The 45,532-nt window shown below is 39.8% G+C and carries 42 protein-coding genes and 1 pseudogene (1 of these 43 only partly in view); 15 read left to right on the forward strand and 28 right to left on the reverse strand.

Going from position 1 to position 45,532, the window contains the following annotated elements; all coding sequences use genetic code 11:
• The 6 genes from hisC to HMPREF9010_RS15240 form a co-directional block, all read right to left on the reverse strand.
• Nucleotides 1–381, reverse strand: partial view of a histidinol-phosphate transaminase gene (gene hisC / locus HMPREF9010_RS15265; protein ID WP_008648343.1) — the start only. The gene continues 717 nt to the left of window position 1, outside the view; the window shows 381 of its 1,098 coding nt (coding positions 1–381); it begins with the start codon at nucleotides 379–381; its stop codon lies off the left edge, out of view.
• The gene (gene hisD, locus HMPREF9010_RS15260) at nucleotides 341–1,630 is read right to left on the reverse strand and encodes a histidinol dehydrogenase (RefSeq protein WP_008648347.1); all 1,290 of its coding nucleotides are present in this window, start codon (nucleotides 1,628–1,630) and stop codon (nucleotides 341–343) included. The genes hisC and hisD overlap by 41 nt, the downstream gene beginning before the upstream one ends.
• Before the next feature lie 41 nt (nucleotides 1,631–1,671).
• Entirely contained in the window at nucleotides 1,672–2,523 is an 852-nt protein-coding gene (gene hisG, locus HMPREF9010_RS15255) for an ATP phosphoribosyltransferase (protein ID WP_004296908.1), read from the reverse strand.
• A 258-nt stretch (nucleotides 2,524–2,781) separates the two neighbouring features.
• The gene (locus tag HMPREF9010_RS15250) at nucleotides 2,782–3,273 is read right to left on the reverse strand and encodes a PaaI family thioesterase (RefSeq protein ID WP_004296910.1); all 492 of its coding nucleotides are present in this window, start codon (nucleotides 3,271–3,273) and stop codon (nucleotides 2,782–2,784) included.
• Nucleotides 3,274–3,346: 73 nt separating this feature from the next.
• Entirely contained in the window at nucleotides 3,347–5,251 is a 1,905-nt protein-coding gene (locus HMPREF9010_RS15245; RefSeq protein WP_032852527.1) for a fimbrillin family protein, read from the reverse strand.
• A gap of 306 nt (nucleotides 5,252–5,557) precedes the next feature.
• Nucleotides 5,558–6,214, reverse strand: a complete 657-nt coding sequence (locus HMPREF9010_RS15240; protein ID WP_008648351.1) for a DUF2490 domain-containing protein — start codon at nucleotides 6,212–6,214, stop codon at nucleotides 5,558–5,560.
• Nucleotides 6,215–6,368: 154 nt separating this feature from the next.
• Between HMPREF9010_RS15240 and HMPREF9010_RS15235 the strand changes: the two genes are divergently transcribed.
• Nucleotides 6,369–7,934 carry an ATP-binding protein gene (locus tag HMPREF9010_RS15235; protein ID WP_004325544.1) on the forward strand — a complete coding sequence of 522 codons (1,566 nt, stop codon included), beginning with the start codon at nucleotides 6,369–6,371 and terminating at the stop codon, nucleotides 7,932–7,934.
• Nucleotides 7,935–8,066: 132 nt separating this feature from the next.
• Here HMPREF9010_RS15235 and HMPREF9010_RS15230 read toward each other — a convergent pair whose 3' ends face one another.
• The 9 genes from HMPREF9010_RS15230 to HMPREF9010_RS15190 form a co-directional block, all read right to left on the reverse strand.
• Nucleotides 8,067–9,443 (reverse strand): MFS transporter, encoded by a 1,377-nt coding sequence (locus tag HMPREF9010_RS15230; RefSeq protein WP_008648353.1) that lies wholly within the window; start codon nucleotides 9,441–9,443, stop codon nucleotides 8,067–8,069.
• 12 nt (nucleotides 9,444–9,455) lie between these two features.
• On the reverse strand, nucleotides 9,456–10,355 hold the full coding sequence (locus HMPREF9010_RS15225; protein ID WP_004305975.1) for a glycerophosphodiester phosphodiesterase family protein: 900 nt from the start codon (nucleotides 10,353–10,355) through the stop codon (nucleotides 9,456–9,458).
• Between the two features lie 20 nt (nucleotides 10,356–10,375).
• Complete coding sequence (locus tag HMPREF9010_RS15220) at nucleotides 10,376–11,434, reverse strand: MBL fold metallo-hydrolase (RefSeq protein ID WP_004319543.1); 1,059 nt, start codon at nucleotides 11,432–11,434, stop codon at nucleotides 10,376–10,378.
• Nucleotide 11,435: 1 nt separating this feature from the next.
• Nucleotides 11,436–12,317: a sugar phosphate isomerase/epimerase family protein gene (locus tag HMPREF9010_RS15215; RefSeq protein ID WP_008648355.1), complete on the reverse strand. Its 882-nt coding sequence runs from the start codon at nucleotides 12,315–12,317 to the stop codon at nucleotides 11,436–11,438.
• Between the two features lie 6 nt (nucleotides 12,318–12,323).
• Entirely contained in the window at nucleotides 12,324–14,288 is a 1,965-nt protein-coding gene (locus tag HMPREF9010_RS15210) for a PQQ-binding-like beta-propeller repeat protein (RefSeq protein ID WP_008648357.1), read from the reverse strand.
• Between the two features lie 27 nt (nucleotides 14,289–14,315).
• Complete coding sequence (locus HMPREF9010_RS15205; RefSeq protein ID WP_004305970.1) at nucleotides 14,316–15,707, reverse strand: RagB/SusD family nutrient uptake outer membrane protein; 1,392 nt, start codon at nucleotides 15,705–15,707, stop codon at nucleotides 14,316–14,318.
• A gap of 23 nt (nucleotides 15,708–15,730) precedes the next feature.
• A complete protein-coding gene (locus HMPREF9010_RS15200; protein ID WP_008648359.1) occupies nucleotides 15,731–19,174 on the reverse strand; it encodes a TonB-dependent receptor in 3,444 nt (1,147 codons plus the stop codon).
• A 208-nt stretch (nucleotides 19,175–19,382) separates the two neighbouring features.
• Nucleotides 19,383–20,372: a FecR family protein gene (locus HMPREF9010_RS15195; protein ID WP_008648361.1), complete on the reverse strand. Its 990-nt coding sequence runs from the start codon at nucleotides 20,370–20,372 to the stop codon at nucleotides 19,383–19,385.
• An 86-nt stretch (nucleotides 20,373–20,458) separates the two neighbouring features.
• Nucleotides 20,459–21,061, reverse strand: coding sequence for an RNA polymerase sigma-70 factor (locus HMPREF9010_RS15190; RefSeq protein ID WP_004305965.1), 603 nt, complete (start codon nucleotides 21,059–21,061; stop codon nucleotides 20,459–20,461).
• Between the two features lie 195 nt (nucleotides 21,062–21,256).
• Here HMPREF9010_RS15190 and HMPREF9010_RS15185 point away from each other — a divergent pair.
• Nucleotides 21,257–21,961 (forward strand): annotated as a pseudogene (locus tag HMPREF9010_RS15185) (pirin family protein).
• Between the two features lie 105 nt (nucleotides 21,962–22,066).
• Here the strand turns inward: HMPREF9010_RS15185 and HMPREF9010_RS15180 are convergent.
• Both HMPREF9010_RS15180 and HMPREF9010_RS15175 read right to left on the reverse strand, forming a co-directional pair.
• The gene (locus tag HMPREF9010_RS15180) at nucleotides 22,067–24,124 is read right to left on the reverse strand and encodes a protein-disulfide reductase DsbD family protein (RefSeq protein WP_008648365.1); all 2,058 of its coding nucleotides are present in this window, start codon (nucleotides 24,122–24,124) and stop codon (nucleotides 22,067–22,069) included.
• Between the two features lie 15 nt (nucleotides 24,125–24,139).
• A complete protein-coding gene (locus tag HMPREF9010_RS15175) occupies nucleotides 24,140–24,439 on the reverse strand; it encodes a Dabb family protein (protein WP_008648368.1) in 300 nt (99 codons plus the stop codon).
• 108 nt (nucleotides 24,440–24,547) lie between these two features.
• Here HMPREF9010_RS15175 and udk point away from each other — a divergent pair, with 108 nt between their 5' ends.
• Both udk and HMPREF9010_RS15165 read left to right on the forward strand, forming a co-directional pair.
• Nucleotides 24,548–25,159, forward strand: coding sequence for a uridine kinase (gene udk, locus HMPREF9010_RS15170; RefSeq protein WP_008648370.1), 612 nt, complete (start codon nucleotides 24,548–24,550; stop codon nucleotides 25,157–25,159).
• A 17-nt stretch (nucleotides 25,160–25,176) separates the two neighbouring features.
• Entirely contained in the window at nucleotides 25,177–26,568 is a 1,392-nt protein-coding gene (locus HMPREF9010_RS15165) for a transglycosylase SLT domain-containing protein (protein ID WP_008648371.1), read from the forward strand.
• A gap of 36 nt (nucleotides 26,569–26,604) precedes the next feature.
• Here the strand turns inward: HMPREF9010_RS15165 and HMPREF9010_RS15160 are convergent, their stop codons facing one another.
• The 9 genes from HMPREF9010_RS15160 to HMPREF9010_RS15125 form a co-directional block, all read right to left on the reverse strand.
• Entirely contained in the window at nucleotides 26,605–28,152 is a 1,548-nt protein-coding gene (locus HMPREF9010_RS15160; RefSeq protein ID WP_004296930.1) for a sodium:solute symporter family protein, read from the reverse strand.
• A complete protein-coding gene (locus tag HMPREF9010_RS26545; protein WP_004296931.1) occupies nucleotides 28,149–28,274 on the reverse strand; it encodes a symporter small accessory protein in 126 nt (41 codons plus the stop codon). Before HMPREF9010_RS26545 ends, HMPREF9010_RS15160 begins: the two co-directional genes overlap by 4 nt.
• 71 nt (nucleotides 28,275–28,345) lie before the next feature.
• Nucleotides 28,346–28,945 (reverse strand): nitroreductase family protein, encoded by a 600-nt coding sequence (locus tag HMPREF9010_RS15155; protein WP_004296933.1) that lies wholly within the window; start codon nucleotides 28,943–28,945, stop codon nucleotides 28,346–28,348.
• A gap of 11 nt (nucleotides 28,946–28,956) precedes the next feature.
• On the reverse strand, nucleotides 28,957–31,704 hold the full coding sequence (gene metH / locus HMPREF9010_RS15150) for a methionine synthase (RefSeq protein ID WP_008648373.1): 2,748 nt from the start codon (nucleotides 31,702–31,704) through the stop codon (nucleotides 28,957–28,959).
• A gap of 89 nt (nucleotides 31,705–31,793) precedes the next feature.
• Nucleotides 31,794–32,246, reverse strand: a complete 453-nt coding sequence (smpB, locus tag HMPREF9010_RS15145) for an SsrA-binding protein (RefSeq protein WP_008643258.1) — start codon at nucleotides 32,244–32,246, stop codon at nucleotides 31,794–31,796.
• Nucleotides 32,247–32,255: 9 nt separating this feature from the next.
• On the reverse strand, nucleotides 32,256–32,801 hold the full coding sequence (locus tag HMPREF9010_RS15140) for a Yip1 family protein (RefSeq protein ID WP_004305955.1): 546 nt from the start codon (nucleotides 32,799–32,801) through the stop codon (nucleotides 32,256–32,258).
• A gap of 32 nt (nucleotides 32,802–32,833) precedes the next feature.
• Nucleotides 32,834–33,592, reverse strand: coding sequence for a hypothetical protein (locus tag HMPREF9010_RS15135; protein ID WP_004305954.1), 759 nt, complete (start codon nucleotides 33,590–33,592; stop codon nucleotides 32,834–32,836).
• 82 nt (nucleotides 33,593–33,674) lie between these two features.
• Nucleotides 33,675–34,175 (reverse strand): DMP19 family protein, encoded by a 501-nt coding sequence (locus HMPREF9010_RS15130; RefSeq protein WP_008648381.1) that lies wholly within the window; start codon nucleotides 34,173–34,175, stop codon nucleotides 33,675–33,677.
• Between the two features lie 601 nt (nucleotides 34,176–34,776).
• Nucleotides 34,777–35,181, reverse strand: coding sequence for an HsmA family protein (locus tag HMPREF9010_RS15125; protein WP_004296941.1), 405 nt, complete (start codon nucleotides 35,179–35,181; stop codon nucleotides 34,777–34,779).
• A gap of 238 nt (nucleotides 35,182–35,419) precedes the next feature.
• On the opposite strand from HMPREF9010_RS15125, the gene HMPREF9010_RS15120 reads away from it, so the two are divergent.
• From HMPREF9010_RS15120 to HMPREF9010_RS15090, 8 genes are all read left to right on the forward strand, one after another.
• Nucleotides 35,420–36,121, forward strand: coding sequence for an iron-sulfur cluster assembly scaffold protein (locus HMPREF9010_RS15120; RefSeq protein WP_004296942.1), 702 nt, complete (start codon nucleotides 35,420–35,422; stop codon nucleotides 36,119–36,121).
• 19 nt (nucleotides 36,122–36,140) lie between these two features.
• Nucleotides 36,141–37,151: a GGGtGRT protein gene (locus HMPREF9010_RS15115; RefSeq protein ID WP_008648383.1), complete on the forward strand. Its 1,011-nt coding sequence runs from the start codon at nucleotides 36,141–36,143 to the stop codon at nucleotides 37,149–37,151.
• 515 nt (nucleotides 37,152–37,666) lie between these two features.
• Nucleotides 37,667–37,915 carry a hypothetical protein gene (locus HMPREF9010_RS26550; protein WP_008648384.1) on the forward strand — a complete coding sequence of 83 codons (249 nt, stop codon included), beginning with the start codon at nucleotides 37,667–37,669 and terminating at the stop codon, nucleotides 37,913–37,915.
• Nucleotides 37,916–38,012: 97 nt separating this feature from the next.
• Nucleotides 38,013–38,996 (forward strand): PD40 domain-containing protein, encoded by a 984-nt coding sequence (locus HMPREF9010_RS15105; RefSeq protein WP_008648385.1) that lies wholly within the window; start codon nucleotides 38,013–38,015, stop codon nucleotides 38,994–38,996.
• A gap of 184 nt (nucleotides 38,997–39,180) precedes the next feature.
• Nucleotides 39,181–39,807 carry an outer membrane beta-barrel protein gene (locus HMPREF9010_RS0124320; protein ID WP_032852529.1) on the forward strand — a complete coding sequence of 209 codons (627 nt, stop codon included), beginning with the start codon at nucleotides 39,181–39,183 and terminating at the stop codon, nucleotides 39,805–39,807.
• A 20-nt stretch (nucleotides 39,808–39,827) separates the two neighbouring features.
• Nucleotides 39,828–40,271 (forward strand): copper resistance protein NlpE N-terminal domain-containing protein, encoded by a 444-nt coding sequence (locus HMPREF9010_RS15100; protein WP_008648387.1) that lies wholly within the window; start codon nucleotides 39,828–39,830, stop codon nucleotides 40,269–40,271.
• A gap of 115 nt (nucleotides 40,272–40,386) precedes the next feature.
• Nucleotides 40,387–41,001, forward strand: a complete 615-nt coding sequence (locus tag HMPREF9010_RS15095; RefSeq protein ID WP_008648388.1) for a DUF5640 domain-containing protein — start codon at nucleotides 40,387–40,389, stop codon at nucleotides 40,999–41,001.
• Between the two features lie 107 nt (nucleotides 41,002–41,108).
• Nucleotides 41,109–41,708: a hypothetical protein gene (locus HMPREF9010_RS15090; protein ID WP_008648390.1), complete on the forward strand. Its 600-nt coding sequence runs from the start codon at nucleotides 41,109–41,111 to the stop codon at nucleotides 41,706–41,708.
• 183 nt (nucleotides 41,709–41,891) lie between these two features.
• Here HMPREF9010_RS15090 and HMPREF9010_RS26750 read toward each other — a convergent pair whose 3' ends face one another.
• Entirely contained in the window at nucleotides 41,892–41,981 is a 90-nt protein-coding gene (locus HMPREF9010_RS26750) for a hypothetical protein (protein ID WP_157453727.1), read from the reverse strand.
• An 18-nt stretch (nucleotides 41,982–41,999) separates the two neighbouring features.
• Nucleotides 42,000–43,304: an LruC domain-containing protein gene (locus tag HMPREF9010_RS15085; protein ID WP_032852530.1), complete on the reverse strand. Its 1,305-nt coding sequence runs from the start codon at nucleotides 43,302–43,304 to the stop codon at nucleotides 42,000–42,002.
• A gap of 168 nt (nucleotides 43,305–43,472) precedes the next feature.
• On the opposite strand from HMPREF9010_RS15085, the gene HMPREF9010_RS15080 reads away from it, so the two are divergent.
• From HMPREF9010_RS15080 to HMPREF9010_RS26335, 3 genes are all read left to right on the forward strand, one after another.
• The gene (locus HMPREF9010_RS15080; protein WP_004296944.1) at nucleotides 43,473–43,826 is read left to right on the forward strand and encodes a DUF1622 domain-containing protein; all 354 of its coding nucleotides are present in this window, start codon (nucleotides 43,473–43,475) and stop codon (nucleotides 43,824–43,826) included.
• Nucleotides 43,827–43,955: 129 nt separating this feature from the next.
• On the forward strand, nucleotides 43,956–45,068 hold the full coding sequence (locus tag HMPREF9010_RS15075; RefSeq protein WP_004325522.1) for an AraC family transcriptional regulator: 1,113 nt from the start codon (nucleotides 43,956–43,958) through the stop codon (nucleotides 45,066–45,068).
• A gap of 164 nt (nucleotides 45,069–45,232) precedes the next feature.
• Nucleotides 45,233–45,532 (forward strand): transposase family protein (locus tag HMPREF9010_RS26335; protein ID WP_192922357.1); only part of this gene is annotated, 300 nt, incomplete at its 3' end.

Below are 45,532 nucleotides of genomic sequence, written 5' to 3' on the forward strand. Positions count from 1 at the left end.
AACCTGATACATACCATAAGTAGGGTCGATGGCTACGACATTATCTTTTCCCGGTTCGCAGAATGCACGAAAAACCAAGTCGATGGCTTCATCGCTACCGTTTCCAAGAAAAATATGCTCGGGGGATACTTTTTTGATTTTCGACAACAACGTCTTCAGTTCGCACTGCATAGGATCCGGATAGCGGTTATGAGGTGTATTGTAGGGGTTTTCGTTTGCATCCAGGAAAACAGAGGCTGTAACTCCTTTATATTCATCTCGTGCCGAAGAGTAGGGTTTTAATTTCCAGATATTCGGTCGGGTTAGTTCTTGTAACGTTTTCACTTCTTTAAGTTTTAAATTATAAATTTTGAATTGCTTTGAGACGAACTGTGACGGCATTTTTATGTGCATCCAGCTGTTCATTAGCCGCCATCTCTTCAATAGCAGGACCGATAGCTTTTATTCCTTCCGGGAGAATTTCCTGAAATGTAATCTTACGGATAAAACTATCCAGACTTACACCACTATAGGCTTTGGCATAACCGTTGGTCGGCAAGGTGTGATTCGTTCCGGAAGCATAGTCGCCGGCACTCTCGGGAGTTAATGAACCTAAGAAGACAGAACCTGCATTTATCACACGTTCGGCCACTTCCATATAGTTCTCCGTTTCTATGATTAGATGTTCCGGAGCATACGCGTTAGTCAGTTCCAATGCTTCATCCAGATCCTTCACTAAAATCAATTTACTATTCTCCAGTGATTTCGCCGCAATTTCACGACGGGGAAGTTCTGCTAATTGACGCTCCACTTCTTCCATCACCTCTGTTTGAAGTTTCTCGGAAGTGGTAATCAATATAGCCTGGCTATCTATTCCGTGCTCTGCCTGTGACAAAAGATCTGCTGCTACAAAAACCGGATTGGCAGATGCATCAGCCAAGACTTCCACTTCTGAAGGACCGGCAGGCATATCAATAGCTACATCACGCAGGCTTACTAACTGTTTGGCAGCTGTCACATATTGATTGCCGGGGCCAAATATCTTATATACTTTGGGTACACTCTCCGTTCCATAGGCCATAGCGGCAATAGCTTGCACACCACCAGCCTTGAATATTTTGCTGACACCTGCCAGTTGCGCAGCAAAAAGGATAGCCGGATGAATATTTCCATTTTTATCGGGAGGCGTACAAAGTACGATTTCCTTGCATCCTGCGATTTTAGCCGGAACAGCCAACATTAATACAGTCGAGAAAAGCGGTGCTGTTCCACCCGGAATATATAAGCCGACCTTTTCGATTCCCACTGATTTTTGCCAGCAAGTTACCCCATTCATTGTCTCTACCTTCTTCCCGACAAAACGCTGGGAAGAGTGGAATGTTTCAATGTTTTGTTTAGCTAAAGAAATGGCAGCTTTCAGTTCATCGTTTACTAATGTCCCGGCGGCTTGAACCTCTTCAGGAGTCACAGCAAGTGCGGACAAGGTTACTTTATCAAAAGCAGCCTCATATTCCAATACTGCTTTATCGCCTTCTGTCCTTACCTTATTTATAATAGAACGAACAGTATCGAACAAACTTTCCGTATTTAGTGCCGGACGTTTCAAAAGTTCTGTCCATTGCTCTTTTGAGGGATATTTAATCAATTTCATGGTTCATATTTTATCAGGAACGAATTTTCGTTCCTATCTATTTATACAATCATCTTTTCAATCGGCAGTACCAAAATACCTTCTGCTCCCAGTCCTTTCAATTTTCCGATAATTTCCCAAAAACGTTTTTCATCAAGTACTGTATGAACAGAACACCAGCCTTCCTGTGCCAATGGCATCACTGTAGGACTCTTCATACCGGGCAATACAGCTATGATTTCTTCCAGTTTGTCTTTTGGAGCATTCATCAATACATATTTTTTATCTTCAGCCGTTTTTACTGCGTTCATACGGAACAGCAATTCTTCGAGCACTTCTTTTTTCTCTTCGCTCATGTTCTTGTTGCCAATCAACAATGCTTCCGACTTCATTACAACTTCCACTTCTTTCAAGCGGTTGCTGACCAAAGTAGAACCGGAACTTACAATATCAAAAATGGCATCAGCCAATCCAATACCCGGAGACACCTCTACCGAACCGGTTATCACATGTATTTCGGCATTTACGCTATTTTTTTTCAGGAAGTTACGAAGAATAACCGGATAAGAGGTAGCAATCTTCTTGCCTTCAAACCATGACAAACCGGGATATTCAATATCCTTCGGCATAGCCAGTGACAGACGACATTTGCTGAATCCCAGACGTTTGACAATTTCCGCATCTTCCTCCTTTTCCATAAACTCGTTCTCACCAACAATTCCCAAATCAGCCACCCCGGTAGCTACCGTTTGCGGAATATCATCATCACGAAGAAATAGAACTTCGATAGGAAAGTTAGAAGACTGTACCAACAAGGTACGTTTAGTAGTGCTTAACTTGATATCTGACTCTTCTAAAAGTGCCATTGTCTCTTCGAAGAGACGTCCTTTGGCTTGTACTGCGATTCTTAACATGACTTTATTTAATTACTAATTATTAATTACAAATACAATCTGCGTTGAAAAACAAAAAAGGCTTACCGCATTCGGTAAGCCTTCGTTATCGTTTATATAGTTATACACAATATCATCCACGCCCACCGATTATTCGTTAGGAAAATGATGATGATGATGTGTAGCTGTATATTTCATATTTCTTTTATTAACTGCGACAAAAGTAAAGTATTTGTTTGATACTACCAAACATTTATCACAAAAACTTAAGTTTTTATTTCAAATTAATGGTAATATCTCTTCCGATTCTACATCACATTTCGAAAAATGCATTTCATCTTTCGACTTTTCTTTCGAGAAAGTAAAGTAAGTACAAACTGATTCTGTACAGACTTCTCCATCCTTATTATATAACTTTGCTTCAACAATAACGATGTTCCGCTTTACCTCTTTAATAGACGCGCGTAATACGATATGAGAATCTTTGGTATCAATCGATTTTCGGTAACGAGTTTCCATCTTCGACGTCACCCCCGTGGTTTGTAGTTTACGAAGTATAACCCAGGCACAGATTTCATCCATCAAGACAGCTTGAATACCGCCATGCAAGGTATCAATCCAGCCTTGATATTCGGGACGTGGTTTCCAAATGCTTACCACTTCGTCACCATCTTCGTAAAATTCCATTTTTAATCCGGCTTCATTATTGGAAGCACAACCAAAGCAGTTGTACCCTTCCAAACCTTTCCAGGGGTTTATTATCTTCTTCATAGTTCTCTCTTTTAGTTAGTTTTACTTCCCAAATATAAGCAATTTATGGAAAAGAGAAGCCTTTTTCGTCGATTTACTTTCTGATGCAACGAATGGCAAAGGCTTTTGTATCAACACCTGCATTAGATTCTTCAATGATATCCGTATCACTTTTCAGATAGAAAACCTTGATATCGATAGCGGCATTTGCATTATCCAGTGTCCAATATGCCAGATGTTTTTTCTCGTAATCAGTTTGAAAAGCCCCCACATACATTCCTACAGGTATTCCATTAAAACCGGATAAATTAGTTGCAGGCTGTACCTGTTCTCCCGCTTTCAAAGGTAACCAAGTACCTGATTTCAGCAAAGAAGCCTCTCCATTCAGATAGTCTTTTAAAATGTTCCAGTCTTTCCAATCCGGTATACTCCAATGAATAGGTAGAATTTTATTAGAAAGTACTACATTAGCTGTATAAAAATAGTGTTCCGCAGTAGATTGCAGATATCCGACAACATTCGCTGTCACTGCATCCAGTCTGGGAAGTGCTTCACCGCCAACATACGAAGATGCCTCCAGATTATCCCGCATCCAATATTGTGTTCCAATCTTCACTAACGGATAATTATGAATGATTCCTCCACGTACATCACGAACGATATCTTCCAAAACCAAAACAGATAGTACGTCATCTGCTGTCGTAACAGATAAAGAAACGGTTCCGTTTGCCATCACATATACATTATTACGAATCGGCAAAGTTCCGTCAACATAGGCCAATGAGTAATCTTCCATATTCCATGATACGCTTCCTCCATTCACTTTTCCGGATTTCCCTAGCAACTGTGCTACAACACCTTGAGATAAGTCCACACTACCATCTTTTTTCATCGGATAGGCAACGATTGCCTGCGAAGAAAATTCCGGAGTAACAAGATACTCCTTACATATTTCGGCTACTTGCTTTCCCGAATGTAACACTTTATACACATTCGACTTTTCAAAAGTTAACTTCGAAACATCTATGTATTTATGAAGCGTGACTGATTCTGTATGATCTATTTCGGTTCCGTCCCAATCTCCGATTTCCCCATTCACTTTGCTCATTAATACATCTTCGGCTGATACAAACTTTATTTCCAATTCGCGCTGCTTTCCACTTTTTAATTGTAAAGTAGATAGTAATGGGCTTGTATATAGCTTTCCTGCAGCTTCCAACGTTATGTATTGGTATCCCGAAGTCGCCTCCTGCGGTATCAAAATAAATTCCTTTCCTATCAGTCGTCCGTCTTTTATCTCCCATTCTCCTGCAGGAATAATATCTTTCTCTTCGGAATAACCAGAGAAAGTCTTTTTCTGAAAATCATAACTTGTTTTAGTATAAAAGCCACTCACCGAAAGCGTAGGCTTAACGGATAACATATCTTCCAAATTCTCCCCCTCTCCAGGAATAAGAACAATTTTCAGACGAAAAAACTGATGATTATAGGTCAGAGCGACCGCCTCCTTACTGGCTAAGACCTCTTCTTTAGAAGCAATTAGGAAATCAGAATGTGAATAATCGTCAGGAATATTTTGAGTCGTTGAAACCGCCACCTGCATGGTACTCTCCCCTATCCCCACGCCACTCTTTTGATAAGGATAATAACTGATTAAATTCAATGTAACTCCATCATCCGGATAGTATACCGACTCGTTAGATTCAAACTCACCATTGGATGAACGTATGAAATGAAGATTATCCACATAACGTTCTTCTTGCATTGTAGTGGTTCCGGCAAGAGCAAACAGACCGACTTCATCCCCTTCAGCAAAGTTATTATTTGCCATACGGGTACCAACTGATTCACGAATATCGGCAATAAATTTCAATGGAATATCTCCATTATTAACACTATCCTCCTCTTCTTCCGAAATATGGTTCACACAAGCACTAAGCAAGATAGTACAAAAAACAAGTAAACCCACGCCCCTTTGTAGGTTATAAAATAGTTTCATCATATTTATTTTTTAATTTCCCAATAGAAACTTTTGATTGAACAGAAAGAATAGCATAAGAGGAAGTATTCGCTTTCGGTTATGGGATACTGAACAACACGTCTGTTGTACTGAGGAATCATCAATTTCAAGATATCATTTTGATGTCTTGAAAGCAAAAGTATATAATTATATTAAGTCGGAGTATAGTTTCTATAGGAAAATTTCACATTTTCATCTATAACGCAAACAATCAACAAGTTACAAACGACTAGTCAGGAACAAAGAATTAAACTCTCACATTATTATATTAAGAGCCTGCTAATTTCAGAAAGAATATCCCACTTCTATTCCGGCAATGTGTCTGCCTTGCGAAGATGCATATTGATAACAATAGAATGCATCCAACGACCAACGTTTGGCCAAAGCTATTTCTACTCCGGGACGATAACGCATACGATCGGCTCTCCAAAAAGAAACGTCATCCAAACTCTGATAGATTTCAACAGAGAAATAGGGAGAAACAATTCCTTTTGTAGGAGCATAAGATAATTTCAAGCGGGAACGCAAACGAGTTTCAGAGTTGCCACGATCAAAAGTCTGCTGAAATCTTTCCCTTACAGCTACTTTCAACCATTGATAACGAAAACTGACAGTAGCAGTTATATGATAGCGATGCCTGAACTTCCAGTCCGAGTCACCCAAATTCCGAAGATGGGTTTCATAGCCAACCCCCAGATTCAAAAATGAATAGGGTCGGTAACTTCCGCCAACAGTCAGCCCCCAACGATCCAATTTACTCACATCATCTTTCATGCGCAATTCCAAATCACCTGAAACTGAAAACCGGGAATCTATCTTATGATTTACCTTGAATTTAGTCCATGTATTGAAATCGTCACTTTGTGCCCATGCAGAAAATGATATTCCAAGCAACAGCGCAAATAATAGCCAAGTCTTAGTATTTAATAATATTCTACTCATTGATTTTCGGGTTAAAGTAGCAAAGATAGTAAATTATTCTACGCAAAGAAAAAGCATGATACTGAAAAGATTCTGAAAAGATTATATTCGTATTCTGTCTAAATTCTCATTTGCATATTGTATCTTTGCGTAAGAAACTCTAAAATCATCGGATATGGACAACTTGATGCGTAAACTTCCTATTGGAATACAAACATTCGAAGGGATACGGAAGGACAATTATCTTTATGTGGATAAAACTGCACTTGTATGGCGTATGGCTAACCTAGGAAAACCATATTTTCTAAGCAGACCGCGTCGCTTTGGTAAAAGCTTATTAATTTCTACATTCGATGCTTATTTTCAAGGAAAAAAAGAGCTATTCGATGGTTTGGCTATTGAACAACTGGAGACGAAATGGGAACAACATCCTGTTCTACATCTTGATCTGAATGCCAAAAAATATGAAACGGCAGCAGATTTAATTGCAATGCTAAACCAATATTTAGAAAAATGGGAAGCTATTTACGGCAATGAGAAAAAAGACCGTAGCCCTGAGGAGCGCTTTAGTTATGTAATCGAACAAGCTTCCTTGAAAACAGGAAAAGGTGTCGTCGTATTGGTGGACGAATACGACAAACCGCTTTTGCAGGCTATTACCCGTCCGAAATTATTCGAAGACTATCGTCAGACATTAAAAGCCTTTTATGGAGTACTAAAAAGCGCCGACGCATATCTCCGTTTTGTTTTCCTGACCGGAGTTACGAAGTTCTCACAAGTCAGCGTATTCAGCGATTTGAATCAGTTGAATGATATTAGTCTCGACTATTCTTACGCCACACTTTGCGGCATCACCCGTGAAGAACTAAAGAGTACTTTCGAACCCGAAATTGAAGTTTTCGGGCACAAAAATCATCAGACTCCAGAAGAGGTAGTCACAGCAATGGAACGCAACTATGACGGCTATCATTTTCATCCGGATGGTGCAGGAGTATTCAATCCGTTCAGTGTGTTGAATGCTTTCAGCAAACTGGAGTTGGGTAGCTATTGGTTCCAGACTGGCACACCGACATTTTTGGTTGAACTACTGCAAAAAAGTGAGTATGATCTCCGTACTTTATTAAATGGCATAGAAGCACCTGCATCTTCTTTTGCAGAATACAGAATGGATGCTAATAATCCCGTACCGCTGATTTATCAAAGTGGATATTTGACTATTAAGGATTACGACAGACGGTTCAATAATTATTTACTTGACTTTCCTAACGATGAGGTACGTTACGGATTCATTAACTTTCTTGTGCCATTCTACACTCCGATGAAGAACAATGATCAGGGATTTTATATTGGAAAATTCATTGATGAATTGGAGAAAGGTGATTACGAATCTTTCCTCACCCGTCTGGAAGCTTTCTTTGCCGATATTCCGTATGAATTGAATGACCAGACTGAACGCCACTATCAGGTTATCTTCTATCTCGTATTCAAATTGATGGGACAATTCACGGAAGCGGAAGTGCGCAGCACCCGTGGACGTGCCGATGCTATGGTTAAAACGCCGAAATATGTCTATGTGTTTGAGTTCAAATTAAATGGAACAGCAGAAGAAGCGATGAAGCAAATTGACGAGAAAGGATATCTGATTCCTTATCAGAAAGACCATCGGGAAATAATAAAAATCGGAGTGGAATTTAGTGCGGAAACTCGCAATATCAATCGTTGGCTGGTAGAGACGAGGTAAATATGATAAAACATTTCGGGAAGAATCGTAGCTACGAACTTCCCGAAATAAAAACCGATACCATTGAAAATAAACACTTGTTATCCTCTTTTGGAAACAAGTGTTTTTCAATCTAACCTAATATACCTGAAACTAATCTGACTCTTTTGATTTTGCATTCCAAACCAATAATGCAAAGAATACCGACAGCAGAGCCGCTCCTATCCAGAACCAATTGATATAAGTGAAATCATAAACATCGACTCCATTCTGAACCGTCTTCTGCCCCTCTATCAGAACACCACTCATTACATCCTGTAATCCGGCCCCAATATAACTGGCAATGCCGACTACCCCCAATGCTGCTCCCGACGCATTACGGGGAGCAATATCGACTGCCATAAGGCCACCCAGAAAACAAATGAGAACTCCGATACCCAAACCGAAAAGAACCATGGCCAACACATCTATCCAGAAGTGTACGCCGGGAACCAACAAGAACAGGCTAAGTGCAAGAACATTCATCAATCCGAAAATCAGGGCGGGAACATTTCGACGACCGCCAAATAACTTGTCAGAAATAACACCCGAAAATATGGTACCTACGATACCACAGACCGGACAGATGGAAATAATGAAGCTGGCATCCAGTGTGGAATATCCCTTTTGCGCTTCCAGATAAAAAACACCCCAGCTATTGATAGCATAGCGACTGATATACATAAAAGCACTCGAAAGAGCCAGTATCCAGATGGCAGGCATCATCAATACCTGGCGTTGGGCTTTATTAAAGTCTGTCGTTTCCGCCACACTCATCTCCTCTTTCTGTTTGGGAGCATTCACAGGAGGAAAGCCCTGACTCTCGGGAGTGTCATGGAAGAACTTCCACACAATTAAAGCACCAAGCAAACCAACAATACCGGCACCAAAGAAACCGTATCTCCACCCCAATACACTAACGATAGATGCAACAATTAGGAAGGTCAACGCTTCACCGATATTGTGGCTGGCAGACCAAAACCCGTAATAGGAACCCCGTTCTTTGTCCGTGAACCAACGGGAAAGTCCCACTACACAAGAAGCAGCACCCATAGACTGAAACCAGCCACTAATCCCCCAAAGGAGAGCAAACAGAATAAAAGAATGGGTAAAACCCAGGCACAAGTTCACTAAAGCAGTTACCAGTAAACCGGTAGTCATAAAGCGGTTGATATTGCTACGGTCAGCCAGAAAACCATTCGTAAATTTTCCAAGGGCGTAAGTAAAGAACAATACCGAACCGATAATTCCCAGTTCCGTTTCGGAGAAAATTCCTTCATCTACGATGGGCTTCTTCACGACATTCAGGCTAAGACGACAAACATAGTACATGCCGTAACCGAAAGTGGCTGAAAGAAAAGTAGACCATTTCAGGTATTTCAGACGACGGGCATCGGAATGAAGATGTTGTGAGCCGGATGAAGACAAAGCTTCCCCGTTACAAGGTCTCGGTGAAGAGACCTTGTAAAAGTTTATAAGTTGTTTCAACATGAAAAAGTCTATTTAGTCGTGAAGTTTCTTTTTGCGCAGATACTCCAATAAGAGGGCAGGACGGTCAGTTTGAATTAATTTGGCTCCCTGATTAATGATCCATCCCCAGCTTTCATCCGGTTGATGAAGTTCTACTGCACGGTCGTCATCATGACCACCACATAATTCGGGCCAAAGAGAGTTTATAAACAACTTAGAACCCGTATCACGCACTTTTTTTATCAGGTTAAGCACCTCAGGACTATCATTATCAAACACTAACTCATAAGCAGCAGGCTTCATGTGAGTCTTGTAACTGTCAATAATAGCTTCGGCTCCTTTTTTATGCAACTGTACAATAGGCATAAAAATCACTTTATCCAATACAGCACCGTTTTCGGCTTTCACTTGTTCATAAGGAAGGCCGGCTTTGATAACACACTGGTCAACCGTTCCCGTCTTTTCGAGTACAATATAAGCTTCCTGAAAATAATCATACCCCTTATCAATATTTACCATGATCTTACCTTTGCAGAGCAACATCACTTCTTCCAATGTAGGAATCTGATGTCTTGTCTTACAAGCTACTCCATTTTTAAGACGCATTGCTTTCAATTCGGCCAATGTATAATCTTCCACCAGTCCTTTTCCAGACATGGTACGATTGATCGTTTTATCATGCATCACTACTAAATGTCCGTCTTTGGTTCGTTTCAAATCGATCTCCACCATATCGACACCCATATCAATGCAATTCTGTATACCTTGCAATGAGTTTTCCGGTGCATTACGCCAGTCAGCCCGGTGGGATACAACCAATATTTTATCTGGATGATTTCCCAGCAGATTTTCTCTGATTTCAGCTATTCTATTTTGAGCAACAGCCAGTTGCACCAAACACAGAAGAAGTATGAAGTTACATATCCGTTTCATAAGTTCAAGCATTAAGAATTTTAGTTCAGTTTATTGTTTTTCCAGACTAGTTTTTCTCCCCACATTGGTACATAAGTCTGTTCACAGTTAATCTTCGAAGCCCGTTCGAGTGCCATATCCAATGACCATCTTGATTCATCAACACCTGCATGAGCCAGTTCCAAGATATGTGATAACAAGACATAATCGGGCTCCACCTGTCCCGCACCTGAACCCAGAATATTATTTTCGGTCAGAGCATTGGGAGCATAACGCGGTATCAAAACATTCACATGAGAAGCCAGATTCGTATATTGTTCCGGTTTATAGTTAGAGTCTCCTACATGCATAAAAACGAAATTACCGGTATCTTCCCCACAATCGATCGAAAACACAGTCACAAAATTAGATAACCCGGCATTGTTATGGTCAGTGATACAGGTTTTAATCTTGAATTTTCCAATTTCATAATCTTTATCCCCCTTTGCAGTATAAGGATATGTCGTGTCTTTCAAATAGTTGGATAACACCGGTTTACCTAAATCAAACATAGCCTGGATAAGATCATTACTATAATGATCGGAGTGCTTGTGTGTAACACAGAGAAAATCAATATAAGGTGCCAGCTCTTTCGCCCAACGATGAGAAATGTCAATAGCAAAACATCCTGACGGAGTTTTTACCACATACCCCATATTATAGAGTAACCAGATCGCTGCCGTACCATTTTCTACTTTTGAGTTTTTAATTCCATCCATTACACGATCAAATGCACTCCGATAAAAATAGATAATCGGATCACACTTTTCCATACTCGTACTTGCCTGATCGAAGCCATTCAGATAACTGATGAAATAATCATCTTTACACTTATCCGCATATCCCTGGATCTTGGTCAAAGTAGTGGTACGTCCGGTATTGACAATCAAAGGAGAAGAACTCCACAACTGTTGTGCAGTGGCATCTACTTCCTCTGCCAATTGCGTAAGAATTCCTTCATGACCAGTTTCGGTACTGTTGTTGTCATCATCATCACAAGCAACAAAACCTATTGCCAAAAGACAAAACAGTAAATATTGTATTTTTCTTATTATATCCATCTTATTTCTGATTTTTATAGTCATTAATTATTTTATTGAAAGTCTCAACCACCCGTTCCGGTGTCGGACGCGTATTGTCGTTTTCATGGTCTTTGGTAGCTTCATGCATGAAAACCCCTTCATAGCCGATTCCTTCGAGTGCATGCATTAACTTTCCCCATTGAATGTCACCTTGTGTAGGAAGCCAATGACACTCGTTGACAAAATCAAAGTCCGAAGCGTGTATAGTACCTATACGTTCACCAACAGTTTCTACAAAATGCCCTGTCGTCCCTTTAGTATAATGATTGGTATCAAAACAAACCTTCACACCCGGAGTATCTTTGATTATTTCCAAAAGCTCTTCAGGAGTATTACCCAGACAAGTTCTCGGCAGATTTTCGATGCACAACTGTGCTCCTATTTGATCCGCATATTTTTTCAGATAAGCGATAGACCTGGAAGCGTTAGTTATTCTTTGTGCCCGAATACTGTCAGCAATAGGCTCGGAACTAGGATGCAGTACCAAACATTTCGGCTGAAACTGAGCGCACTGTCCAATCATCTCCGCCATAAAATCTACATTTTCTTTCCTTTTCTTTTCATCCAGCACCGATATATCCAACGTGCGTGAGAAAGGAAGATGTATAGACCAGACCTTGATACCGGCACTATCAATTTTTGCTTTCATATCCCGGATACGAGGAACAACTTCATCTGCCGGAACTCCTCTATAACACTGGTTAAATGCTACTTCCACATACTCTACCCCCACAGACCGGGCTTGAGAAAAGTCTGTGGAAGCAGGTACTTTCCACAAAGCTGTAGTCGTACCTACTTTATATTTCTGTGCATATAAACCCATTGTCATCGCCATAAATAAGATAAAAACAGGAACTCTCATTATCGCTTACTTTTGACGGTTTGTACCTTGAATATCACCACCACGAATACTCCAGGAGTCTGTTGCTAATGTCTTATTGACAGCAAAAGCCTTTATCGAACCGATATTATTAGATCCGATCGTTCCGCAATAAAGCCGTCTGTCCGGACCAATGCTAACAGCTGCCATGACCTGTTGTCCCACAGTCTCTTCAAAAACAATGTTTCCATTAGTGATGTCAAGTCCCAGCACTTTGTTATTCGATTGGGTACCTATATAAAGAATACCATCCGTACTCAAAGCACCTCCACTGTAGTTCAAATTGTTACCCACATTTTTCTCCCAGATTTTAGATCCGCTGGCATTTACTGCATGAACAGTCTGCGATCCTTTTTCAGTAAAATAGACATTGCCATTTTTATCAGCAATCGGGAAATAAGCATCTCCTTTTGTAGTCGGATACGTCCATTTCTTTGTTCCGTTTGTCATATCAACAGCAACGAGTCCTCCGTTTTTCAAAGTCGCATAAAGTACCTGATCCTTCAAAGCAAACGTAGCCTGTTCTGTCACATTCACTTCTTCCAATTTCCAATTCTGCTCTTTATTCGATTTAAAAGAATAAATGGCTGCACTTGTACCTGCATAAACATTTCCGGCTTTATCAATAGCCACAGCACTACCGGTTGCTCCGTCAAGCGATTGTTGCCATTTAATAGCACCACTGGATGCATCCAGCGCATACAACGTACTCTTATTGGTGAGACAGTAAAGAACACCATCGGCCGACAATGCAGGGAAAGCTCCTATCGCAGCATCCAATTTTACTGCCCACTTTTGAGTTCCGTTCGGATTAATAGCATATACATTATTAATAGTGGCATTTCTTACACACTGATAGATTGTACCATCAGGAGCCACCAACGCACCTCCGCCATAAGTTATCTGACTGATAGCAAACACCCACTTGAATTCACCGCTCACTACGTCAATAGCAAATAAATGACCCGCAGGAGTAGATGTCGGGATATACATTGTTTTTCCATCCGGAGAGAACACCGGATTGGAGGTCTTTACATATCCGGTAAGTCCACCGAAGTTCAAATCGACAGAATTCCATTTATAATTGCCGACCGTGACAGTCAGACTGCCCGACTCGGTGGTATTATTAACATAAGTCACCGTTACAGCCACTGTATAAGTACCGGTAGTAGTAAAAGCATGCACCGGATTGTTTTCTCCCGATGTCGTACCATCACCAAAATCCCAACTTACCGATTTCACTTCACCAGCCATGAAATACATATCGTTATAAGCAAAGGTAGAAGGCTCCCACACAACCAGTTCCGTACTAGCGAGAATAGGATAGATCAATCCGGGAGTAGCAGAAGTTTCCACCGCAATAGAATTGCCTGTAGGATAAACACAGGCTACATTAAATGTATATTCCTGATCGTTAGTCAAACCATCAACGATGTATTCTTCCAATGAAGTATCATCCAGATTGATAATCTGATTACCGGGATTCACGGTAACCTGATAGCGAGTGAAACGTTCACTCGCAGGTTTCGTCCATCTCAAACGCACTCTTTCATTGCCGGCTGCTGCCGTCAGATCAGAAATCGGATATCTTGCATTCTTCGGTGTACAGGCAGCAGTAGTTTTACTGGCCAATCCTCCCTCATAACGAGGTTGCACAGAAAAAGTGTAAGCAACATCGTTCACCAGATTATTGATAGTGGCAGTCATTGTTTTTGCATCCACAGTCATCTCGCCTCCTTCCGCTTCTGATGATCCGGAAGTCCAAAGAATCAAATATTCATTCGGACGGGCATTCTCGTATGCTTCCCAGGAAAGAGTCACATTCATATCTCCGGCTGTTGCCGTTAGTGACTTCAGTTCATATAAATCGAAACTTGCCTTTGGCAGATCTTCTTCACAAGCAGTAAAGACTACCGTGAAAATAAACAACAAGCTATATAGTATTTTTTTCATCGTTTGATTTCTTTTAGTTTAATCCTATTAATATCCCGTATTCTGCCACAACAGTTCTGTGTTGTTTATTCTTTCCAACTCCGTTTTTGGAATAGGATACAGGAATTGATAGTCCTGAATAATATGTCCTTCTGCTTTCATAGCCTCCTTAGCACCTCCCATACGTACCAAATCGAACCAACGCTGTCCTTCATAAGGAAACTCCTGCTGACGTTCCAACATAATCGCTTTACGGAAGCTATCCTGATCGGGAAGCTCTGTTATCTGAAGCGGAGACAATCCGGCACGAGTATGCACAGCATTCAAAGCAACCATAGCTTCTGAATTTTGCAAATTACTATAACTGATTTCATTCAAAGCTTCGGCGTACATTAACAGCACATCGGCATAACGGAGAATAATCTGGTCATTACCGACTGTATTATAGGTCGCACTTTTGACATCTTTAAATTTATTCATCACGCATACTTTATCTTCCACCTTTACATAGGTAATCAGATTCTTGCGCTTATCCCCATCTTTGTAGCACTCTTTCAGAGACTTTGTCTGATTGGTATCATCAGTCAGATTAATAATAGAGAACCAATATCCATGTCCTTCTCCTTCAACATCTTTATTAAAGCGAACAGCAAAAATAATCTCATCATTCATTTTATTGTTCACGTCAAACACTTGTTCGGGAGTAGTCATTAAAGAATACCGACCCACTAGTTGAGATAGCACATTGCGAGCCTCCGTCCATTTATGGAAAGTCAGGTAAATCTTGCCGAGCAATGCCATTGCAGCACCGGAAGTCACTCGTCCCATATCGGCACTTGTATAAGAAGACGGCAACATATTTTCATTAATAACCTGATTCAAATCACCGACAAGAAAATCATAAACCTGTTGATCGGAACTGCGCCCGATTTTAAGAGCTTCAGCCACCGTCACCACTTTATTAGTCATCGGTATCCCTCCCCATAAACGATACATATTAAAATAAGTAAGGGCACGGATAAAAAGAGCTTCGCCCTTATATTGTTTTTTCAGAGTTGCGTCGAAGTTGGCCTCATCAATTCTATCTAATACAAGATTGCAACGATAGACTCCATTATTAAAGTTCGCCCAGGCATCTTCCAAAATTCCGTTAGAGGCTTTATCTGCAAACTGATCGATATCATAACGGTCTTGTGTTCCGGCAGTGGGCGCACTCAATGTCAAATTATCACTCCGATATTCGCAACACTCTGTAAAATAGGAAACTTGTGTCTGCAATTTGGAGTAACATCCTATCACAGCTACATTAAAATCTTCCGCTGTCTTATATACCTTGTCGGTAGGCACACTGCTACTCGGTTCCAAATCGAAGAAACTATCTGTACAAGCAACTGATAACAAGGCAGTTGATAGGAATAGTATTAGTTTATATTTTTTCATATAACGTGTATTTTAAAGGATGATTAAAGTGTTATGTTTAGCCCAAACAAGAATGTTTTAGCTAATGGATAAGTTCCATAATCCTCACCCGGTGAAAGAGAATTACTCGGACGTGCATTTACTTCCGGATTATATCCGCTATAATTAGTCGAAGTCCATAAATTTTGTCCGGAAACGTAAACTCTTAATTTTTCCACGAAAAAGCGTTGAGTCAGGTTCTTCGGCAAGGTATATCCTAGTGTCACATTCTGCAGTCGCAGATAAGAACCATCTTCCAGATGCCAGGTTGAAGTACGACCATTATACCCCTTTGACTTACGGTTGGCACGGTTCACCTGACCGTTTCCCGGATCTTCCGGACTTTTCCAACGATTCAAGGCTATAGTGGTGCCATTGGTATTACCTTCCAGATTATCAATGTAACGACGATTCAGATTCAGAATCTCATTGCCATATACTCCTTGAAAATTAAAATCAAGGTCAAATCCCTTAAACCAGACTTTACCACCAAACCCATAGGTAAAATCGGGCATATAGTTACCCACGATTGTACGATCTTTATCCAAATCCATCACTCCATCCCCGTCTACATCCACAAAGCGGAAATCTCCCGGCTGGGTATTGCTGAAATGAGGATACTTTTTTAATTCTTCTTCATTGGAGAAAATTCCATCCTGCACCAACAGATAATAACATCCGATGGGTTCACCGACTTTCGTTATGTAATAAGCATGATCTACGCTACCGGTAGATATGATAGGAGCATTACCCGGACCGAGTGCCTTCACTTCGTTCGTATTAGTGGCATAATTAGCATTAAACGAATAACCGAAATCTTTAGTTATATTCTTCTGTGAGGTCAAAGCAACTTCCCATCCCCTATTATTCACTTTACCGATATTCATCAATGCAGTGCTATATCCGGTCAGGTGGGGAACTGGTACATTCAACAACATATTAGAGGTATTGGTATTATAATAATCCACAGTCAGTCCCAGCAATCCTTTGAACATCTGCAAATCAACACCCACATTCACCATCGCATTCTTTTCCCAACTCAAATCTTCATTCTTTATGGTACTTGGCTTATAACCATTCACCAATTGTCCGTTACCTGTGCCAAGCACATAATTATCCAAAGCCATCAGAGACAAATGATCATAATTGCCAATCTGGAAGTTACCGGTCACTCCATAACTCGCTCTTAACTTCAAATCATCAACAAACGACAGACACTTAGCCTTCATAAAGAAGTCTTCTCCGCTTATTCTCCACGCCAAAGAAGCTGAAGGAAAATATCCCCACCGGTTATTCTTGCCAAAACGGGAAGAACCGTCTGCACGAATAGCTGCCGAAGCCATATATTTACCTTTATAGCTATACTGCATACGCGCCAGATAAGAAGCAATCGTCCATTGGGTTTTATCAGATGCACCTTTCGTCACCGTACCTCCGGAAATTGTTTGTATATAGTCGTTCGGGAAATCGGTCGCCGTCACATTATCTCCTTTATATGTCTCTTTTTGAGCCGACTGTACTAAGACCACATTGATAGAATGAGCATCTTTAATCGTTGTGTTATAATTGATTTTATTCTCCACTAACCAGTTGAAATAAAAACCTGATGAACTGTAGGCTGTCGGATTTGACTTTACATCATAATACTTTTGTCCCAATAAAGGAAGTTCCGAAGAACGATATTGGTCATTATGCGAACCATAATAATCGCCACCAAAAGAAATGTTATAAGTAAGCCCCTTATACAACTCCAATTCAGCAAAAACTTTTCCGACAATCGCCATACGGTCTACGACATCCGATTGTAAGTTTGCCATGGCTACCGGGTTCAATACGGCATTATGCTGATAGTCATTCCCAATTCTCCAATAGCCGTTTCCCTGATAATTATAGCTGCCATCCGCATTATACACCGGCCATACCGGAGGCATCATCAATGCCGATTGCACAATACCATTAGATCCGGAAGCATCTACCCGATTGGAAGTAGAATAGGAAGGAGAGAAATTCAGACCGAATTTCAGTCTTTTATATTTCCCGTCCAAATTCATACGCATACTATATTTCTTAAAGTCGGAATTAATTATAATACCTTCTTTATCATAATAGTTGGCTGAAATGAAATAGCCGACTGTCTTTCCTCTGCCGGAAATAGAAACATTGTGGCTGGTAGTAGCAGCAGTACGAAAAATAGCATCTTGCCAATCCGTATCCGTCAACCCCTTATCACCATTCAGATAGGGAAAGAGTTCGGTAGGAATACGTTCCCATGAATTCGGGCGCATTCCATTCGGGTCATCCGGTGAACCTCCGGGATTAGCATCCAGATAAGCGTTGTCATGACCATCCTTTGCAAATTCGGCAAACTGATATGCATTCATCATTGAAAGTTTCTTCGAAACACTCTGGATGCCATAATATCCATCATACTGCACTTTCATCTTTTCCGATTGTCCCTGCTTGGTCGTGATAATAATTACACCGTTGGAACCGCGACTACCATAAATAGCTGCCGACGAAGCATCTTTCAAAACTTCCACAGATTCGACATCATTATTATTCAGATTGGCAAATCCACGTTCCACCGGCACGCCATCAATAATATAAAGAGGATCACTACCGGCATTAACCGTACTGATACCACGAACACGGATACTTACACTTCCCTCCGGATCACCACTTGGCTGTGTAACCTGTACCCCCGGCATCTTACCTGCCAACGCCTGACGAAAGTCTGAAGCAGAAACATCCGCAATTTGTTCAGCTTTCACGGAAGAAATAGAAGTAGAGACGTCTCTTTTTCTCTGAACTCCATATCCCACCACTACTACCTCATCAATCATCTTACTATCTTCTACCAACGTGATTTTCGCCGTATTTTTATCCTTTGCAGAGATATTTACCGTTTTATATCCAATATAAGAAATAGTCAATGTTGCAGACTCCGGTACATTCATTAATGAATAACGTCCGTCAATATCGGTAATCGTACCACTGCCTTCTCCCTTAATCTGCACACTGGCACCAATCACCGGTTCTCCTTTATCATCTGCAACTATTCCCTGGATAGTGCGCGCACGTTGAGCAGTTTCTTCTTTCTTAAGCGGCTGTTTGCTGACAGCAATTGTATGATCGGTCCTATTGAAATAAAGCTTGGCCTGGGAAGTAATTTCTCCCAGAATCTGTTTTAATGAAGCATTTTTAATGTCGAAAGAAACTCTCGGAGCCTTGTTCACCGTCTCCTGATCATAGAGAAACTTAAAATTAGTCTGTTTGCTGATTTTATTGAAAACACTCTCTACCGGCTCGTTTTGCACACGAAGCGTAATATCATGCTCTTTCAATGTCTGAGCAGCAGCCGGAGCTATTAAAATGAAGGTGAATAGTAAAAAAGCTAAAAACGAACAGCTATTTTTACTTATCCCTTTACAAATAAGAAGATTATTCATAAATTTGTGCGTTTTAGTAATTGACTAAAGTTATTAAAAACAAGCAATGCACGATACGTTATTCATTTGGGTCGAAGCTTATGAATATCCGTCCGGATTGCGGATAGAGGCATTCCTTTGGAGTGCTTCTATCATTTTGGGGAGGTTCATGAAGGAGCTGTTTTCATCTATTATTTTTTAAAAGGTTGAACATTATCTATTATTCATCTCATTCTTTATAAAGAAGTACATTGATGCCCTCTTTCTTATATTTGATATCACCGCTGATAAATTCAATGGATTTAAGTACCGCTTCCAGACTCTTGTTATCATGTTCGCCGGTAATCAAGTTGTTGAAATCCTGACCGGGAGCAAAAGTAATCCGGCAATTATATACCCGTTCCAGTTCTTTTGCCACATCGCGGATAGGTGTACTGTAAAAGCGTAACCCACCTTTCATCCAGACAGCCACTCCCCTATCCTCTGTTTTCTTACTATATTCTCCGGAAACAGTATTGATAAGCACCTGTTCTTTAGCAGTCAACCTCATCATCGCTTCCGGCAAATCGACCTGCACCTTACCACTCTCCACACTCACAGACACTATTTCATCTGTTGAATAGGATTTTACATCAAACCGGGTACCTAACACCTGAACATCCAGTCGCTTCGTCCTCACAACAAATGGCATCTTTTCATTACGGGCAACACGGAAATATCCCTCTCCTTCAAGTTCCACTTCACGGAGATCTCCAACAAAACGATCCGGATAACGCACTTGCGAACAAGAGTTCAGAACCAAAAGAGTCCCGTCCGGCAAAGTCACTTGTCTTTTCTCACCAAAGGAAGTGGTAATTTCAGCCAATGTGACCTGTCGTTCATTCATATACCGGAAAAAGTTGACACTCCCTATGATAATGGCTATTACAGCCGCTGTACTGACTGCCACCACAGAAGCCCGGCGGAACCATGTACGTTTTTTGTGTTCAATACGCTTCAGTAATTGGCGTGCCTCTCTCTTATATTTTTCCCGCTCCAAATCATTACCAGGTTGCAGGTTCCCGGATTCTTCCCAAACCTCTGCTGCCAGTTCGTCCAATATATCTTGGTTTTCTGAATCCTTAATACTTTGCAACAACTGTGAAGCATCATCCCGGGTATAAAGATCATCCAGATAGCGATGCAATTTATCTTTTTCCGTTTTAGTATCTTTCATCATATATTCAAAATAAGGATATTAATTTCCTTCCCTTTGTATAAGTAATACACAAAAGTAAGAAAGAGCTAGGGTGTGATTAACATTTATTATAAATTCAAGCACAATAGAATCAAAAGTACATCGGCTGATGTACTTGAATATTTAGTCAAATAGGAACGAATCACTTTTAGAGAAAGAGAAATATGTTCTTGCACTGTATGAACTGAAACGCCCAATGCTTCGGCTATTTCTTTATGAGACATCTGTAGTTCACGGCTCATTTTAAATACCTCACGCTGGCGGGGCGTTAATTGCTCCAATGCACGGGCAATAATCTCTTTCAAATCATTGAGCAGAATATGATTATTCGTTTCGTTCGTTGAATCGATCGCTTGAGAAAGAATCTGCTCTTTCAGCTGATCTTCATTAGCCATATCCCGCAACTGATTCAAAATACGATTACGCACAATAGTATAAAGATAGGAAGAAAAAGAGGCTTCGGGATTGATGAAACGACGGGTTTGCCAAACTACCGTAAACGCATCCTGAAATATATCCTCCGCAAATTCATGCGACTTGACGAATTTCAGGGCGAAGTAGAGCAAACGATTCTTATAAGCGGCATAAAGTTCGCAAAAGGCCTCTTCATCTCCGTCTATCAGACGGAGAACCACTTCCCGTTCATCCATTAGAGTGTCTGTTGCGTACATACTTTCTTTATTTTTGGCCACAAAGGTATTGTTATGATGTTACAAACGTATGTATTTTTTCTGAAATAAAAAAATAAAGCTCCCTTCTTATTAAATCTCCCGTTAAGAACTTTATCTACCTTTCCATTGTTATTAGTAATAGTAAAGTGCAAATAAGACGCACACCAAAGTTCTATTAAAAAAGAAAGGAAGATTATGAAAAAAGTAATCGACAGAGCTTCATCAAGAGGCTATTTCAATCACGGCTGGCTCAAGACCCATCACACATTCAGTTTTGCCAACTATTATAATCCGGAAAGAATTCATTTCGGAGCATTACGAGTGCTGAACGATGACAGTGTAGACCCGTCTATGGGATTCGATACACATCCGCATAAAAATATGGAAGTGATTTCCATCCCTCTGAAAGGTTACCTGAAACATGGTGACAGTGTACAAAACACAAAAACCATCACTCCGGGTGATATTCAGGTTATGAGTACAGGCAGCGACATTTATCACAGTGAATACAATGGCAGTGATAAAGAATAACTGGAATTCCTGCAGATATGGGTATTTCCACGAGTTGAAAACACCAAACCGGAGTATAACAACTTCGATATTCGTCCGCTCCTGAAAGCAAATGAACTGGCGCTAATCCTGTCTCCGAACGGGAAGACTCCAGCTTCTATCAAACAAGATGCATGGTTCTCTATGGGAAGCTTCGATACGGAAAAAACAATCGAATATAAGATGCATCAGGAAGGTAACGGGGTATATATCTTCGTACTTGAAGGAGAAATCACAGTGGCGGAAGAACGGCTGTCCAAACGTGATGGTATCGGTGTTTGGGATACAAAAGAATTCCCGATACATATATTAAAAGGAACCCAACTTCTATTAATAGAAGTACCCATGTAATTTTCGCTAAAATTTCAATTTATTCTATTCAAAAAGCGGCCTCATCGAAAAGATGAGACCGCTTTTTTATTCATTATCCAAGATTGGTCATTATCGGAGAAATCGTTATTTTCCTTTCTTATAATTCTCCAATCCGGTCTGTAAGAATTCAATATACTTAGGAATATCTTCGTTATAAGCATACGACTTATTCAACGGTTTACCCTGATTGTCCAGCAATACATAGAAAGGCTGGGCATTAGCTCCGAATTTCACACGTTGCAGATAGCTCCATTTATCGCCGACAGTACGCAAAGTACGTTCTGTACCGTTTTCGATAATCTTCACAGGTTCAGTCAACGGAGTTTTATTATCTACATAAAGTGTAATCAATACGTAGTCGTTATTAATCAAATCACTCACTTTCGGGTCAGTCCATACCGCTGCTTCCATCTTACGGCAGTTTACGCAACCATATCCGGTAAAGTCGAGCATAACCGGTTTTCCGTTCAGACGGGCATATTCCATTCCTAAATCATAGTCATCGAATTTCGCGTGTACATCATTCTTATGCAGATTGAAATCTTGCGTCTGCATAGGCGGAGCAAATGCAGATACGGCTTTCAATGGTGCTCCCCACAAACCGGGAACCATATATACGGCAAATGCTAAAGAGATTAACGCCATAAAGAAGCGGGTTACTCCCACCTTATTATCATCGTCATCGTGCGGGAATTTGATCTTGCCCAACAGGTAGAATCCAAGCAAAGCAAAGATGACAATCCACAGAGCCAGGAATGTTTCGCGGTCAAGCAATCTCCAACCATAAGCCAAATCAGCAACTGACAAGAATTTAAGTGCAAATGCTAATTCGAGGAAACCCAGCGTAACCTTGATAACATTCATCCATCCGCCGGACTTTGGCATCGATTTCAGCCAAGACGGGAACAGGGCGAAGAGTGTAAACGGCAATGCCAAAGCGATGGCAAATCCTAACATACCGATTGCCGGAGCAACTACGCTTCCTGTTGTAGATACCTGTACAAGCAGGAAGCCGATAATCGGACCTGTACAAGAAAAAGATACCAATGAAAGCGTGAAAGCCATCAGGAAAATACTTAGCAATCCGGTCGTAGATTCAGCTTTGCTATCTACTGCATTTCCCCACTTCGACGGCAGCCTGATTTCAAACGCTCCAAAGAATGAAGCAGCAAAAATCACCAGCATCAGGAAGAAGAGAATGTTGAAAATAGCATTGGTAGATAAAGCGTTTAATGCACTGGCTCCGAAAATCAAAGTAATAGCCAAGCCCAATGCCACATAAATCACTACGATAGATGCACCGTATGTCCACGCATCACGAATTCCTTTCTTTTTGTCTTTACTACGTTTTAAGAAGAAACTGACTGTCATCGGAATAATCGGCCATACACAAGGGGTAAACAATGCCAATAATCCACCCAGAAAACCTGTTATGAATATATATATCCAGGACATGTCTTCCTGACCATGTTCTTCTCCTAAGGCTTGTAAATCACTGATTACCGGTTTCCAAAGATCACCCGATGCAACAGCAGGCTGAATATCCGTAGCAGCTTCGGTTGTAGTTGCAGGCACCAGTTCCATCATCGCAGAAGAATCTTTCGTAGCAGCAGGAACGGGTTCTTCTTTTTGCTTATCCGCTACCTTTTGCTCCGGTTGCTCTGTTTTTGTTGCAGCGGCATTTCCGGCTTTTGCTACTCCGGAACACTTAAACGGCACCTGAGTAGGAGGCAGACAACTCTCGTCATCACAAGCTCCATATTCCAGATAACCTTCGATTGCGTAAGCTCCACCCGTGAATTTTACTTTCTGCACAAACTTTGCTGTATTCTCGAAATAGCGTACCTTCATTTCGAACAATTTATCGAAAGTAGATACTTCTTTGCCTACAGGCTTCAGTTTGCCTACAAGCTCGACACCCGATTTATTATCAACATTGAATGTTGCGGAAATAGGGCCGCCATCTCCCAAATCGGTAGAATAAACATGCCAACCTTTATCCATGGTAGCTGTAAACACCACCTCTGCCTCCGTATCGGAGAGAGCTGTCAGCTCTGTTTTAAACTTTACCGGATCTTTGATCTGCGCTTGCAATGCATATACAACAAAGCTTAAAAGCAGGAAAGAAATTATTTTTCTCATCTTTATTTTTTGGGTTTATAATTCATAGTCTACGCACGCACGGCTCTCCTTCGTTTCAGCCAGAATCTTTCCGGCAGCTACGTGATCGGGATGTGTTGCGTAGAATCTAACATCTTCTAGTGTATCAAACTCACTGTAAAGCGCAATATTCCATGTTTCACCAGGATTCATATTCAATCCGACCTCCACTTTGCGAATTACAGAAATTTTAGCAGGAAGAGCTTCTATCGCTTCCTTGAATTTAGTCATGACTTCCAGTTTCTCTTCAGCAGGAACTTCGTCTTTTAACTTAAATAATACAATGTGTTTTACCATTACGTTGTTATTTTAATGAATTGTTTCTATATTTGTCTTGTTAATGCGTTTACCACATTAATAGTAATGCAAAAATACTCTATTTGGTTCAAATATACATTTAAAGAGATGTTAATTATAGGAATAGCAGGCGGAACGGGCTCCGGAAAGACCACCGTCGTACGGAAAATTATAGAAAGCCTCCCCGCAGGAGAAGTAGTACTCTTACCACAGGATTCATACTACAAAGACAGTAGTCATGTCCCGGTTGAAGAACGCCAGAATATCAATTTTGACCATCCGGATGCTTTTGAATGGAGTCTGCTATCCAAGCATGTCATGACGCTGAAAGAAGGGAAGAGTATCGAACAGCCCACCTATTCTTATCTCACATGCACGCGCCAGCCCGAAACCATTCATATCGAACCTCGTGAGGTGGTTATCATTGAAGGAATCCTTGCCTTATGTGATAAAAAGCTGCGCAATATGATGGACCTTAAAATATTTGTTGATGCCGATCCCGACGAACGCCTGATTCGTGTCATTCAGAGAGATGTCATTGAGCGCGGACGTACTGCCGAAGCTGTAATGGAACGCTATACACGGGTTTTAAAACCTATGCACCTGCAATTTATCGAACCTTGCAAACGATATGCCGACCTTATTGTACCGGAAGGAGGCAGTAATAGGGTAGCTATTGATATACTGACTATGTACATCAAGAAGCACCTTAAGAATTAAAAATTAAAAATTAAGAAATGAATGTCAAGACACTGAGTATTCCTTTATTTCTTATTCTATTTTGTTGTATGCTCGGATGCCGGAATAAGCATCATAACAAGATGGATGAGACAGCGCGTGATCTTCCACAAATAAAAGATAGTGGCGAACTCGTTGTATTGACATTATATAGCTCTACTTCCTATTTCATTTACCGGGGACAAGAAATGGGGTTCCAATATGAACTTAGTGAACAGTTTGCCAAAAGCCTGGGACTAAAACTTAGGATTGAAGTAGCCAACAGCATCGACGAAATGATCCAAAAATTATTGGCAGGTGAAGGAGATATGATTGCCTATAATCTGCCAATCACCAAAGAGTGGAAAGACAGTCTTCTTTATTGTGGCGAAGATGTAATTACTCACCAGGTAATTGTTCAGCAAGGAAGAGGAAAACAGAAGCCGTTGAAAGATGTAACCGAACTGGTCGGAAAAGATATATACGTAAAACCAGGGAAATATTATGACCGCCTCGTCAATCTGAATAGTGAATTAGGAGGAGGTATCCGGATTCATGAAGTCACCAATGACAGTATCACTATTGAGGACTTGATTACGCAAGTAGCGCAAGGAAAAATTCTGTATACGGTGGCCGACAATGATTTAGCCAGACTTAATAAGACCTATTATCCCAATTTAAATATCGGCCTGTCCATCAGTTTCGATCAACGTTCTTCGTGGGCGGTACGAAAAGACAGCCCCGAGCTGGCAGCCGCCGCTACCCAATGGCATCAGGAAAACATGACTTCTCCTGCTTACACAGCCAGTATGAAACGTTATTTTGAGAATAGTAAAATGATGCCGCACTCTCCTATCCTCTCCTTAAAAGAAGGAAAGATATCTCATTATGACCATTTATTCAAAAAGTATTCCAAAGACATCGGTTGGGACTGGCGTATGCTTGCATCATTAGCGTATACAGAATCCAATTTTGACACTACCGCTGTATCTTGGGCAGGTGCCAAAGGACTCATGCAGTTAATGCCTGCCACAGCACGTGCAATGGGAGTACCTCCCGGCAAAGAGCAGAATCCGGAGGAAAGTGTGAAAGCGGCTATCAAATATATTACTGCCACCGACCGGAGTTTCAGCATGATTCCCGATAAGCAGGAACGGCTCAATTTTATCCTGGCATCTTACAATGCCGGTTTGGGACATATATATGACGCAATGGCACTAGCCGAAAAATACGGGAAAAACAAATTAGTATGGAAAGATAATGTAGAAAACTTCATCTTGCTTAAAAGCAATCAAGAATACTTCAACGATCCTGTCTGCAAAAACGGATATTTCCGTGGCATCGAGACTTACAATTTCGTTCGAGATATTATGTCGCGCTACGAATCCTACAAAAAGAAAATAAAAGCATGAGATAAAGTATTAAGTATTAGGTGTAATACCTAATACTTATTTCCTATAGGTCATCAGACTGATTACGACAATAGCCAATACAGATAATGGTAAGGCAAATAATATCGGGTCAATCACAGGGAAAGGATAAGTGGTAATCAACACATCCCGTCCGAATAACGCTTTACAGATACCTAATGCTTCAGATTCTTTCTGATGAAGAAACACAAGAGCAAACAGACTGCCGATTGTTCCCACCCAAAGACTTGCCATGACACCTTGTTTAGTAGCTTTCTTCCAATATAAAGCACAGAAATAGGCCGGAAGAAAAGCGGCTGCACAAATTCCCATAAAGATAGAAGTTCCGCGGGCTATAATATCATGAGGCAACATATAACAAATAATATAGCTGACCAGGATAGAGAATAATACGCCCAGACGGATCACATTGGTAAGTTTATTCCGTGAACGTGGTTTATAAGTTCCGTAAATATCAGAGCCTACCGAAGCACCCATCGTATGGAACTGCGAACTTAACGTAGACATACTGGCTGAAAGGATGCACAACATAAAGAGTGCGGCAAACCAGTCGGGCATCGCTTTATTAATAAAATATGGAATTATCTTATCAATATCCTGCACAACTTCGGTAGCAACCGCTCCTTCTGTTTTCAGGAAGAAAAGATTACTCAAGGCTCCAGCATGATAGATAGCCCCTACTGTTATAATCAGAAAGAAACAACCGATAAATACACCGCGGTTCAACTGCTTGCTACTCTCCACGGTCATAAAGCGAACCACTAACTGCGGCTGTGCAAGACAGCCGATTCCTACTCCTAAAATGAGAGAAGTTACCAGCGAATACCATTGTGGAGAACCTGTGATGGGCATTGCAGTCCATCCTTGATGTCCTAGCGCTTTAAACTTTTCCGGAACTAGCGGAGCAATGGCAGTCAATTCTTTATTAGCTTCGATAAAGTTCATATCAAGCACCTGATACAAAGAAAACAACAGAAATAACATACAGCCAAACATGATAACTCCTTGCAAAGCATCTGTATACATTACTCCTTTCATTCCCCCTGCTATGACATAAGCAGCAATAACCAAGGTAAATATCAATAAGGAAACATTGAAATCAATCTGAAAGATTTGTTCGATGAATACGGCTCCACCTTTCATTACAACCGCTGCATAAAGCGGCATTCCGATGAAAATAACAGCAGCAATAAATACCTGTATATTACGGGAACGGAAATGACGGCCTAATAATTGAGGGAAAGTACTCACATTCAACTTCGCCCCCATACGCCGGGTACGCAAACCGAAAAAGATAAAAGCTATAACCACCCCAACAAACATATTGAGGAAACAGAGCCACTGAATACCCATTCCAAAAGCAGCCGCCACTCCTCCAAAACCTACAATAGCAGATGCGGAAATAAACGTAGCACCATAAGAAAGTGCCATTACGATAGGATTCATCTGACGTCCGCCTACCAAATAGTCACTGGTATTCGTTGTTTTCTTATATCCCAAAAAGCCGAGGTAGGCCAGTGACAGCAGATAAGCTACCACAATTAGTCCAAGAGTAAATGTATTCATCGGGTTTCGTCTTTTTCGTCGTCCTTATTCCAATATTTCAGCCCAAACCAGGCAGCAAAAATCACACATACCACCGAAAGCAGGTAAGGCAGAATAATAAAAGGGTCGTCTATTCCAAACATTTGCGTATCAGATTTTAATCAATTTAGACGCAAATGTAAGGAAATTATTGAAAAGACAAAATTTTTGTTTACTAATACTGATTATAATGTATCTTTTTCTCGTCAAATTTCTGTTTCGGGTTCTCTTTTGTAGCCGGATAGCCAAAAGGAATGACACAAAGCGGAAGAATATTATCGGGCAGGTTAGTATATTTACGCACTACTTGCATACGGTCTTCATAAGGATAGGCCGCTGTCCATACAGCACCCAATCCCAGACTTTCAGCAGCCAACAAAATATTCTGTGCTGCTGCAGAACAATCTAAATACCAATATGACGAGCGTACTGAATCTCCACAGACGATGATGGCATTACGGGCCTGCGTCAGCATTTTGGCATAAGGAAGTGCAGCTGCCATTGAATCCAGTTTGGCACGATCGGATACCACCACAAATTCCCATGGACGGATATCCCTACCCGTAGGAGCAGCCATTCCGGCACGAAGCATCAAGTCGATTTTCTCTTTCTCTACTCCTTTATTTAGATAAGCACGCACACTTTTGCGCTCGAAAATATTATCCAACACAGCATTTCCGGTTCCGGATGTTCCTTTTTCTTCTTTTGCAGAAGAACAGGAGGTCATAGCAGTGACTGCTACAATCAGACATAAGAAAGAGAAAATCTTTTTCATTGTGACAATGTTTAAAACAGGTTCAACTTATTTTTCTGTGCTTCTTCCAACGAAACAGTTTCACGCTTCATCAGCCCACTCTTTTCACGAAGCGCTTGATATTCTGCCTCCAATTCATTCACCAGCTCGGCTTTTGCCTGCGGGTTGAGCAATTTGGAAGCGACACTTGCATTTTGGGAAGCATCTTTCAGGTGTACTACCGGAGCATGATAAACAGGAGCAATCTTTAATGCCGTATGCATCTTCGATGTAGTGGCTCCACCAATCAAAAGAGGAATATCCAAACCTGCTTTTTCAAGTTCAACAGCCACGTGAGCCATTTCTTCCAAAGATGGAGTAATCAGTCCACTCAACCCGATCATATCTACCTTTTCTTCAATAGCACGCTGAACGATGGTTTCTGCAGGAACCATTACTCCTAAATCTACAATATCATAACCATTGCAGGCCATCACTACAGCTACAATGTTTTTTCCGATGTCGTGCACATCCCCCTTTACAGTTGCCAGTAGCACTTTACCAGCCGAAGCACTTCCTTCCACTTTTTCCGATTCAATGATCGGTTGCAAGATAGCTACGGCTTTCTTCATGGTGCGGGCAGTCTTCACAACCTGGGGAAGAAACATCTTACCGGCACCAAACAGTTCACCAACATGGTTCATTCCATCCATCAGCGGTCCTTCAATTACATCGACAGCTTTATCATAAAGAGGCAATGCCTCTGCCAAGTCCTGTTCCAGAAAATCTCCAATTCCTTTCATCAAGGCATACTTCAAACGTTCCTGAACAGTTCCTTCTCTCCAGGCATCTTGCTTGACAGCCGGTTGTCCGGCAGTTTCGCTCATGTTTGCTTTCAGAGATTCCGCTAATTCGATAAGCCGTTCCGCCGCATCCAGACGACGGTTTAAGACAACATCTTCTATCTTTTCCAAGACATCAGCCGGAATATCAGTGTACAATACGGAAGTTCCCGGATTCACAATTCCCATGTCCATTCCTTGTTGGATGGCGTGATAAAGGAACACTGCATGCATGGCCTCACGGATATAATTGTTGCCACGGAAAGAGAAAGAGAGGTTGCTGACTCCTCCGCTGATATGTGCACCGGGGAGATTTTTCTTTATCCAAGCAGTAGCTTCAATAAAATCTACAGCATAGTTATTATGTTCTTCAATCCCCGTAGCTACGGCAAGCACATTGGGGTCAAAAATAATATCGTGAGGATTAAAACCGATTTTGTCAACCAAAAGACGGTAAGCCCGTTGGCAAACTTCGATTTTACGGGCGGCTGTATCTGCCTGTCCTTTTTCGTCGAACGCCATGACCACAGCAGCGGCTCCATATTGCCGGATGATTCGGGCATGTTCAAGGAAGGCTTCCTCCCCCTCTTTCAAAGAAATAGAGTTGACAATTGATTTGCCCTGAAGACACTTCAGTCCGGCTTCAATAACTTCCCATTTGGAAGAATCGATCATAATCGGAACACGGGCTATTTCCGGTTCAGACATGATAAGGTTCAGGAAAGTAGTCATCTCTGTCTTTGCCTCCAACAATCCATCGTCCATATTGACGTCAATCACTAAAGCACCGTCCTCCACTTGTTGGCGGGCGATAGAAAGGGCTTCATCATATTTCTTTTCATTGATGAGACGAAGGAACTTGCGCGAACCGGCTACGTTGCAACGTTCGCCGACATTCACAAAGTTTATTTCCGGCTTCACTTCCAACAGTTCAAGTCCGGAGAGCCACATACAATCCGGCGCAGAGGCAGGAACGTGTGGTTTAGCTCCTTCTACAAGGGCGGGATATTCAGCAATATAAGCATCTGTCGTACCACAACAGCCACCAATAATATTGATTAATCCTTCTTCAATATATTCTCTCACTTCATGAGCCATATCCGCAGGTGTCTGGTCATATTTACCCAGACTATTCGGTAACCCGGCATTCGGATAGGCACTAATATAATAAGGTGCACGGGATGCCAGCTGTTCCAGGAACGGCTTCAACTGACGGGCACCGAATGAGCAATTCAAACCGACTGAAAATATATTGGCATGTTGCACAGAAGCCAGAAATGCATCCAATGTTTGTCCGGACAATGTTCGTCCGCCAATATCAGACACTGTTACAGATAACATGATCGGCACTTCTATGCCTGTCATTTTCATGGCTTGTTCGGCAGCAAAAATTGCAGCTTTGGCATTTAGGGTATCAAAGATTGTCTCAATCAGAATGGCGTCTACCCCACCTTCGAGCATTGCTTCCATTTGTTGCTGATAGGATGCAGCCAGTTCGTCGTAACTCAAAGCACGATAAGCCGGGTTGTTCACGTCCGGGCTCATAGAACAGGTTTTATTGGTAGGTCCTACGGAGCCGGCCACAAAACGTGGTTTATCTGGATTCTTTACAGTGTATTCGTCGGCAAGATCACGGGCTAGTTTTACGGCTGCCAGATTCATCTCACGTACGTATTCTTCTACATGATAATCAGCCATAGAAACTGTAGTCGAACTGAATGTATTGGTCTCGATGATATCCGCACCTGCTTCCAGGTATTTACGATGAATATCTTGAATCACGTCGGGACGTGTGAGACACAATAAGTCGTTATTCCCTTTCAACTGTCCGGGGATATGCGCAAATCGTTCACCACGAAAATCTTCTTCCTTGAGGTTATATTGTTGAATCATTGTACCCATTGCCCCATCCAGAATAAGGATGCGCTCGGATACGACTTGAGAAATTGTCTTTTTCATTACCCTATCACATTAATTCCTAATTACCTACTCTGCCATCATCTGCCAGACTCTTCGCAGTCCGGCGTTTATCTTATAGCGGTTTTTAGTTACCGCTTGAACATTCTTGCCATATCTCTACGGTCGTCTTTCTCCTTTATAGATTCCCGTTTATCATATTCTTTCTTACCTTTCGCCAAAGCGACTACCAGTTTCGCCAAACCTTTTTCATTGATAAACAAGCGTACAGGAACAATCGTAAAGCCGGGATTTTTCATCTCCCGCTGAAGTTTTTCCAATTCTTTTTTATTAAGTAACAACTTCCTCTCTCTACGTGCCGTATGGTTATTGTACGATCCATAGAAATATTCGGCGATGTGCATATTCTTCACCCACAATTCGCCTTTCGTAAAATAGCAAAACGTATCTACCAGACTGGCTTTTCCCAAACGAATGGATTTTATTTCCGTACCGGTCAATACAATACCTGCTGTGTAGGTATCTATCAGCTCGTAATCAAACGTAGCCCGTTTATTCTTTATATTTACAGGAGGTTGTTTCATCTTTACTCATTAATTAAGTATAGCCGTCAGTCTATTAAACACGATCTGTATCACCGCCGGACATAGTATTAACAATACAGACGACAAAAGGGTGTATTTTAATCGTTGTTTTTCTTCTACTCCCATCAGTACAGGAACTCCCTCCCATACCACATAGACGATGTAGAACTGCAGCAACCAAGCAATAATTCTAAAATCAGGTAACAGTCCGGTTACTATCTGAAGCAGGAAAGGCACAACCAATGCATATCCTGCAAACTGTTGTGTCAACGGCATATTACTATGCATACCAAACATTCTTGTTCCCATTTCATTAATGGCATAAGCTGCCAGAAAATAGCCACCGAACAGGGCTACAGCTACGGCACAACAATTGGTCATAGCTATCTGGAAACTTTGCGGACCTCCCCATCCATTCGTCAATAACGAACCAATGAATACGGACAGACCGCATAAACCAATCATAGGATAGACAAAAGCTATATATACTTTTCGCCTATCCTCTTCCATAGAAATTTCCTCCCAGGCCTTGGCCGGAGAGGAAATCAATTTCATTGCTATGTTAAATAGTTCTTTGTAGTTCAATGTTATTCTGTAAACGCGTATTGATATTCAACTGAAGTTTCTCCATTCTCGTCTTTCAATTCATCTTTTGAGCTATTGGTTTCAGCTTTTAATACCAAATATTGTGGCAATTTACCAGTTTTCTCTTTAAACTGATAAAGAGCTGAACTAATTGAATAAGCTCTATAAGCATATGTGAAGTTGGAACGAGTTACACTTTCCTCTCCATCCTCAACACGGTGACTAATATATAAATTCAACTTAGTAGCATTGCTTTCTATTTCATCAGGATTATAGGAAAGACAAAATGAATGTTTCTTTAATTCTGATTCTTCAACACTAGAGTTTGTAACCTTCACCCAATATGGCATTGTTAAAACAATCGTATTTTTATCATAATAAACCAGACTTGACTGTTGCTTATCCAATGTATAAAGAGGATTAGTAGGTTCAGTCTTTGTTGTAGACAAACTTTCATCACCTTTAGGATCAATACAAAGTGGAGTAGATAACAGCGTTACTGGTATACTATTACTATTCGCTGATACCTGTGATTGGTCATATTGACATGAAATTATGTACATAATCCCATCCAATAAACCTAATTCTGTAGTTGGAACCAACTTAGTAGTTCCATCACCCATCAAAAATGATGAATAATTATACTTAACAGGAACAGTCATCGTAACATTGTGGTTATCGTCTCCATTCATACATGAAGTAACCGACATCCCCATAACCACAGCCATCAAAGCCACCAAGAAAAATTTCATCTGTTTCATAAACATATTTTTTAGATTTTGCAAAGATATAAATTCTAATTCATAATTAATAAATGCAAGTACTTAAAAAATACTGCATCCGTTACTTTATTATTTTTGCAAAAAGTTCCAAATGATCATCTACGTAGCTTGCAATCAATGCTGTGACTTGTTCTTCCATCTCTAAATAAGCTTCTTCCAACTCATCAAAAGCTTCATATTGCTCGTACATAGCCATAAATTCATCATCCGTCCGTTCCTTTTCCAAATCTTTCCGGTTGGAATCAAAGATTTTCTTAGCCTTATAAACTAATTTAGAGAATTCTTCCGCTCCCCACAAACGCATCACTTTCGCAAACGGATTATCAAAGATATAGCCACCATAGCCATTCTGAATCAATTGGCAGAATCCCCCTACCATCACCTCATCACGAAAAATCTGATAAGCCAGCAAAGAATGTTGTTCTCCTGTCAGCAGAGGCATTGTTTCAGCAGTTAGTTCACCACCGATCACCTCTTTATATTTATCTGTAAACGCTTGGATAAATTCGTCCATTCCTTCACCCGCAGCCTTCTGTAAAGCAGACTCTAAAACTTCGATCATATCTTCATTTAATATTTGAAGCAACAAAGTTACAACTTTAATCCCATATCTAATAATGATACGCCTACAATCTTACTAAAAACAATTATCAATCCGTTTCATTCCTTCCGGTACGGTTTTGAAGCAAATGATACTTTAGCAAACAAGTATTGAAACGGTAGCCCGTGAAATAATATAGAATTTACCTAACGTACAAACGTAGGTTATCTACCGTGTGAATGTCCGTTACCTACCGGGCGAGCATCAACAACCTACCAGACAAAAGTCGGTCATCTGCCGGACGAACAGTTCATGAGGGACACGGGAACAGAAACGGTACCGACGAAGTGATCCGAACCGACAACGGCAGCATCCAAAGCCATCTTCTCCGCCCAGTATTATTGCTGTTGTTTATAACAGAAATAATACTTTTACTTACTCTTCTTTACTCTTCTCTTCTCTACTCTACTGGTTTTCATTGGCTTTTCCCCCTTTACTGGTGGGCGTTTCAGCGCTTTGTACACCCCTCTCCGAACACCCTCATTTTTGTATCCTTTTGAACTAAATAACGTAAGCTTTTAGCGGAATAATCCCTCTCCCCCTATTTATCTGCTGCCTAATCCTATACGTGTAATCGCATCCCCAAATAAACCCCTATTAAATAAGGTATAAGCCAAATGCACCAAACTACAATGCTGAAACGATTAAAATGTCTCTTTTCTATAGGCGTTCCCTTCACATAGGTCCATATCGCCCATAACGCATGTACAAACATCAGAAGAATAGCAATTGCCCCTGTCACCGTATGCATTTCGTCATGCAGATGAGTCAGTTCGGCAATATGCTCCATCAGGCTTGTACCCACCGTATCAGCCAACAACCCGAGAAGAAAGAAAATGAGATGCCAAAACTTTAATTTCCTTTGAAGACGTTCTCCCCAAACACCTATCGTATAAAAAATAAGTGCAGATGAAATAACGCAAATTGCCGCTATTAAATAATGTATATCTACTTGATTCAGTTCCATAAATTTTCTTTTTCTAATAACAACAAAGCAAAGAATAGATAGTTCTCCCGGTCTCAATCTTTCACAAATGCAATCCCGACTTTACAAACGACAAAAAAACGTAAACAGATTTGTCACTTTTCACAAAAAAGTAATAAAAGGCGATTTGCAGAAACAAATAAATCGACTACCTTTGTGGGCGATTTAGAGAATCGTGACTACGTATTTTTAATTATATCACTTAAAAAAAGAGCTAATTATGACTTATTCACACGAAGTGGAACACATGTGTGTTGTAAAGAAGGGTCCTAACCATGGACCGGCTCCCATACCCGAAGAAGGCAAATGGGTAAAATCTAAAGAAATCGTTGATATTTCTGGTTTGACACACGGTATCGGTTGGTGCGCTCCTCAACAAGGTGCTTGTAAACTGACACTGAACGTTAAAGAAGGTATCATCCAGGAAGCCTTGATCGAGACAATCGGTTGCTCTGGTATGACTCACTCAGCTGCTATGGCTTCTGAAATCCTTCCGGGTAAAACAGTTCTTGAAGCATTAAACACTGACCTTGTTTGCGACGCTATCAATACTGCAATGCGCGAACTTTTCTTGCAAATCGTATACGGACGTACTCAATCGGCTTTCTCTGAAGGTGGTTTGATTATCGGTGCAGGTTTGGAAGACTTAGGTAAAGGTCTGCGTAGCCAGGTAGGTACTCTTTATGGTACTTTGGCTAAAGGTCCTCGTTACCTTGAAATGGCAGAAGGTTATATCAAGCAAATCTTCTTGGACAAGAACGACGAAATCTGCGGATACGAATTCGTACACATGGGTAAGTTCATGGACGAAATCAAGAAAGGTACTGATGCTAACGAAGCTTTGAAGAAAGTTACAGGTACTTATGGACGCGTAACAGCAGAACAGGGAGCAGTTAAATCTATTGATCCACGTCACGAATAATATAAGGAGGAAAGAAACTATGATTAGAGAAGTAAAATTCGAAAGCCAAGACCGTCGTATCAAAGGTATCATTGCAGCCTTGAACGCTAACGGCATCAAAGACATCGAAGAAGCTAACGCTATCTGCGAAGCTGCCGGACTTGATCCTTATAAAACGTGTGAAGAAACTCAGCCTATCTGCTTTGAAAATGCAAAATGGGCTTATGTAGTAGGTACTGCTATCGCTCTTAAGAAGAACTGCACAAACGCTGCTGAAGCTGCTGAAGCTATCGGTATCGGTTTGCAAGCATTCTGTATCCCGGGTTCTGTAGCTGACGACCGTAAGGTTGGTATCGGTCATGGTAACCTGGCTGCTATGTTGCTGCGCGAAGAAACTAAATGTTTCGCTTTCCTGGCAGGTCACGAATCTTTCGCTGCTGCTGAAGGTGCTATCAAAATCGCTGCAAAAGCAGACAAAGTACGTAAAGAACCGTTGCGTTGCATCCTGAACGGTCTTGGAAAAGACGCTGCTCAGATCATCTCTCGTATCAACGGCTTTACATACGTTCAGACTCAATTCGATTATTTCACAGGTGAACTGAAAGTTGTTCGCGAAATCGCTTACTCTGACGGTCCTCGTGCAAAAGTAAAATGTTATGGTGCTGACGACGTTCGCGAAGGTGTAGCTATCATGTGGAAAGAAGGTGTAGACGTATCTATCACAGGTAACTCTACTAACCCGACTCGTTTCCAACACCCAGTTGCTGGTACTTACAAGAAAGAACGTGTTCTTGCTGGCAAACCTTATTTCTCAGTTGCTTCTGGTGGTGGTACAGGTCGTACTCTTCACCCGGATAACATGGCTGCCGGTCCTGCTTCTTATGGTATGACAGACACTATGGGTCGTATGCACTCTGACGCTCAGTTCGCCGGTTCTTCATCAGTTCCTGCTCACGTAGAAATGATGGGATTCCTGGGAATTGGTAACAACCCGATGGTAGGTTGTACAGTAGCTTGTGCGGTTGATGTTGCTCAGGCTTTAGGTAAGTAATTTATTACTTTTATATATAAGGAGAGTGCCGTATTGAGCACTCTCCTATTTTTATTTAAAAACAAAAACTTTCGGAATAGCGATTCCATTCTATATTTATTAAAAGATACTTGAGCTTTTAGCTCTTATTCTCTCAATCTGAAAACCGCCAATTTGAAGCAAACGAGAATAAGTAACTGAAAGTTTACGTCCTATGGGCGTGAACTATTCGTACTTATTAGTTTGCAGGGTGCTTGGCGGTACCTCAGATTGAAAATAAGTTTCGAATGGTTCCGCCTTTTTTTATATCCCTCTTACATTTATGAAGAATGTTACATTTTATCTACACTTTTGTTGTTTACTTATCTACAATAATATTATACTATCAAGCAACTATAAACATACCTTTGCACAACAATAATATAAAACGACATTACCATATTCTTCAATAGAGATAAACAAAGAGAGGAGATAAAAGAGAGAAACTAATGGCATAAATAAAAGAATTATTAAACTCTCGAAGATCGCCCGGATGTATGATACATATAGGACAACTGATTGAAATGGAACTTCACCGTCAAGAACGCTCTGTGACCTGGTTTGCAAATAAACTATATTGCGATCGAACAAACGTGTACTCTATATTCAAAAGAAAGAGCATTGACACAGAGTTACTATTACGCATTAGTTATATATTAAATCATAACTTCTTCAGTTACTATTTCTCCGAATTTGAAGAAGAACAAACAATAAATCCGAAAATTAGCCAACCAACACGTGAATAATATTCTACAGTTCTGTATATATACTTCCAACAACATATTTTAACCTTATACGTTTTACAAACTATCTTTGCATCAGAAATAAAACAAAATTATAGATATGCAAAACATTAAATATATTATATCAATAATCTCTTTATTTACAATATGCAGTTACACTCACGCACAACAAGTTGACTACTCTATTGTATCAGTACCCGAAGAATCTGGAATAGATTTTATGAAAATAACGTCATCCGGTGATTATGTATGCATGCCAGTTGTAAAACGTTCGTCAGGAAAAATAGATTGGCTTTCTAACCATATACTAGATATTTCTGTAGATGGAAATAATATAGCTTATCTTTCATACAGAAATAATACAACCAACATATTTATTAAAGAATTAAGTAAACAAGGCAGTTCTATCCAGAGAACAAACCGAACAGGAGTATTAGACTTTTCTTATTCTCCAGACGGAAAATATCTCTGTTTTTCTGAAACAAGAGGAAATACCAATCAAATATTTCAGACTAATGCGAATAGTGGATACGTTTGCAGACAAATCACTAATGGAAACCAAGATTACTCTCCCATATATTCCTCAGATATGAAATTGATTTTTTTTGCACGGCAAGAGATGAAAGGAATAAGCATATGGAGCTATAATATTCAAAATAACTTCTTATCTAATTATAGCAATGGAATGAATCCTTGTCCGATAAACAAAGAAAGTGCATTCCTTTGTACACGTATCAGTGGAACTGGAAAAAGCGAGATATGGAAAATTAATTATAAAACAGGCGTAGAAGAATGTATTGTCTCTGATCCGCAGCATAGTTTTACCACTCCCACTCTTTCACCAGACGGTCAATGGATTCTATTTGTAGGAGACAGCAAAATCGATGATAATAACTTCAGTTATCTCAACACAGATATATTTGTATGCAAAGTTGATGGAACAAGACTTTCACAAATCACTTATCACGCAGCGGATGATCTTAGTCCTGTATGGAGTAAAGATGGTAAATATATCTATTTCATCTCCCAACGTGGAGACCCAACAGGAACTACTAACATTTGGAGAATGAATTTTTCTTATTAATTCACTAAAAACATAGAAAACAATGAAAACAATGAAACTTTATTTAACGTGCTGTTTATTAGCTATAGTAACATCAGTTTCTGCACAATTTGCAAACTCTAGCAACAATGTTTCAGCATCATCTTCATCAGGGAGAAATATCGATACAAATGGCTGGAACCGACTTTCCGTATCCGTAAATCCAATGAAAATAACTACCGATATAAAAGGAGGTGACGACTTTAATATGACCGGGTTCTCTTTAGGATATACAAAAGGATTTAGCATAGCCAAACAGATTCCTTTATTTCTAGAAGTCGGTATCAATGCCCGATATGCATTTAAGAAGTTAGACAAAGATGATATGGATGCTCTAGAAGACATGGACGGTTACGAAATGGAACGCAAATATTCACTTTTGTCTTTGGATGTTCCTCTTAATATAGCCTATAAATTTTCATTCCCCAATAGTAACATCGCACTTGTGCCTTACATCGGAATTAACTTTAAAGGAAATATCATAGGTAAATCGAAATTAAATCTAGCAGACCCTGACGAGTTGGGAGAAGATTATGATGATGAAGATGATTTTTGGAAGGATCAGGAGAAACAAGAGAAAGACGGAATAAGACAAAGCACTAATATGTTCGACAAAAAAGAAACCGGAGATAAAGATGCCACTTGGAAACGTTTCCAAATGGGATGGCAATTAGGAATAGGTTTATACTACAACCAACTCTATGCAGGAATAGGCTATGGCAAAGATTTTACAGAACTTTGCAAAAAGACGAAAATCGGTACCACTTCCATTATTATAGGATATAGTTTTTAACGCATTAATTATAGAATAATATGAAAACAATTAAATATTTGTCGATCTTACTAATGACAATTTTATGTTTGGGAACAGTTTCCTGTAGTAAGGATGACGACGAAAAGAAGAAAAATAAAGATGACATTGAGAACAATGAAGATGACGAGAATGATGAGGATGATAAAGCAACTCTAAGCATCATTGGTACATGGAAATTTGACGATGGAGATGGGTGGAGCATAACTCTTAAGCTAAACAATGATGATTCTTTTAAACTAACCGATACGGAAATCTTGAATGGTAAACCAGATACATCTATAGATGAAGGCACCTATAGATATAATAAAAGTAAGTCAGAACTTAAACTAACCCTTGACGACGGTGAAATTATTGTATTTAAAGTTATATCACTAAGTTCTACAAAATTGAAGTTATATGATGAGGAAGAAGAAGGATTTACCTATACTTTCACTAAAAAGTAACCAAGGCTAAATAAAAAAACCTTTTTTTATATCGATCCGCATCTTTGAATCTTGACATTTTTTACAGAAGAGAAAAAGATGCGGATATTTATATAGATATTAACTAAAAAACATTATGAAAACGATTCGAATTTCATCCATTATATGGATATTAGTATTAATTGTAATAGCTTGTGATAACAACAATGACGAAAGAGGCAATTCGAATTCTGCTATCATAGGGACATGGATATCAGAAGATGGAGAATCCACTTTCAATTCTGATGGAAGTGGATTTATATATAGCTATGAAAAAGAGGAATACGACTTCACATATACATTAAAAGGAAATAAGTTAACAATTATTATAAGTAAAGAATTAGGTGTTGAACTTTACTACAAAATTAAAATAGAAGGAGACATAATGAAAGCCACTGAAATAGAAGAAGGAGGGATTACTATTTTTCACAAAAAACATAATAAAGAAGATGGGAGCAAATCTACAATTGCAACTAAAATAATTGGGTCTTGGTATTCGGCAGATGAGATTCTAACCTTTAATTCAAGAGGAAAAGGAGTAAGCCAAGAACTAAATGGAGATGACGAAATCAGTTTCACTTACACTTTAACAGGCAATAAAATAATCATTAAATTTTCTGATGGCAATAAAGTGAAAGGTTCAGTAATTATTTATGGAAATGAAATGTATATCACCACAAACGACGATGCTATCAAATATACAAAAGAATGAAATAAAAACATATCAACTGAATGTTGTTGGATATAAACTAAATAACTATATTTGCATAAACTCATAATCATAGAAATTATGGAATATATCAATGAATTTCACAAGCAATGGATAGAGCGAACCCGCCAATCAATAGCATCTTGGAGCAAGCAGCCTGCATCGTCAGAAGAAGTAAAGAAGCAGCAGGAACGCTTGAAACAACAGAGAGCTATAAGAGAAAACAAATCAAAGAATTAATTAAATTCACTAACCTGAACAGTTTATGGGTTGACTTATCGGATTTTGATGTTACCTATATGGATAAAGGAGGAGAGAACGAAGTCTTTCATGATGGTAATATATCTGTTATTAAGCTTAACAACTTTGAATATGCAGGAGAAGATTTAGAGAATTTCTTCATCCGCATATTTGCGCATAATAAATTCTTTAGTAATGTCCCTTATCACATGATTGGCTTTACCTATAATAGTCAGCATGAATTTTGTGCAGTTCTGATACAACCTTATATAAAGGCAAAACGTGAAGCTACAGAAGATGAAATTGCTGAATATATGGAAGCACTTGGTTTTGAAATGGACTATATAGATGAATTCCATAATGAACAATACGAAATCTTTGACGCTGTCCCTAACAATGTATTATATGGTATTGATGGTGACTTATATTTCATTGATACGCAAATAAGATTAAGATCCCAATCCTACTAAAGATTCTTCTATACCCAAAGAGGATTTGCCTATGACGCAGCCCTTTTGATAATTCGTTCTCTAATTTTTTGGCAAATAGTTCAGATTACTTTATATAGATAAAGAACTCCTATAATCTTAATGATTATAGGAGTTCTTTTTATTTGTAGTAATTTGATATGGATAAATTTATTCAGAAATGTATTACTTCATATAGACCATATCATCTTTTCTTTCTCCTTTGTACCAATCAGTGTTTGATTTACATCCACTTTCAACCCACTTTGTATACATAGGGTAAGCCTTATCAATTCAAATCCCCTCCAGACACCATTTAAAATTAGCTGATGGAATATTAAGAACATTGGGGAAATCAGCACTATGCTCATTATACGAATTGAGATCAAAGGTAGCCTTTCCGTTATTCAGCATCGGAATGTATTCTGCAGCTTTCGGCAAGGTAATTTGAATGACGTCTGTTTCCACTTTAGGAGCATCTTTCACATTCATATAACCAGTCAAATTCTTAACGTAGGTATTACCATTGATACCAAAGCTATTATTAAATAATGCTCCTGTTGCCATAACCTGAATAGAAATCCGTGCATTATTACTATCCTGGATTTCTTCAATATAATACCTCACTACAACATCATTAAAGTCATAATCTCCCTGGTTGGGATAGTTATCCTCAAACAGCCACATTCCTTCCCAAGCAATCTTAGCGGGGTCCAATTCCGGAACTGGTATCTCATTCTCCGGTGTCAAAGCCGGATTGGATTCAATCAGACACAGCACATCATTATAATCCTGGTCAAACCATCCGCCAGGCAGCAAATCTTCCATACCCAACGTCTGATACTTTTTACCTTCAAACGTCAGTGTTCTGATAACTCCTGATGTCATCAATACGTTATTATACTTCACATTGAATTTCGGAGTGGAATACCGATAATCACCCGGATTGAATGCACAGGCAAAGCCTATTTTACAATTGGTAAATGTACCAAGCTTTATTTTATCCCCAATATTTTGAGTTCCATCAAATAAAAGAGTGTGAACTTGAACCTCATTGTCAGTATCGGAATAAGTATAATAGTATAAACTATTATTAAGGTGTGCACCGCCATTACCAATATAAGTAATCCAAACTTCTGTTTTTTCACCTCCGACTATCAAGTCAGAACATACTGCATACATATCACTCGGTGTATTTCTGATCCCTTCCGGATAATAATTATTGATGGCTGTAATCAAAGCATCGGAAAGTTCGCTTTCGGCTCTCGTAACACCTTTATTTACAACAACACTCCCTTTCGAATAGGTATACATCTGACCATTCATCAACAAATATAACTTATCTGTAGCTTTAGGGATTCTGACAGTTTCCGAAAATGGAGCATAGTCAACTAAAATAGGCTTCCCAACCAGATGGCCATCCACGTAAGGATCGTCAGCATAAAGAAGACAGCGTGTATTTTCAACAGCGTTAACACTCACAGTAATGTCTTCAACCAAAGAGAAATCTTTGCCGGCCTCCGGCTCCTGATAATAATTTCTTTCTTCGCACGAAAAGAACGCAAAAATTGCGATAAGCAAGAATGATAATTTCTTCATACCTTAGTCTGTAAAATAAATATGTTTAGTTTTTAAGTCTGGACAAATATGCTACTTTTAACTTGAATATACAAATACAAACCTGTAAGAGCAAATAATGTAGCTAATTCGAGAACTTTTGTATGACTTCGCCTGTTTACATAACAGATACTAAAACATTATACAACAATGCTACTCACATTCTTAAATACACTTGCCACTATTATCAGTGTTATTAGTCTGCTAATTGTCACTTACGGAGTATTAGTCTGCTTCATCGCCTTTTTACGCAATGAAATAAAACGATTCAACGGAACATATACGGTTAACAATATACGGCAGTTGAGGGCGGATTTTGGCACTTACCTTTTGCTTGGATTGGAATTTCTAATTGCTTCCGACATACTAAAAACTGTGGTTGATCCAACGTTGGACGAATTGGCAATCCTGGGTGGAGTGGTTGTAGTAAGAACTGTGCTTTCTGTATTTTTGAATAAAGAGATCAAAGAATTGGCCGAAAATGATTCAGCGAAAGAAATATAGCATATCGCCGCACAACTAAGTTTCTCCAAAGCCATATCTTTTTTATTGCCTGATATTTCTATTTTGCCTACCTTTGTACGGGAAACATTTACACACTGACTGGCAAGGAATAGAAACACGTCAAAAAAAATGGGAATTACACATCTATCTATTGAGCTTACACTTGATCTGATTGCGTTAATTATAGGAATCATCCTTATTATACGTGCTAAAGACAATTATCCGAAATTATATTGGGGAATTATAGCAACCGGCATCGGTATTATGTTTTCATGGGAAAATATCGGATGGCTGACAATTGTCACAGACACTCCGGAATACAACTTCACAGAATTGCTCAACATAGAGAAAATGCTCAAATGGTATGCTTTAGCAAATATTGTAGCCCTGTTCCCTATCGCTTCTTTATCGCCGGGCTATCTGAACCATTTCAGGATATTTACTTTTCTGTTATTACCTATCATTACGATAACGGTAGGAATCAGTTATTTAGGTTTCAATGGGAATATCACCCCCATCCACTCCATAGATGAAATTATTCCGAATATCCATCAAATAGATGTCAAGCTTAGGGCTTGCATATTCCTGTTATCCGTTTTTACCCCACTCGTTCTTCTTATTTATCCGATGATGAATAACAAGACCTACCGCAGGATAAATAATAACATGTATCTATTCATCGGTTTTCTATTCGTATTTTTAGGGATATACATTTTGTTCACTCTAAATATCAATGAATTTGTTTTCAACCTGTTCGGTATTATGGCAATCGTTTTTACGGTCTTATTCTCCATACAATATTTACGTTATGAGAATCCGTTTTCGAACCATATAAACATGATTCATAATGCAAAGAATACGGAAAGCACTATAATGCTACAAGCTGGAAAGCCATCTCCTACTCTCCCGCTCTTCTCAACGATTGAAGCCTATCTTCAGGAACAGCATCCCTATACCGATCAACGGTATAATATAGAACTTTTAGCCAAGTCCCTGAATAAACAGGAACATGATATTTCAGCAGCAATCAAAAGTCAGGGCTTTACAGGTTTCCGGGAATACATTAATTATCTTCGATTGGAATATTTCAGACAGTTAGCCGCCGAAAATCCAAAGAGTAATGTAAAAGAACTTATGTTTGCATGCGGTTTCACCTCCCGGGCAACTTTCTATCGTAACTTTTCAGAAAAGTATGGTGTATCACCCAGTAAATTCATTGAGAATCAAAGAGTAGAACAATAATTTCTTTTTTTAAAAGCACAATTCTTAATAGTAAGGTTCTTCGTCAAATTTGGTGGTAATCTCTTTTTTATTTCAACTGTCTTCTTCTTTCTTAATCCTATTAAAAGTTGTAGATATGTTTGCTTTTTAGTAACTTTAAAGACACCACATCATTAAGAGTTACAATGCAACAAGTCATATCTACAACGTACAAATATACATCAAAAAAAGAAAATGCTCCTACAAATAGGGGATTATTCCATGATTTCAGATTCAGTCTTGGCTACGATAATCTGCAACAAGATGGTATCTCTGAAGCTGTTGGCTCATTGACGGTCTTTCTACATACGGCTGGCAAAGGGGCTTCCTGTCCTTATTGCGGACATTTCAGTCACCGATTGCACAGTTACTACTCCCGTCATATTGAGGATCTTGAAGTTTACGGTCATACTTTGGAGTTAGTCATCAAGGTTGGCAAATATTAT

Source organism: Bacteroides sp. 3_1_23 (genome assembly GCF_000162555.1).
GTDB lineage: Bacteria > Bacteroidota > Bacteroidia > Bacteroidales > Bacteroidaceae > Bacteroides > Bacteroides ovatus.

What these genes read in the sequence shown, in the direction of transcription:
- HMPREF9010_RS15195 (WP_008648361.1), bottom strand. Translation starts at nt 20,372, where the DNA reads ATGATGAAAGATACTAAAACGGAAAAAGATAAATTGCATCGCTATCTG.
- HMPREF9010_RS15075 (WP_004325522.1), top strand. Translation starts at nt 43,956, where the DNA reads ATGGGAATTACACATCTATCTATTGAGCTTACACTTGATCTGATTGCG.
- HMPREF9010_RS15115 (WP_008648383.1), top strand. Translation starts at nt 36,141, where the DNA reads ATGATTAGAGAAGTAAAATTCGAAAGCCAAGACCGTCGTATCAAAGGT.
- HMPREF9010_RS26545 (WP_004296931.1), bottom strand. Translation starts at nt 28,274, where the DNA reads ATGTTTGGAATAGACGACCCTTTTATTATTCTGCCTTACCTGCTTTCG.
- hisD (WP_008648347.1), bottom strand. Translation starts at nt 1,630, where the DNA reads ATGAAATTGATTAAATATCCCTCAAAAGAGCAATGGACAGAACTTTTG.
- HMPREF9010_RS15240 (WP_008648351.1), bottom strand. Translation starts at nt 6,214, where the DNA reads ATGAGTAGAATATTATTAAATACTAAGACTTGGCTATTATTTGCGCTG.
- HMPREF9010_RS15130 (WP_008648381.1), bottom strand. Translation starts at nt 34,175, where the DNA reads ATGATCGAAGTTTTAGAGTCTGCTTTACAGAAGGCTGCGGGTGAAGGA.
- HMPREF9010_RS15165 (WP_008648371.1), top strand. Translation starts at nt 25,177, where the DNA reads ATGAATGTCAAGACACTGAGTATTCCTTTATTTCTTATTCTATTTTGT.
- HMPREF9010_RS15125 (WP_004296941.1), bottom strand. Translation starts at nt 35,181, where the DNA reads ATGGAACTGAATCAAGTAGATATACATTATTTAATAGCGGCAATTTGC.
- HMPREF9010_RS15095 (WP_008648388.1), top strand. Translation starts at nt 40,387, where the DNA reads ATGAAAACGATTCGAATTTCATCCATTATATGGATATTAGTATTAATT.
- HMPREF9010_RS15190 (WP_004305965.1), bottom strand. Translation starts at nt 21,061, where the DNA reads ATGTACGCAACAGACACTCTAATGGATGAACGGGAAGTGGTTCTCCGT.
- HMPREF9010_RS15210 (WP_008648357.1), bottom strand. Translation starts at nt 14,288, where the DNA reads ATGAAAAAAATACTATATAGCTTGTTGTTTATTTTCACGGTAGTCTTT.
- HMPREF9010_RS15090 (WP_008648390.1), top strand. Translation starts at nt 41,109, where the DNA reads ATGGATAGAGCGAACCCGCCAATCAATAGCATCTTGGAGCAAGCAGCC.
- HMPREF9010_RS15080 (WP_004296944.1), top strand. Translation starts at nt 43,473, where the DNA reads ATGCTACTCACATTCTTAAATACACTTGCCACTATTATCAGTGTTATT.
- smpB (WP_008643258.1), bottom strand. Translation starts at nt 32,246, where the DNA reads ATGAAACAACCTCCTGTAAATATAAAGAATAAACGGGCTACGTTTGAT.
- HMPREF9010_RS15160 (WP_004296930.1), bottom strand. Translation starts at nt 28,152, where the DNA reads ATGAATACATTTACTCTTGGACTAATTGTGGTAGCTTATCTGCTGTCA.
- HMPREF9010_RS15085 (WP_032852530.1), bottom strand. Translation starts at nt 43,304, where the DNA reads ATGAAGAAATTATCATTCTTGCTTATCGCAATTTTTGCGTTCTTTTCG.
- metH (WP_008648373.1), bottom strand. Translation starts at nt 31,704, where the DNA reads ATGAAAAAGACAATTTCTCAAGTCGTATCCGAGCGCATCCTTATTCTG.
- HMPREF9010_RS15225 (WP_004305975.1), bottom strand. Translation starts at nt 10,355, where the DNA reads ATGAAACGGATATGTAACTTCATACTTCTTCTGTGTTTGGTGCAACTG.
- HMPREF9010_RS15205 (WP_004305970.1), bottom strand. Translation starts at nt 15,707, where the DNA reads ATGAAAAAATATAAACTAATACTATTCCTATCAACTGCCTTGTTATCA.
- HMPREF9010_RS15215 (WP_008648355.1), bottom strand. Translation starts at nt 12,317, where the DNA reads ATGAGAGTTCCTGTTTTTATCTTATTTATGGCGATGACAATGGGTTTA.
- HMPREF9010_RS0124320 (WP_032852529.1), top strand. Translation starts at nt 39,181, where the DNA reads ATGAAAATAACTACCGATATAAAAGGAGGTGACGACTTTAATATGACC.
- HMPREF9010_RS15235 (WP_004325544.1), top strand. Translation starts at nt 6,369, where the DNA reads ATGGACAACTTGATGCGTAAACTTCCTATTGGAATACAAACATTCGAA.
- HMPREF9010_RS15155 (WP_004296933.1), bottom strand. Translation starts at nt 28,945, where the DNA reads ATGAAAAAGATTTTCTCTTTCTTATGTCTGATTGTAGCAGTCACTGCT.
- udk (WP_008648370.1), top strand. Translation starts at nt 24,548, where the DNA reads ATGTTAATTATAGGAATAGCAGGCGGAACGGGCTCCGGAAAGACCACC.
- HMPREF9010_RS15135 (WP_004305954.1), bottom strand. Translation starts at nt 33,592, where the DNA reads ATGAAACAGATGAAATTTTTCTTGGTGGCTTTGATGGCTGTGGTTATG.
- HMPREF9010_RS15180 (WP_008648365.1), bottom strand. Translation starts at nt 24,124, where the DNA reads ATGAGAAAAATAATTTCTTTCCTGCTTTTAAGCTTTGTTGTATATGCA.
- HMPREF9010_RS15230 (WP_008648353.1), bottom strand. Translation starts at nt 9,443, where the DNA reads ATGTTGAAACAACTTATAAACTTTTACAAGGTCTCTTCACCGAGACCT.
- HMPREF9010_RS15245 (WP_032852527.1), bottom strand. Translation starts at nt 5,251, where the DNA reads ATGAAACTATTTTATAACCTACAAAGGGGCGTGGGTTTACTTGTTTTT.
- HMPREF9010_RS15175 (WP_008648368.1), bottom strand. Translation starts at nt 24,439, where the DNA reads ATGGTAAAACACATTGTATTATTTAAGTTAAAAGACGAAGTTCCTGCT.
- hisG (WP_004296908.1), bottom strand. Translation starts at nt 2,523, where the DNA reads ATGTTAAGAATCGCAGTACAAGCCAAAGGACGTCTCTTCGAAGAGACA.
- HMPREF9010_RS26550 (WP_008648384.1), top strand. Translation starts at nt 37,667, where the DNA reads ATGATACATATAGGACAACTGATTGAAATGGAACTTCACCGTCAAGAA.
- HMPREF9010_RS15120 (WP_004296942.1), top strand. Translation starts at nt 35,420, where the DNA reads ATGACTTATTCACACGAAGTGGAACACATGTGTGTTGTAAAGAAGGGT.
- HMPREF9010_RS15220 (WP_004319543.1), bottom strand. Translation starts at nt 11,434, where the DNA reads ATGGATATAATAAGAAAAATACAATATTTACTGTTTTGTCTTTTGGCA.
- HMPREF9010_RS15250 (WP_004296910.1), bottom strand. Translation starts at nt 3,273, where the DNA reads ATGAAGAAGATAATAAACCCCTGGAAAGGTTTGGAAGGGTACAACTGC.
- HMPREF9010_RS15100 (WP_008648387.1), top strand. Translation starts at nt 39,828, where the DNA reads ATGAAAACAATTAAATATTTGTCGATCTTACTAATGACAATTTTATGT.
- HMPREF9010_RS15200 (WP_008648359.1), bottom strand. Translation starts at nt 19,174, where the DNA reads ATGAATAATCTTCTTATTTGTAAAGGGATAAGTAAAAATAGCTGTTCG.
- HMPREF9010_RS15140 (WP_004305955.1), bottom strand. Translation starts at nt 32,801, where the DNA reads ATGAAATTGATTTCCTCTCCGGCCAAGGCCTGGGAGGAAATTTCTATG.
- HMPREF9010_RS26750 (WP_157453727.1), bottom strand. Translation starts at nt 41,981, where the DNA reads ATGTATACAAAGTGGGTTGAAAGTGGATGTAAATCAAACACTGATTGG.
- HMPREF9010_RS15105 (WP_008648385.1), top strand. Translation starts at nt 38,013, where the DNA reads ATGCAAAACATTAAATATATTATATCAATAATCTCTTTATTTACAATA.